The following is a 57671-nucleotide window of genomic DNA, read 5'->3' on the forward strand; positions in this document are numbered from 1 at the left end:
AGTCCGTGACCCCGCCGAACACGCCTTCTCTGCCCAGCAGTTCAAAGATCTCGCCTTGTGTACGCACTGTGCAACCGCCGCTGAGGGGGAGCACGATCCATTCGCTGTCGCCCGCGGCGAGGGAGTGCGCGCCGCCGGGCTCCAGCTCCAGCACCCGCAGGCTGGAGAACCCCCAGCCGGCCTGCTCGGGGTCGATGCGCAGGGCGTACGGACCGTCGGCGGCGCTGCCCGCGGGCACATGCAGCTCATGCGCGCCCTGCGGCTTCTTCTCAGGCTCGTGCGCCCGGCTCGGCGCGTACGCCTCGCCCTGCTCGTACGATCCGCCCTGCCCGTACGGCTTCTTCTCGTCGCTCATGACCTCTCCGTACCCCCTACAGCAGCCCGACGGCCGTGTCGACCGCCGCGGCGACGTCGCCGTCGACCGGATAGAGCAGCGAGCGTCCCACCACCAGACCCTGCACGGTGGGAAGTTGCAGCGCTCCACGCCATTTCTCGTACGCGCCGTCCTGGTCGTCCCCTATCTCGCCGCCGAGGATGACGGCCGGCAGGGTCGACGTCTCCATCACGGCCGCCATGTCCTCGGGGTCGTCGGTGACCGGGACCTTCAGCCAGCTGTACGCCGAGGTGCCGGCGAGCCCGGAGGCGATGGCGATCGAACGGGTGACGGCCTCGGCGCTCAGATCGTTGCGCAGACGGCCGTCGACCCGGTGACAGATGAACGGCTCGATGAAGACGGGCAGCTGACGCTCGGCCATCTCGTCGACGGCGCGCGCGGTGGCGTGCAGCGTGTCCAGCGAGCCCGGGTCGTCGTAGTCGATGCGCAGCAGCAGCTTGCCCGCGTCGAACCCGAGCCGGTCGAGGTCCTTGGGGCGGTGGCCGGTGAACCGGTCGTCGAGCTCGAACACCGCGCCCGCCAGGCCCCCTCGGTTCATCGAACCCATGACGACCTTGTCCTCGAGCGCGCCGAGGAGCAGCAGGTCGTCGAGGATGTCGGCGGTGGCGAGCACGCCGTCGACGCCGGGGCGGGAGAGGGCCAGGCAGAGCCGTTCGAGCAGGTCGAGGCGGTTGGCCATGGCGAGCCGGCGCTCGCCCACGGCGAGGGCGCCGCGGGCGGGGTGGTCGGCCGCGACGATCATCAGCCGGCCGCTCTCGCCGATGAGCCGCGGCCGCCTGCGCCGGCGGCTCGCCGCCTCGGCGACGGCCTCGGGGTGGCGGGTGCGGACTCCGACGAGCTCGGCGATGTCGACGCGGCTCACCGGACGCCTCCGTCCGTCGCGCCAGGGCGGGATGCGGTGGGGCGCTCTGTGTCAGGACGCGCTGCGGCGGGGTGCGCTGCGGCGGGGCGAACTTCGGTGGGCTGCTCGGGGACCCGGCCTGACGCGAGGACCTGCTCGACCTCGGCGGCGCGCGGCATCGCCGAGGAGCAGGCCAGGCGGGCGGCGACGATGGCGCCGGCTGCGTTGGCGTACCGCATGACGTCCTCCAGCTCCCAGCCGGCGAGCAGTCCGTGGCACAGCGCTCCGCCGAACGCGTCCCCCGCCCCCAGTCCGTTGACCACCTCGACCGGCACGGGCGGGACCTCCGCCTGAGCGCCGTCCCGGTGGACGGCGAGGACCCCCTTGGGGCCCTGCTTGACGACGGCGAGCTCGACGCCGGCCGCGAGCAGCGCGCGGGCCGCCGCGTACGGCTCGCTCTCCCCGGTGGCGACCTCGCACTCCTCGAGGTTGCCGACGGCGACGGTGGCGTGGGCGAGGGCCCGGGCGTAGTGCGGTCGCGCCTCGTCCGGGTCCGTCCAGAACATCGGGCGCCAGTCGAGGTCGAAGACGGTCGTGCCGGCCCGGTCGCGGTGGGCGAGCGCGGCGAGCGTCGCGCTACGGCTCGGCTCGGCGCACAGTCCGGTCCCGGTCATCCAGAACACCCGGGCCGCGCCGATCGCCTCCAGGTCCAGCTCGTGGGCGTGGATCTCGAGGTCCGGCGCCTTGGGCTGCCGGTAGAAGTAGAGCGGGAAGTCGTCGGGCGGGAAGATCTCGCAGAAGGTGACCGGGGTCGGGTACGCGGCCACCGGCGTCACCCAGCGGTCGTCGACCCCGAACTCCCCCAGCGCCTGGTGCAGATAGTCGCCGAAGGGGTCCTGCCCGGTGCGGGTGACGACGGCCGTGCGCCGGCCGAGTCGGGCCGCGGCGACGGCGACGTTGGCCGCCGAGCCGCCCAGGAACTTGCCGAACGTGTCGACCTGCGCGAGCGGCACGCCGGTCTGCAGGGGGTAGATGTCCACCCCGATCCGGCCCATCGTGATCACGTCGTACGGCTGAGGCATACGAGTCCCTTCGCTTCGGAGCCGGCTGCCCACAGGTCTAGTGGTCGCTCCCGAACCCTGTCAACATTTTGTCCTTACATTCGGACGAACTCTTGACACCCTCCGCCGTCGGTCCGAAGCTGCTCGGCATGACCTCCTCCGTCCCCACCCTGAACCGCATCCGGGTCGGCTCGGCCCCCGACTCCTGGGGCGTGTGGTTCCCCGACGATCCCCAGCAGGTGCCCTGGCAGCGATTCCTCGACGAGGTCGCCGCCGCGGGATACGAGTGGATCGAGCTCGGCCCGTACGGCTACCTCCCCAGCGACCCCGCCCTGCTGACCGAGGAGACCGCCCGGCGCGGGCTGAAGGTCTCGGCCGGCACGGTCTTCACCGGACTCCACCACGGCCCGTCCGTCTGGGAGAAGACCTGGGCGCATGTCTCGGACATCGCGGCGCTCACCCAGGCGATGGGCGCCGAGCACCTCGTCGTCATCCCGTCCTTCTGGCGCGACGACAAGACCGGCCAGGTCCTCGAGGACCGCACTCTGACCCCCGCGCAGTGGCGCGATCTCACCGCCCAGACCGAGCGCCTGGGGCGCGAGGTGCGCGAGCGGTACGGCCTGAAGATCGTCGTGCATCCGCACGCGGACACCCACGTCGACACCGAGGAGAACGTCGCCCGCTTCCTCGACGCCACCGACTCCGACCTGGTCTCGCTCTGCCTGGACACCGGGCACTACGCCTACTGCGGCGGGGACAGCGTCAAGCTGATCGAGACGTACGGCGAGCGGATCGGCTACCTCCACCTCAAGCAGGTGGACCCGGAGATCCTGGCGGAAGTGGTCGCCGACGAGGTGCCGTTCGGGCCGGCCGTGGGGCGCGGCGTCATGTGCGAGCCGCCGGCCGGGACGCCCGCGCTGGAGCCCGTGCTGGCCGCGGCGCAGGCGCTGGACGTCGACCTCTTCGCGATCGTCGAGCAGGACATGTACCCCTGCCCGCCGGACAAGCCGTTCCCGATCGCCCAGCGGACCCGGGGGTTCCTCCGCTCCTGCGGCGCGTGAACCGCACATGTCCGCCCTTGCGGCGCATGAACCGCACGCGCGTCCTATGTCGCGGTTGTCTCCGTCTCATCACACATGTCTCCATTTCGCGGGTCTTCCGTCACAGCCGATCGACAACCGCACCCTGGCCCTGACTCGGCGTCGTTCAACGGGCACAGGCTCAGTGATCGCCAGCGTCCGCGCGGCAGCTCCCCCGACGGCCCCCCGGCCCACGCTGCCGCGCCCGCAGGGAGGTGCCACGCGCATGACGGACAGAAGACTCTGGTCCTACAAAGAGATCGCCGCGCACATCCGGGTGCAGCCGGACACGGTCCGCTCGTACCGCAAGCACGGCCTTCTTCCGCCGCCGGACCATGTGGAGTCGGGCAAGCCCTACTGGTACGCGGACACGATCCGCGTATGGGTGGCCAACCGCCCCGGGAACAGGGGCCGCCGGGACTGACCTCCTCCGGCTGAGCACCTCGGGCCCCGCGCCGCCACGGCGCGGGGCCCGTCCCTTTGGTGGCGGGCCATTCGGGGCCCGCCTCATGGGCGCCTCTTCGGGGCGGGACCCGGGGCGGCGCTGCTCGCCTTCATACCCCCTAGGGGTATAGAGTAGATGTGTCGGGGAGAAGTGACACCAGCCTCTTGCCTTCCCGGTGCACCATGAGCACGTACATGTGAAGCCCTCGAAGAGGAGAACGCCATGACCGCGGAGACGAAGACCGAGACGGAGACCGCGACCGGGGAAGCCCAGTCGGCCGGCTCCTGCTGCTCGCCCACCGGCTCGTGCCACGGCGGCGCGGCCGACGTGCAGATCGGCGGCGTCACCACCGTCTACCAGGTCACCGGCATGACCTGCGGCCACTGCGAGGGCGCGGTCTCCAGCGAGATCTCCGAGATCGCGGGCGTCACCTCGGTGAAGGCCGTCGCCTCCACCGGCCAGGTGACCGTCCTCTCCGACGCCCCGCTGGACGAGGCCGCCGTGCGCGAGGCCGTCGACGAGGCGGGCTACGAGCTGGTCGGCACGGTCTGAGACCACCGCCGAACCGGAGCAGAACCACCCGGCCGGGCCGCGCCCGACCAGCCCCCGCTGGTCGCGTACGGCCCGGCCGTCTGTCTGTGGGGTGCGAGACGGCCTCGACGGCGTGCACGCGACGCGTCCCGCCGACGCGATCCGTCTCGCACATCGGACTCCGGGAACGACCAAAGAGAATCTTTACTGGGCGTTCGGCTACGGCGTCGCAGCCCTGCCTCTCGCGGCATCTTGCCTGGTCAGCCCCATGATCGCCATTTTCGCCATGGCCTTTTCGTCCATGTTTGCGGTCACGAACAACCTGCACCCGCGCTCCTTCTTGTGACTACAAGTAGGTCACAAGACCTTCACAAGGAGACCTAGATCACAGATATTTAGGGGTAACCATTCAGGCTCCTTGCGAGTCTAAGTGGGCGATGCCAGAACGTCTTGGGGGACGTTCATGGGATGTCTTGGGGGACGTCCCAGGCAAGCGTTGGCCGGGGCACGTGCCCGGGGAGCTTTGAGCGGCCCTCCCGTGCGTACGTACCCCGGCAGACCGCGTGAGGAGCTTCTGCGGCCAGCAGACGCCCGGCCGGATCCCGTGGGGGGAATCCGCACCGGGGAAATGGGAAGCGCCCCGCCCGTCGACCCGTGGGGGGATCGGCAGCGGGGCGCTTTCCGTTGAGTCCAGCCGCACCCTGAAAGTCCAGCCGCACTCTGACCGCCGTGGCGCGGTCAGAGGGGCGGAAGACGGTCGGGCGGCGTCAGCGGGCCTCGACCGGGACGAAGTCGCGCAGGACCTCGCCGGTGTAGATCTGGCGCGGACGGCCGATGCGGGAACCCGGCTCCTTGATCATCTCGTGCCACTGGGCGATCCAGCCGGGGAGCCGGCCGAGCGCGAAGAGCACGGTGAACATCTCGGTCGGGAAGCCCATGGCCCGGTAGATCAGACCCGTGTAGAAGTCCACGTTCGGGTAGAGGTTGCGCGAGACGAAGTACTCGTCGGAGAGCGCGTGCTCCTCGAGCTTCAGGGCGATGTCGAGCAGCTCGTCGGACTTGCCGAGCGCCGAGAGGACATCGTGCGCCGCCGCCTTGATGATCTTCGCCCGGGGGTCGAAGCTCTTGTAGACGCGGTGGCCGAAGCCCATCAGCCGGACGCCGTCCTCCTTGTTCTTCACCTTGCGGATGAAGGAGTCGACGTCGCCGCCGTTGGCCTGGATGCCCTCGAGCATCTCCAGGACCGACTGGTTGGCGCCACCGTGCAGCGGGCCCCACAGGGCGCTGATGCCGGCGGAGATCGAGGCGAACATGTTCGCCTGCGAGGAGCCGACCAGACGCACGGTGGAGGTCGAGCAGTTCTGCTCGTGGTCCGCGTGCAGGATCAGCAGCTTGTCCAGGGCCGAGACGACGACCGGGTCGAGCTCGTACTCCTGCGCCGGGACCGAGAAGGTCATCCGCAGGAAGTTCTCGACGTACCCGAGGTCGTTGCGCGGGTAGACGAAGGGGTGGCCGATCGACTTCTTGTAGGCGTACGCCGCGATCGTCGGCAGCTTGGCGAGCAGCCGGATCGTGGAGAGGTGGCGCTGCTTCTCGTCGAACGGGTTGTGGCTGTCCTGGTAGAACGTCGACAGCGCGCTGACCACGGAGGACAGCATGGCCATCGGGTGCGCGTCGCGCGGGAAGCCGTCGAAGAACCGCTTGACGTCCTCGTGCAGCAGGGTGTGCTGGGTGATCTCGTTCTTGAACGCCGAAAGCTCGTCGACCTTCGGAAGCTCGCCGTTGATCAGCAGGTACGCCACCTCGAGGAAGGTGGAGCGCTCGGCCAGCTGCTCGATCGGGTAGCCGCGGTAGCGCAGGACGCCCTGCTCGCCGTCGAGGTAGGTGATCGCGGATTTATAGGCGGCGGTGTTGCCGTATCCGCTGTCCAGGGTCACCAGACCGGTCTGGGCTCGGAGCTTCCCGATGTCGAAGCCCTTGTCGCCGACGGTGCTCTCGACCACCGGGTAGGTGTATTCACCGTCCGCGTACCGCAGTACTACAGAGTTGTCGCTCACGTCATCCCTCACCGACGTAGTGCCTCTTCTTCGAGGTGCCCTGACTGTCTCTACCATCCCCCATTTGGCTCAGGAGAGTGCACTCGGGGTCGACCATTGGGCCTATCGGCGGCACTCAGTGCCGCCAACCTGCTCATCTTGCCCCCTTCGCCCTGGTTCCGGAAGCCGGGGCGCCGTTTCCCACCCCTGAGGGCCCGGAGCCGTGCTCCGGGCGGCGGAGCCCTCGGGGCCTCAGCCCCGGGTCAGCCGGTGGTCGAGGGCCGTGAAGCGTCTGCCTGCGGAAACAGTGCGCACCGCCTGCCCTATCGCCCTGCGCGAGCCGACCAGCACGACCAGCTTCTTGGCCCGGGTCACCGCCGTGTAGAGCAGGTTCCGCTGGAGCATCATCCATGCCCCGGTGGTGACCGGGATCACCACGGCGGGGTACTCGCTGCCCTGCGAACGGTGGATCGTCACGGCGTACGCATGCGCCAGCTCGTCCAGCTCGTCGAAGTCGTACGGCACCTCCTCGTCCTCGTCCGTGCGCACCGTCAGCCGCTGGTCGTCCAGGTGGAGCGAGGTGACCACGCCGACGGTGCCGTTGAAGACGCCGTTCTTGCCCTTCTCGTAGTTGTTGCGGATCTGGGTGACCTTGTCGCCGACGCGGAAGACCCGGCCGCCGAAGCGCTTCTCGGGGAGGTCGGGGCGGGCGGGCGTGATGGCCTGCTGAAGCAGGCCGTTGAGCGCGCCGGCGCCGGCGGGGCCGCGGTGCATGGGGGCCAGCACCTGCACGTCGCGCCGGGGGTCCAGCCCGAACTTGGCCGGGATCCGGCGCGCCGCGACGTCCACGGTGAGCCGTCCCGCGTCCTCCGTCTCCTCCTCCACGAAGAGGAAGAAGTCCTTCAGGCCCGTAGTGACGGGCTGCTGGCCGGAGTTGATCCGGTGGGCGTTGGTGACGACGCCGGACTGCTGGGCCTGGCGGAAGACTCGGGTCAGCCGGACGCTCGGCACCGGGCCGCCGTCGGCCAGGACGTCCCGCAGCACCTCCCCCGCGCCGACGCTCGGCAGCTGGTCCACATCCCCCACCAGCAGCAGATGCGCGCCCGGGGCGACGGCCTTGACCAGCTTGTTGGCCAGCAGCAGATCGAGCATCGACGCCTCGTCGACGACCACCAGGTCGGCGTCGAGCGGGCGGTCCCGGTCGTACGCCGCGTCGCCGCCCGGCTTGAGCTCCAGCAGCCGGTGCACGGTGGACGCCTCCGCGCCCGTGAGCTCGGCGAGCCGCTTCGCCGCGCGCCCGGTGGGGGCCGCGAGCACCACCTTGGCCTTCTTCGCGCGGGCCAGCTCCACGATCGAGCGGACCGTGAACGACTTTCCGCAGCCCGGCCCGCCGGTGAGGACGGCGACCTTCTTGGTGAGCGCGAGACGGACGGCCTGCTCCTGCTCGGGCGCGAGCGCCGCGCCCGTGCGCTCCGCGAGCCAGGCCAGCGCCTTGTCCCAGGCCACCTCCTGGAAGGCCGGCATCCTGTCCTCCGCGGCCCGCAGCAGCCGGCCCAGCTGCGCGGCGAGGGAGATCTCGGCGCGGTGGAAGGGCACCAGGTAGACGGCCGTGCGCGGCTCGCCTCCGTCGGGCGCGGGCACCTGCTCCCGCACGACGCCCTCCTCGTCCTGGGCCAGCTCGGCGAGGCAGTCGATGACCAGGCCGGTGTCCACCTGGAGCAGCTTGACCGCGTCCGCGATCAGCTGTTCCTCGGGGAGGAAGCAGTGGCCCTGGTCGGTGGACTGGGACAGGGCGTACTGCAGACCGGCCTTGACCCGCTCCGGGCTGTCGTGCGGGATTCCCACGGCCTGGGCGATCTTGTCGGCGGTGAGGAAGCCGATGCCCCAGACGTCCGCGGCCAGACGGTACGGCTGGTTCTTCACGACGGAGATCGAGGCGTCACCGTACTTCTTGTAGATCCGCACGGCGACGGAGGTCGAGACGCCGACACCCTGGAGGAAGATCATGACCTCCTTGATGGCCTTCTGCTCCTCCCACGCGGCGCCGATCAACTTGGTGCGCTTGGGGCCCAGTCCGGGGACCTCGATGAGCTTCTTCGGCTGCTGCTCGATGACGTCGAGGGTGTCCACGCCGAAGTGGTCGACGATCCGCTCGGCGATACGGGGGCCGATGCCCTTGATCAGGCCCGAGCCGAGATAGCGGCGGATGCCCTGGACGGTGGCGGGCAGGACCGTCGTGTAGTTCTCCACGGTGAACTGCTTGCCGTACTGGGGGTGGGAGCCCCAGCGGCCCTCCATCCGCAGCGACTCGCCCGGCTGCGCGCCGAGGAGCGAGCCGACCACCGTGAGGAGGTCGTCGCCGCCGCGACCGGTGTCGACGCGGGCGACCGTGTAGCCGTTCTCCTCGTTGGCGTAGGTGATCCGCTCGAGGACCCCTTCGACCACTGCCGTGTTGGACATGCCCCGAAGCTACCGCTGAGGTCGGACAGTGCGGGGAGCCTGTGGATAACTCGGCCTGGGCGGCGGGGCGGGGAGGTCGGTCCGACGCACTGGAGGCTGGTCAGGACAGCCGGCCCGGGCTCAGGCCGCAGCCGGTCCCATGGTCTGCCGACTGGCCCGGTCCGGACAGTCGAGGGGGCGCTCAGGCCGCAGCCGGTCCGGACAGTCGAGGGGGCCCGGTCGACTGACCGGGCCCCTCTTCTACTCCCCCCATCAAGAGCTTCCCGATCCCCCCAGATCCCTCCCCGGAAGCCTTGATGCCAGATACGACCCGCGTAACAGGTAAAGGGTTGTACGACTGCGAGCAGTTATTTTTGCGGAATCTCGGCATGCCGACATAGCGGGGCAACCGTAGCGTTTTGACCATGAGCGAAGACTCACTGCAGAAGGACGTCCTGGCGGAGCTCGGCGACGACGGAATCCAGGAGCTCGCGGGGCTGCTCGGAACGGACCCGGCCAACGCCCAGGAGGTCGTCGGCAGCACGGTCTCCGAGCTCTCCGGCGGCCTACAGGAGAAGGCCGAGGCCGCCCCCGAGGACGCGGAGGAGGTACGCCAGGCCCTGGCGGAGGCCGCTCAGACGGAACCGCCGCTCGAGGGCGTCGCGACGCTCAGCGGCGAGCGGGGCGGTCTCGGCGGGATGCTGAGCGGCGGGCTGCTGGCCGGGCTCCTCAGCAAGATCAGCCAACCGGCGGCGACGGCGGTCGCGAGGAAGACCGGGCTGCCGGCGGCGACGGTGGCCCGGGCGATCGAGGCGCTGATCCCGGTACTGCTGGCCGTGCTGACGAGACGCGCGGCGAAGGAGGAACCGGGAGCGTCCGGGCCGGGGGCGGGTTCCGCGCCGGGGGCGGCTTCGGATCCGGGAGCGCGGGATCAAGGGGCGGTGCTGGGGGACCTGTTGGGGGACGTCTTGGGCGGCGGCAAGAAGTAGGGCGGGGGGCGTGGGAGCCCATGACCGGGGCGCCGCCCCGAACCCCGCTCCTCAAGCGCCGGAGGAGCGATGCCCCGGCCGAAGCCGCCGCGTCGCGTCTCAGAGCACCCGTTCCCTGAAGCGGCTCGTCGTCTCCGACAGGACCTCCAGGCCGTCCCGCTCCCACAGTCCGTCGTTGAACAGCTCCACCTCGATGAAGCCCGACCAGCCCGTCGCCTCCACCCGGCGCCGCCATGTGCGCAGGTCGATGCAGCCGTCGCCCAGCTGGCCGCGGCCGGTCAGGGCGCCCGCCGGCAACGGGGTCGTCCAGTCGGCCAGTTGGAACGCGTGGATGCGGCCCGCGGCGCCCGCACGGGCCACCGCCGCCGGGGCACGGTCGTCCCACCAGACGTGGTAGGTGTCCACCACTACGCCCACCAGGTCGGCCGGGAAGCGTACCGCCAGGTCAAGGGCCTGGGACAGGGTCGAGACCACGCATCTGTCCGCCGCGAACATCGGATGCAGCGGCTCGATCGCCAGACGTACCCCTCGCTCCCCCGCGTACGGAGCGAGCTCCGACAGGGCGTCGGCGATCCTCTCCCGTGCTCCCGTCAAGTCCCGGCTGCCGGGCGGCAGGCCGCCCGAGACCAGGACCAGGGTGTCCGTGCCGAGCGTCGCCGCCTCGTCGATCGCCAGCCGGTTGTCGTCCAGGTTCGCCGCCGTGGTGAAGAAGCCGCCGCGGCACAGGGAGCTGACCGTCAGGCCCGCGTCGCGTACGAGCTTCGCCGTCGCCGCCAGGCCGTACTCCGCGACCGGTTCGCGCCACAGGCCCACCGCCGGGATGCCCAGTCGGGTGCAGGCGGCGACGAGTGCCGGCAGCGGGAGTTGTCTGACCGTCATCTGGTTGACGGAGAAGCGGGCGAGGCTCACTGGGCCACTCCGTACACGGCGAGCAGGGACTTCATACGGGACTCCGCCAGCGAAGGGTCCGGGAACAGGCCCAGGCCGTCGGCCAGTTCGTACGCGCGCGCCAGATGCGGCAGCGAGCGCGCCGACTGGAGCCCGCCCACCATCGTGAAATGGTCCTGGTGGCCCGCGAGCCAGGCCAGGAAGACCACCCCGGTCTTGTAGAAGCGCGTCGGGGGCTCGAAGAGGTGGCGGGACAGCTCGACCGTCGGGTCGAGGAGTTCGCGGAACGCCTTGGCATCGCCCGTGTCCAGCATCCGCACCGCCTGGGCCGCCAGCGGCCCCAGCGGGTCGAAGACGCCGAGCAGCGCGTGGCTGAAGCATCCCCCCGCCGCCGGCTCGTCGCCCGCGATCAGCTCGGGGTAGTGGAAGTCGTCGCCGGTGTAGCAGCGCACCCCCTCCGGCAGGCGGCGGCGCAGGTCGATCTCGCGCTGGGCGTCGAGGAGGGAGATCTTGACGCCGTCGACCTTGTCGGGGTGCTCGGCCACGACCTCCAGGAACGTCTCGGTCGCGGCGTCCAGGTCCGTGCTCCCCCAGTAGCCCTCCAGCGCCGGGTCGAACATCGGGCCCAGCCAGTGCAGGATCACGGGCGCCGACGACTGGCGCAGGAGGCGGGCGTAGACCCCGAGGTAGTCCTCCGGGCCCCGGGCGGCGGACGCCAGCGCCCGGGACGCCATGAGGATCGGCTGCGCGCCGGTCTCCTCGACGAGCGCCAGCTGCGTCTCGTACGCGTCGAGGACCTCGGGGATGCGGGCGGGTTCCGGGCCGGTCAGCTGGTCGGCGCCCACTCCGCAGGCGATCCGCCCGCCCGTCGCCCTCGCCTCCGCAGCCGAGCGCCGGATCAGCTCCGCCGCGCCCGCCCAGTCCAGGCCCATCCCCCGCTGCGCGGTGTCCATGGCCTCCGCGACGCCCAGGCCGTGCGACCACAGATGACGGCGGAAGGCGAGGGTCGCGTCCCAGTCGACGGCCGCGGCGGAGTCCGGCGAGACGTCGGCGCGCGGGTCGGCGACGACGTGCGCGGCCGCGAAGACGGTACGGGAGGTCGGCGGGGGGCCGGGCGTGAACACGGCGGGCTCGGCGCGCGGTTCGTACGCGCCGCCGGGCAGCATGATCGTCACAGTGTCAGCTCCGGGACCTCGAGGCGGCGGCCCTGCGCCGACGACCGGAGGCCCAGCTCGGCGAGCTGGACACCGCGCGCGCCCGCCAGCAGGTCCCAGCGGTACGGCTCGTCGAGCGCCACATGCCGTAGGAACAGCTCCCACTGGGCCTTGAACCCGTTCTCGAACTCCCCGTTGTCCGGGACCTCCTGCCACTGGTCGCGGAACGGCTCGGTGGCGGGCAGGTCCGGGTTCCAGACCGGCCTGGGGGTCGCCGAGCGGTGCTGGGCCCGGCAGCGGCGCAGACCGGCGACGGCCGAGCCGTGGGTGCCGTCGACCTGGAACTCGACGAGCTCGTCGCGCATCACCCGTACCGCCCAGGAGGAGTTGATCTGCGCGACCGCCCCGCCCGCCAGCTGGAAGATGCCGTACGCGGAGTCGTCGGCGGTCGCGGCGTACGGCCTCCCGCGTTCGTCCCAGCGCCGGGGGATGTGGGTGGCGACGTGCGCGGTCACGCTCGTCACCCGGCCGAACAGCTCGTGCAGCACGTACTCCCAGTGCGGGAACATGTCGACGACGATCCCGCCGCCGTCCTCGCTGCGGTAGTTCCAGCTCGGGCGCTGGGCCTCCTGCCAGTCGCCCTCGAAGACCCAGTAGCCGAACTCCCCTCGTACGGAGAGGACCTCGCCGAAGAAGCCGCCGTCGAGCAGGCGCTTCAGCTTCAGCATGCCCGGCAGGAAGATCTTGTCCTGGACGACGCCGTGCTTGACGCCGGCGGCCTCGGCGAGGCGGGCCAGGTCCAGCGCGCCGGCCAGGTCCGCGGCGGTCGGCTTCTCGGCGTACACATGCTTGCCCGCGGCCACGGCCTGCTTGATCGCCGCGACGCGGGCGGAGGTGACCTGGGCGTCGAAGTAGATCTCGACGGTGTCGTCGGCGAGCACGGCGTCGAGGTCGGTGGAGAACTCGGCGATGCCGTGGCGCTCGGCGATGGCGCGCAGCGCGGGCTCGCGGCGGCCGACGAGGACGGGCTCGGGCCACAGGACGTCGCCGTCGCCCAGGTCGAGTCCGCCCTGCTCGCGGATCGCGAGGAGGGAGCGCACCAGGTGCTGGCGGTATCCCATGCGCCCGGTGACGCCGTTCATGGCGATCCGCACGGTCCTGCGTGTCACGACGGTGCCTCCATGTCTCCTCGATGACTCCCCGGTGTCCCCATCTATGTCCCCTCCTGCGTCCCCTCGATGTGGCCCAGTTCCCTCGATACGGGTATAGCAAGCGCTTTCTATTCGGTATGAAGCTAGCCTGCCGACAGCGGCCCGGACAAGGGCCCGGGCGATCCGACACGGAGGAAAGCGATGACAGTCACCCTTGCGGATGTGGCGGCACGCGCTCGGGTGTCCCCGGCCACCGTCTCGCGTGTCCTCAACGGCAACTACCCGGTCGCCGCGAACACGCGGGAGCGCGTGCTGCGCGCGGTCGACGAGCTGGACTACGTGCTGAACGGCCCGGCGAGCTCGCTCGCCGCCGCCACCTCCGACCTGGTCGGCATCCTCGTCAACGACATCGCCGACCCCTTCTTCGGGATCATGGCCGGCGCCGCGCAGACGGAGATCGGCGGCCAGGAGGGCACGGGACGCGCGGGCGGCGAGAAGCTCGCCGTCGTCTGCAACACCGGGGGATCCCCGGAGCGCGAGCTGACCTATCTGACCCTCCTCCAGCGCCAGCGCGCCGCGGCCGTGATCCTCACCGGCGGGGCGCTGGAGGACCCGGACCACATCAAGGCGATGACTGCGAAGCTGGCGAAGCTCGCGGACGCGGGCACGAAGGTGGTGCTGTGCGGGCGGCCCCCGCTGACGGCCGGCTACGCGATGGTCGCGGCGCTCACCTTCGACAACCGGGGCGGCGCACGGCGGCTGACCGAGCATCTGCTCTCGCTCGGCCACCGCCGGATCGGCTACGTCGCCGGGCCCGCGGAGCGCACGACGACCCGGCACCGGCTGGAGGGCCACCGGGCGGCGCTCGCCGCGGCCGGGATCGAGGAGGACCAGTCGCGGGTGACCGTGCACGGCCCGTACGACCGGCGCTCCGGCTACGACGCGACGCTCGAACTGCTGCGCCGCGACCCGGAGCTGACGGCCGTCGTCGCCGCGAACGACACGGTGGCGCTGGGGGCCTGCGCGGCCATCCGCGACCAGGGGCTGAGCATTCCGGGCGACATCTCGGTGGCGGGCTTCGACGACCTCCCGTTCTCGGTGGACGCGGTCCCGGCGCTGACGACGGTCCGGCTGCCGCTGTTCGAGGCGGGGGCGCGGGCGGGACGGCTGGCGATGGGGAACGAGGCGCCGCCGCCGGGCGGGATAGCGACGATCGGCGCGGACCTGATGGCAAGGGGCTCGACAGCGAGGGCCCGAACAGGGGCGGGAAGCGGGGGTCCGCAGGGCGGGTAGGGGGTCGGGTCGGGTCGGACCCCGCGCCCCCCGCCTTGCGGCGCCCCGCCCCCCGCCGTACCGTTGACTCAGTCAAGGGATGGTCGGGAGCAGCTCATGCCTATCCAGGAGATCCGCGCCTTCAACCGCTTCTACACCAACCTCATCGGCGCGCTCGACTACAGCAAGCACCTCTACACCCCGTACACCCTCACCGAGTCGCGCGTGCTGTACGAGCTCGCCCACAGCCCCCGCACCGACGCCGCCGATCTGCGTGCCGAGCTCTCGCTCGACGCCGGGTATCTGAGCCGGCTGCTCGCCAAGTTCGAGCGGGACGGGCTCGTCGACCGGGCGCCGTCCGATCTCGACCCGCGGCGCCAGCGCATCACCCTCACCGCCCACGGACGCGAGGCCGCCGCCCTGCTCGACGAGCGGTCGCGGGAGGCCGTGGGCGGCATGATCGCCCATGTGCCGGCCGCCGACCGCGAGCGGCTCGCCGAGGCGATGCGGACCGTGCGCGAGGTCCTCGGGCGCGGCCGGCCCGCGCACCGCGAGGGGCCCGTGCTGCGCGAGCCCGTGCCCGGCGACCTCGGCTGGGTCGTCCAGCGGCACGGAGCGCTGTACGCCGCCGAGTACGGCTGGAACGCGGACTTCGAGGGCCTCGTCGCCCGCATCGTCGCGGACTTCGCCCAGGACCACGACCCTCATCTGGAGCGGATGTGGATCGCCGAGCTGGACGGGCGGCCGGTCGGGTCGGTCATGTGCGTACGCGACGACGCCCCGGCCACCGCGCGGCTGCGGCTGCTGCTCGTCGAGCCCGAGGCGCGCGGGCACGGCCTCGGCGACCGGCTGGTGCGGGCCGTCGTGGATTTCGCGCGCGATGCGGGGTACCGGGAGGTAGTGCTGTGGACCAATGACGTGCTGACCGGGGCCCGCCGGATCTACCAGCGGGCCGGGTTCGCGCTCGTCTCCGAGAAGCCGCACCGCTCGTACGGAGCGGATCTGGTCGGCCAGGACTGGCGGCTGCCCCTTCAGGAAGGAACGGTCAAGTGAAGTTCGCGTTCTCCACCCTCGGCGTGCCGACGATGCCCATCCCCGAGGTGGTCGCCCTGGCGGCGGACACGGGCTGTCAGGGCGTGGAGCTGCGCGCCCACCCAGAGGAGCCGGTGCACCCTCGCATCGGCGCGCGCGAACGGGCCGCGGTGGTCGAGGAGTTCCGGCGCTCCGGCGTCGAGATTCTCACGGTCGCCGGATACGCGCAGGTCGCGGCCCCCGAGGGCGAGGTGGACGAGAACGACCTGCGGCTCGAGATCGAGCAGCTCCTGGAACTGGCCAGGGACCTGGGCGCGCCCTACGTCCGCGTCTTCCCCGGCGGCGGCGACCAGGACCCGGACGCCGCCGACGCGGTGGGCGCGCGCCGTCTGGGCGCGGCGGCGGAGACCGCGGCCGACCTGGGCGTACGGATTCTGCTGGAGACCCACGACTCGCACCGCACCGGCACGGACGTCTCCCGGGTCCTCGGCCCGGTGGGCCACAAGAACGCGGGCGCGCTGTGGGATGTGCTGCACCCCTGGCTGGGCGGCGAGGCCCCGGCGACCACCCATGCGGCGCTCTCCCCCTTCCTCGGCTATGTGCAGGTCAAGGACGTCGCGTCGGCTGAGGACACCGCCCCGCTCCCGCTCGGCGAGGGCGTGCTCCCGCTCGCCGAGTGCCTGGGGACGCTCACCGAGGAGACGTGGCTGTGCTGGGAGTACGAGAAGCGCTGGTATCCGGGAGCGGCCGACCTGCCGGGGCTGCTGGCGCCGGGCCGCGAGCATCTGCGGAGCCTGCTGGGACGCTGACGGGGGCCGTCCCCGCCCGGCGGCCGGGCAGCGAGGCCAGCGCCACCCCGCCCACCAGCAGCGCCGCCGCGCACCACCGCAGGCCCGTCGCCGACTCGTCGAGGAAGAGGGCCGCCGAGGACATCCCGAAGACCGGGACGAGCAGCGAGAAGGGGGCCACCGAGGAGGCGGGGTAGCGGCGCAGCAGCCAGCCCCAGGCCCCGAAGCCGAAGACGGTGGTGACCCAGGCGACGTAGACGACGACCCCGGCGCCCGTCCAGTCCAGCGAGCGCAGCGCGGCCAGATCGCGGTCCGGGCCTTCGAGCAGCAGGGACAGGGCGAGCAGCGGGAGTACGGGGACGGTGCTCACCCAGACCATGAAGTTCAGCGCGTCCGGCGGGGACGCCTTGCGGGTGAGCACGTTGGAGACGCCCCAGCAGGCCGCGGCCGCCACGCAGAGGGAGAAGCCGAGCAGCGGGCCCGAGGCGCCTTCGTCGACGGCGGCGACCCCGATGCCCGCGAGCGCGACCGCCATGCCCAGCACGCGTATCCGGCCGGGGCGCTCGCCGAGCGCCAGGAAGGCGAACACGGCGGTGAAGACCGCCTGGATCTGCAGGACGAGGGAGGACAGCCCGGCGGGGGCGCCCCGGTCCATCCCGGTGAAGAGCAGGCCGAACTTGGCGACGCCGAGCACCAGTCCGACGCCGACGATCCACTTCCAGGCGACCTTGGGGCGGCCGACGAAGAAGACCGCGGGCAGCGCCGCGGCCAGGAAGCGCAGGGCGGAGAAGAGCAGCGGCGGGAAGTGGTCGAGGCCGATCTCGATGACGACGAAGTTGACTCCCCACACCGCGGCGACGGCGGCGGCGAGGGCGATGTGTGCAGGGCGCATGGGATTGAGCATCACCGAGGCGACCGTGTAGCACTAGCGCGGATTTCTTCATGATTGGATGAAGCAGAATTAACCGATCAGGATGACGTCAGGACTGACCGGGCGCCGAGTCGGGAATGACCAGATCCGACGAGCGACGAGTATCGACGAGGAGGCCGCCGTGCTCGATCTCGCCAGGCTGCGCGCCCTGCACGCCGTGTCCGTGTACGGAACCGTCGGCGCCGCTGCCGCCGCCCTCGGATACACCCCCTCGGCGGTCTCCCAGCAGATCGCCAAACTGGAGCGGGAGACCCGCACCACCCTGCTGGAGCGCCAGGGCCGGGGCGTCCGCCTCACCGACGAGGCGCGTCAGCTCGCCGACACCGCGCAACAGCTGCTCTCGATCGTGGAGCGGGCCGAGGTGCTCCTCGAAGAGCGCCGCGGGGTGCCCTCCGGCCGGCTCGCCGTCGGCTGCTTCGCCAGCGCGGCGCGCGGGCTGATGCCCCAGGTGCTCGCGGAGCTGGCCCGCCGTCACCCCTCCCTCGACGCACGGCTGTCCGAGGTCGATCCGCATATCTCGATAGACCTGGTCTCGCGCGGAGTGATCGACCTGGCCGTCGCGCACGACTGGGACATCGCCCCGATGCCCGCCCCGGCGGGCGTGGAGCAGGCGGTCATCGGCGACGACCTGTGCGACGTCCTGGTGCCGGCGGGGCATCCGCTGGCGGCGGCGGAGTCCGTGCGGCGCGAGGACCTCACGGCGGAGCGCTGGATCACGCAGCCGCCGGGCACCGTGTGCCACGACTGGCTGATGCGCACGCTGCGCGCGGCGGGCTCCGAGCCGCTGATCGTCCATCAGGCCGAGGAGAACCACACTCAGGTAGCCCTCGTCGCCGCCGGTCTCGGCGTCGCGCTCGTGCCCCGGCTGGGGCGCGGGCCGCTGCCGCCCGAGGTGGCGACGGTACGGCTGACTCCGGTGCCGAAGCGGCGGCTGTGCGCGCTGTGGCGCACGGGAGCGGCGCGACGGCCGGCCATCACGGAGGCCGTGCGGACGCTCCAGGAGCTCTGGCCCGGGGTCGCGGCCGGCGTCTGACGCGAACGTCCTGCGTGCGAGCTCGACCCCCGATCCGGCCCGGGCCCTGTCCAGACCGGGCGTGAGGCCTCCCACCAGCCCCAGACACCGTCCGTACCGGGCCCGCGGCTTCCCGCCCGGACACCAGGCCCGCGGCCTCCCGCCCGAACACCGGGCCCGGGGCGCCCACCAGCCCCAGACACCGTCCGTACCCGGCCCGCGGCTTCCCCGCGCGGATACCGGGCCCGGGGCACCCCAGCCCCGAGCCCCGCCCCCCACCCGAACCCCGCGGAGGACCCGCGGCCTCCCCGCCCGGACACCGGGCCCGGGATATCCAGCCCGACCCGGGGCACCGGGCCCCGGACTTCCCCGCCCGAACACCGGGCCCGGGGCGCCCACCGGCCCCGGACACCGTCCGTACCGGGCCCGCGGCTTTCCCGCCCGGACACCAGGCCCCGGACATCCCGCCCCGAGCCCCGCCCCCCACCCGAGCCCCGCCGAGGACCCGCGGTCTCCCCCGTCCCCGAACCCCCGCCCGTCCCTCGTTCCGAGAAACTCCGCGCCGCCGGGAACCCGCTGCCGTGCCGCGGCGTCCAAGCGCCGTGCTGCCGCTGAGTCACCGCAGGGCGGTGTCGGCTCTCGCCGCTGGCCGCGATCGCTGACTCCCCTCTCCAGCCGCCCGCGGCCGGCAGCCCGCCGCCACCGGTGCACCCCCTCCGAACGCACCGGTGGCGGACCCCCGTCCCGGTGACCTTCCGCGCGCCGCGACCGCTTTCTGTTGCCACACCCTTGACCTGGCAGTTATTTTCCGGCTATCCGTGAGTCCTTGGAAGTTTCCTTCAACTCCCTTGTCGAGCAAGGCCGGAAGGAGCACCCATGCACGACCGGAGCCTCTCCAGACGCACCCTCCTCACCGCCACCGCCACCGCCACCGCCATCGCGGCGGGCGCGGTCGCCACGGCGTCCCCCGCCGTCGCGGCCGCTTCCCAGCCCTCTCCGTTCTCCCGCCACAGCCGCCACAGCCGCCTCAAGCGCCTCATCGACCGGATGAGCCTGGAGGAGAAGATCGGCCAGCTCTTCGTGATGCGGGTGTACGGACACTCGGCCACCGCCCCCGACCAGGCCGACGTCGAGCTCAACCTCAAGGAGATCGGCGTCCGCACCGCCGCCGAGCTCGTCGCCAAGTACCACGTCGGCGGCGTCATCTACTTCGCCTGGGCGCACAACACCCGCGATCCGCACCAGATCGCCGAGCTGTCCAACGGCCTCCAGCGGGCCGGGCTCGCCCAGCCGACGCCCGTGCCGCTGCTCATCTCCACCGACCAGGAGCACGGCATCGTCGCCCGGATCGGCCAGCCCGCCACGCTGCTGCCGGGCGCGATGGCGCTGGGCGCGGGCGGCTCCCGCGGCGCCGCCCGCAAGGCCGCGCAGATCGCCGGAGCCGAGCTGGCCGCGATGGGCGTCCGCCAGAACTACGCGCCGGTCGCCGACGTCAACGTCAACCCCGCCAACCCGGTCATCGGCGTGCGCTCCTTCGGCGCGGACCCGGACGCGGTCGCCGGCATGGTCGCCGCGCAGACCCGCGGCTATCAGAGCGCGGGCGTCGCCGCGACCGCCAAGCACTTCCCCGGGCACGGCGACACCACGGTCGACAGCCACACCGGCATCCCCGTCATCACGCACACGCGCCGGCAGTGGGAGGAGATCGACGCGCCGCCCTTCCGCGCGGCCATCGCCGCCGGGATCGACTCGATCATGACGGCGCACATCCAGTTCCCGGCGCTGGACCCCAGCAACGACCCCGCCACGCTCTCCCGTCCCATCCTCACCGGCATCCTCCGCGAGGAGCTGGGCTACGACGGGGTGGTCGTCACCGACGCGCTCAATATGCAGGGCGTGCGGGACAAGTACGGCGACCACCGCGTGCCGGTGCTCGCGCTCAAGGCGGGCGTGGACCAGCTGCTCAACCCGCCGAATCTGGCCGTCGCCTGGAACGGCGTGCTCAGCGCCGTCAAGAGCGGCGAGCTCAGCGTCGCCCGCCTCGACGAATCGATCCTGCGGATTCTGCGGCTGAAGCAGCGACTGGGCCTGTTCCAGGACCCGTTCGTCTCCGCGCGGGGTGTGGACCGCACGGTCGGCATCCGTCCGCATCTGCGCGCCGCCGACGAGATCGCCGACGCCACGACCACCCTGCTGGTCAACGAGGACGGGCTGCTGCCGCTCAGCCGTCGCAGGGAGCCGAACCTGCTGGTCGTCGGCGCGGACCCGGCGTCGCCGACCGGGTCGACGGGACCGCCGACCGCCGTGCTGGCGGAGGCGTTCGGCGAACTGGGCTTCGCGGCCGAGGCCCTGTCCACCGGGACCGCCCCGACCGCCGCGACGATCGCCGACGCGGTGCGGGCGGCCGGCGGCCGGGACGCGGTGATCGTCGCGACGTACAACGTCACCGTGGCCAGCTCCCAGCGGACCCTGGTGACCCGGCTGGCCGCGACCGGGATCCCGGTCGTGACCCTCGCGATCCGCAATCCGTACGACATCGCCCAGCTGACCGGCGTGCGCGCCTCGCTCGCCGCGTACTGCTGGACCGATGTCGAACTCCGCGCGGCGGCAAGGGCGATCGCCGGCCACCGCAGCCCCGGCGGGCGGCTGCCCGTGCCCGTCCAGCGAGCGGACGACCCCACGCAGGTGCTGTATCCGATCGGACACGGTCTGACGTACGAGGAGCGTACGCAGCCGTAATACGCGCCACCGGCGCGCTCCCCCCATTCGTGCCGAACCATCCCGTGCGTCTGGCGTGCGCCCGCCACGGCGGGCCACGCTTGACCTGCCGACCGGGGGGTCGGCGGGGGTGGTCCGGGGGGTCCAGATGCTGCAACACACGCGCTCGGCCGGGGCGGTCAGCGCCCTGGTGCTGGTGCTTGGCCTGATTCTGGCGTTCACGGCGGCCTGCCAGCAGGCGACCGGCCACGTCAGCGCGCACAACGGCCCGGCGGGCAGCGTGCAGAGCGCGGCGCCGACGCCGACCGGGTACGGCGCGGTGTTCCTGGGGACAGGCGACTGCGGCTCGCGCGGGCGGGAGTTCCGCGAGGTGCCGTGCACCAGCGAGAAGGCGGCGGCGCGGGTGATCGCGCGGTACGAGGGCCGTACGGCCGCCGGGCCGACCTGTCCGCAGGCCACCGACTTCGTGCTGCACATCTCCGAGAACCGCCCGTCCGCCGACGAGGACGGCGACGGGGAGGTCGGCCGGGGATATGCCTGCATGCGCAACCTGGAGCCGCCGCACCCGGGCGACCCGGGCGGGGGCGGCGGGCCGCACACGGTCGTCGGGGACTGCGTCTACGCCGCGGGCGGGGGCCAGGTGAAGGAGACGTCCTGCGACGGATCGGGCGAGCGGGACCCGGAGTTCGCGGTGGCGTCGGCGGTGGACCGCAGGGCGCAGTGCCCGCGGACGACGGCGCTCTACGTCCAACTGGGCGGCGAGAGCCCGGTGGGCTGCGCCCGCCGCGTCTGAGGCTCACGCGGCGGGCGCAGGCTGCCCGCCGGGCAGGGGCAGGCTGCTCGACCACCGCGTTCGATACTCGCCCCACGCGCAGCCGCGCCCGCCCGGGTGCGGGGTGCACGTGGGCGGGCGCGGTCGGGGCGTGCGGGGGCTACGGGCGCAGGGCCGGCGTCCGCTCGATGTCGCGCTTGTCGAGCTTCGCGTCGAAGCCCGTCAGCGGCTTCGCCTTGGCCGGGTCGTCGACGACGGCGGCCGGGGCGACGCCCGCCCACCGCAGGATCGCCGCGGTCGCCTTCGCCTTCTGCTCCGGCACGAGACCGGCGACGTTGGCTCCGTGGTTGGCGCCGGGGGCCGTGTACACATAGCTGTCACGGCTGCCCTTGCCGACGCGGAACTGCTCCGCGCCCCAGGGGTCGTTCTCGCCGTAGACGAACATCATCCGCTGGGCCTTGTGCTTCACCCACTGGTCGACGTCGTCCATCACCCAGGGCTTGAAGCGCATCGGGATGTCGCGCGGCACGAAGTTCCGCGGCGGCTGGTACCCGTACCGGCTCAGGCCGTTGAGGTGGGGCTGCTTGATGTTCGGCGAGCCCAGCTCGGTGCCGGCCTGGTAGTAGTACGGCGTGTACGTGCTCAGCGTCTGGTCGGTGTAGAACGAGAAGCCGGAGATCGCGTCGATCGAGTCGTAGATCTGCTGGTCGGTCGCGGTCGCCGCGTCCGGGATCGACGCGCAGTCGGCGAGCAGGCTGTACTGCCAGAAGCCCCAGACGTAGTCGAGGACGACGGCCTCGTACGCCTTGTCCAGGCTGCCGACCGTGGTGAAGGTCGCGCCCTCGGCGGTCGCCCACGCCTGGTACTTGGCCTCCAGCGGCTCGCGGCGCACCAGCGCCTCGCGCTGCACCGCGTTCAGCTTGTCGCGGCACTCCTTGGTGCCGACGCCGGCGAGGAAGCGGTCGTAGGCCGAGTCCTCCTTGTTCACCACGTCGTTGGGGGCGACGTACGCGACGACGCCGTCCATGTCGGACGGGTAGTAGCGCTCGTAGTAGGTGGCGGTCATGCCGCCCTTGGAGCCGCCCGTGGTGAGCCAGTTCTTCGCGTAGACCTTCTTCAGGGCCTTGAAGAGGCGGTGCTGGTCGCTGGCTGCCTGCCAGATGTCGAGCTTGGACCAGTTGGCCGGGTCGGGGCGGGACGGCGTGAAGAAGCGGTACTCCAGGGAGACCTGGTTGCCGTCGATGATCGCCGTCGGCTCGCTGCGGCGGGGCGTGGTGGACACGTTGTAGCCGGAGGTGAAGAAGACGGTGGGGCGGCTGACGTCCTTGTGCAGCAGGGTGATGCGCTGCTTGAACGTGCCCTTGCCCGGGTGCCGGTGGTCGACCGGCTGTGTGTAGTTGAGGACGAAGAAGCGGTAGCCCGGGTACGGCTTCTCCTCGATGAGACTCATGCCCGGGATCGCCAGGATCCGGTCCTTGATGTCCGTGCCGGCCTTCGGCTCGGCGGCGGTAGCCGCACCGGCCGAGACGCCGGCCGCGCTCAACGTGCCTATGAGCACGACGAGCGACAGCAGCCATCTGAGCGCCTTGCGCATTGACCCTCCCCTTGATTCACCAGCGGTCGCGGTGAACCTAGCGGGGGCAACGCCCGGCCCGCCAGACCCAGTTGAGCCCGGAGCGCGCCTTGGGGCTCGGCATGGGCTGTCTCAGGGGATTCCTCCCGGGACCTCCCCCCGGACCTCCCCCGGGATCTTCTCCGAATCTCCCCGGGCGCTGAACCGGATCTCCCAGGACCGTGGACCGGATCTCCCGGGGTCGTGGACCGGCCTTCCCGGGCCCTGAACCGGATCCCCCGGGGCCCTGGACCGGATCCCCCCGGGCCCGGAACCGGGTCTCCCGGGGCCGTGGCCTCCCCGGACCCTGGACCGGATCCGCCTGCGGCCCTCCGCGGCGCCGTCCCGCACCCCGCCCCCGAGCCGTTCCGTCCCCACCCCGCCCCGCCCCCGCCCGGGGACCGCTCAGCAGAAGATCCAGCCGGTGGAGCCGGTGACTCCGGAGACCGTGCCCGCCGCGCGCACACAGCGGTGGAGCGCGTACACGGTGACGGGTCCGGCCTGGCGGCGGAAGCGCCCCTTGTCGACGGCGGCGTGGCCGCCGCGCGGCTGGAGGGAGACGGACATCACGCGCTTGGGGCCGGGCTTCTTGGCGACGGTGACGGCGCAGGCGTACTGCCGGCCCTTGTAGACGCGCAGCTCGCCCGTGGCGAACTTGACCGTCTTCACCTTCTTCCCCGAGCACGGCGACTGGGCGGCCGCGTCGGCGCGATGGGCGCCAGGACCGACCAGGGTGAGACCGAGGGCAAGCACAGCCATGAACACGACAGCCCCTCGAGCGATCGGCCGCCGAGCCACCGGCCTCCGAGCCGTCGACCGCCGAGCGATCGACCGCCGGAAGCCCCTGTTCCCGGTCTCACCGAACACGCACGTCTCCCTCGCCACTACCCCGTACATGCGTACGACGCGGCCGTACCGCAAATGGTTGCGGCTTTCGCTCACACGATCGCCGGCTCGTCCTCGCCGATGCCGACGAAGGTCCGCCAGAGCGCCGCGTACCGGCCGCCCAGCGCCAGCAGCTCGTCGTGCGTGCCGTCCTCGGCGACCCGGCCGTCCGCCATCACGACCACCCGGTCCGCGCGGGCCGCCGTGGTCAGCCGGTGGGCCACGACCAGGGTGGTGCGGCGGCCGGTGAGACGGTCGGTGGCCTGGTTGACCTGCGCCTCGGTGGCCAGGTCCAGCGCCGCGGTCGCCTCGTCGAGCAGCAGCACGTCCGGGTCGACCAGCTCGGCGCGGGCGAGGGCGATCAGCTGTCGCTGGCCGGCGGAGAGGTTGCGGCCGCGTTCGGAGACCTCGTGCAGATAGCCGCCGTCGAGGGTGGCGATCATGTCGTGCGCGCCGACCGCGCGGGCCGCCGCCTCCACCTCGGCGTCGCTCGCGCCGGGGCGTCCGTAGGCGATGGCGTCGCGGACCGTGCCGGAGAAGAGGTACGCCTCCTGCGGCACCACGCCGAGCCGGTGCCGGTAGGCCGTCAGATCCAGGTCCCGCAGGTCCATGCCGTCGGCCGTGACCCGGCCCGCCGTCGGGTCGTAGAACCGCGCGACCAGCTTGACCAGCGTCGACTTGCCCGCACCGGTCTCGCCGACGAACGCGACGGTCTGCCCGGCCGGGATGCGCAGGTCGATGCCCTCCAGGGCCGCCTCCTCGTCGCCGTAGGAGAAGGACACCCCCTCGAACGCGATGTCGCCGCGCAGCGAGGGCACCTCCTGCGGCGCCTTCGCGGCGGCGGTCGACGTGGGCTCCCGCAGCAGCTCCTGGATCCGGCCCAGCGAGACGGTGGCCTGCTGGTATCCGTCGAAGACCTGGGAGAGCTGCTGCACCGGCGCGAAGAACAGGTCGATGTACAGGAGGTAGGCGACCAGCGCGCCCGCGGTGAGCGTGCCCGCCTCGATCCGGCCCGCGCCGACGATCAGCACCGCCGCGGCGGCCACCGAGGCGAGCAGCTGGACGAAGGGGAAGTAGACCGAGATCAGCCACTGGCCGCGCACGCGCGCCTGGCGGTAGCTGTCGCTGCGGCCGGCGAAGCGGGACACGCCGTCGTGCTCGCGGCCGAACGCCTGGACGATCCGCAGACCGGAGACGGACTCCTGGAGGTCGGCGTTGACGACGCTGATGCGCTCACGGGCCAGCTCGTACGCCTTGACGCTCTTGCGGCGGAAGAAGTACGTGCCGACGATCAGGACGGGCAGGGTCGCGAAGACCACCAGCGCCAGTTCCACGTCGATGACGACGAGCACGACCATGATGCCGAAGAACGTGACGACCGAGACGAACGCCGTGACCAGGCCGGTCTGCAGGAACGTCGACAGGGCGTCCACGTCCGTCGTCATCCGGGTCATGATCCGGCCGGTCAGCTCGCGCTCGTAGTAGTCCAGCCCGAGCCGCTGGAGCTGGGCGAAGATCTTCAGGCGCAGGGAGTACAGGACGCGTTCGCCGGTGCGGCCTGTCATCCGGGTCTCGCCGATCTGCGCGACGAACTGCACGGCCACCGTGACCAGCGCGAGGGCCGAGGCCGCCCACACCGCGCCCAGCGCCAGCTGGGTCACGCCGTCGTCGATGCCGTGCCGGATCAGGATCGGCAGCAGCAGGCCCATGCCCGCGTCGACGGCGACGAGCAGCAGGCTGACCAGCAGCGGCAGTCCGAAGCCGCCCAGCAGTCGGCGCAGTCCGTACGAGTCCTCGGGGCGCACCGCGCGGGCCTCGTCGACGGCGGGAGCGTCGGTGGCCGGGGGCAGCGCCTCGACCTGGGCGAGGAGCTCGGGGGTCGCGCCGGGGGCGGCGGACTCCTCGACGCTCTCCTCGCGCACCCACAGGCGGGGCGTGATGCCGCGCTCGGCGTCGAACTCCGCGTCGATCTCGTCTCGTACGGTCCGGTCCTCGCGCGGCACGTCCAGCGACGGGGCGTGCCCCGGCGAGACGCCGCCGAGCTCGTCGGGGTCGGTCAGCAGCCGGCGGTACAGGGCGGAGCGGCGCTCCAGCTCCTCGTGGGTGCCGACGTCGGCGAGACGGCCGTCGTCGAGGACCGCGATCCGGTCGGCGAGGCCGAGGGTGGAGCGGCGGTGGGCGATGAGCAGGGTGGTGCGCCCGGCCATGACCTGCTTGAGGGCCTCGTGGATCTCGTGCTCGACGCGGGCGTCGACGGCGGAGGTGGCGTCGTCGAGCAGGAGCAGCCGGGGGTCGGTGAGGATCGCGCGGGCCAGGGCGACGCGCTGGCGCTGGCCGCCGGAGAGGGTGAGTCCGTGCTCGCCGACGGTGGTGTCGTAGCCGTCGGGCAGCTCGGCGATGAAACGATCCGCCTGGGCGGCGCGCGCGGCGGCCTCGATCTCCTCGTCGCTGGCGTCGGGCTTTCCGTACGCGATGTTGGCGCGCACGGTGTCGGAGAAGAGGAAGCTGTCCTCCGGCACGAGCCCGATGGCGGCCCGCAGCGACTGGGAGGTCAGCTCGCGCACATCGTGGCCGCCGACGAGGACCGCGCCGCGCTGGACGTCGTAGAAGCGGGGCAGCAGGAGCGAGACGGTGGACTTGCCGCTGCCGGAGGCGCCGACGACGGCGACGGTCTCGCCCTCCCCGATCTCGAGGGAGAAGCCGTCGAGGACCGGGCGCTCGTGGTCGTACCCGAAGGTGACGTCGTCGAACTCGACGGTGGCGGGGGCGTCGGCCGGGAGCTCCTTCGTGCCGTCCTTGAGGGTCGGCTCGGTGTCGATCAGCTCCAGTACGCGCTCCACGCCGGCCTGTGCCTGCTGGCCGACGGTCAGCACCATGGCGAGCATCCGGACGGGGCCGACGAGCTGGGCGAGGTAGGTGGAGAAGGCGACGAAGGTGCCGAGGGTGATCTGGCCCCGGGTGGCGAGCCAGCCGCCGAGCGCGAGCATCGCGACCTGGCCGAGGGCGGGGACGGCCTGGAGGGCGGGGGTGTACTTCGAGTTCAGCCGGATGGTGCGCAGCCGGCCCGCGAAGAGCTTCCGGCTGACCTCGCGCAGCTTGCCGGTCTCCTGCTCCTCCTGGCCGAAGCCCTTGACGACGCGTACGCCGGAGACGGCGCCGTCGACGACGCCCGCGACGGCGGCGGCCTGGCTCTGGGCGTACCAGGTGGCGGGGTGCAGCCGGGTGCGGCTGCGCCGGGCGATGATCCAGAGCGCGGGGGCGAGGGCGAGGGCGATCAGGGTCAGCGGGGGCGACAGCCACGCCATGACCACGAGGGATATGAGGAAGAGCAGGACGTTCCCGATGGTCATCGGGAGCATGAAGAGCAGGCCCTGGATCAGCTGGAGGTCGCTTGTGGCGCGGCCGACGACCTGGCCGGTGGAGAGCTCGTCCTGGCGTCTGCCGTCGAGACGGGTGATCGTGCCGTACATCTCGGTACGGAGGTCGTGCTGGACGTCGAGGGCGAGGCGGCCGCCGTAGTAGCGGCGTATGTAGGTGAGGACGTAGACGGCGACCGCGGCGGCTATGAGGAGCCCGGTCCACAGGGCGAGGGGCCTGGTGCTGTCCCCGATCACGTCGTCGATGACGACCTTGGTGATCAGGGGGACGACGGCCATGACGGCCATGCCGGCGAGGGAGGAGCCGAGTGCGAGCACCACGTTGCGCCGGTATCGCCAGGCGTAACCGGCCAGCCGCCGTGCCCACCCTTGGTCTGCCGCCGCCACGTGGTGCCTCCCCGTATTGATCTGGTGCAGTTTGCTCTCGTCATGCTCTCGCGCAGACCGATCTCGTGCGGATCCGGTCTACCGGAAGGCACCAACGCGCGGAGCAGCTGATTTCATCCCGTTGAAACAGAGTGCAGCCGACTCCGGTCGCAGGTCCTAGGACCGTCAGCGGAGCGCGGCCGGGCGGCGTCGCGCTCCGGCGCCTGTCCGCTAGGGGTGCTGCGGCGCCGCGGGGAAGTCCTCGCGCGGGGCGGCGGGCGGCGTGAAGAGCGTGCTGGGGGCCGCCGAGGGCGTCAGATCCTTGTGGACGGCGCGGGCGACGGCCTGGATGGTGGCGACGCCGTCGTTCATGGTCTTGTTCCCGTGGGTGAGCACGGTCATCTGGTAGTCGTGCTGGGACCCGGTGAACGCGCCGATGCTGTGGACCCGCCAGCCCAGGGTCTTCCGCTCCAGCCAGCCGTTCTTGACGTGTATGCCGGCGGTGGCGGGCGCGCCGGCCGGGGCGCCCCAGCGCTGGGAGGCGACGACCTTGCCCATCAGCTTGAGTATGTAGGCGCGGGCGTTGTCGCTGAGCACGGAGTTCTTGGCGGTGATCAGGCCGAGGAGCTTCTGCTCGTCGCGCACGGTGATCTGGGTGAGCCCCCAGTAGCCGCCGGAGCCGGGGACGGTCTGGGTCATGCCCGCGGCCGTGAGGAAGCCCTTGACCTTGGTGACGCCGAGCTGCTTCCACAGGGCACTCGTGGAGGCGTTGTCCGACTTGGTGATCATGGCCGTGGCCAGGTCGGACTCACGCTTGGTAAGCAAGCGGTTCGTCTTCTTCGCATCCCACAGCAGGGTGGCGAGGACGGTCGTCTTGACGATGCTCGCGGAGTCGTAGCGCTGGTCGCCGCGCAGGGTGCAGCTGGTGCCGGTCTTGCGGTCGCGCAGACCGACGGCGACGGTGCCCTTGCGGTTCTTCAGCGCGGCGGTGATGTCCTTGGCGAGCTTGTCGGCCAGCCCGGCCTTGGCCGATACACAGCTGACCTGCGGCGTCGCGGTCGCGGCAGCGGCGGGCACGGCTCCGATGAGCGGCACGCTCAGCGCGGCGGCGAGCGTGACGACGGCTATGCGTCGGTGGTGAGTCATGTCTTTCCCGTCCCCCAGGAGATGTGGCGGGCGCGGTCGTGGGGGCGCCCGCCACAGTTGACTCACCAGTGCTTGAAAAGTTGTACGCAGTCATATGGATCGTACTGGTCGACTGCGAGGGGTCTGAACGGTCAGCCGGTACAGGCGGGTGATCTGGAGGGGGTTCTGGTTGTCGTCGCTGGCGAGGAGGAGCCGCAGCCGCCCACCTGGCCCGCGCCCGGTGACGGCGAGGGCCTCGATGTTGTCGAGGAGGGGGTTGGGCTGGGGCTGCTTGGCGGGGGCGCCGAGGGAGGGGCAGTGGACGAGGTCGGCGAGGAGGGTCTTGCGGACGAGCCGTACGTCGTCGCCGACGGCCTCCTGGCCTGTCGCCCGTACGTCGTCGGCCTGCCGCAGGTCGGCGAGGTAGAGCCGGACGGTGTTGCCGACTCCGGCGGTGAACCCGCGCTCCAGGACGAGCAGCCGCCCGTCGCCGGCCGCGGCGGTCTCGCTGACGCCGAGCCCGCCGTCGACGCGGTAGGCGTACTGCGCGGAGAGCTGGAAACCGTCCCCGCCGCCGTGCCGCCGCCAGGTCTGCACCCGCACCACGTCGGCCGGGTCGCCGGCGAGCGCGCCCTCCATGGCGGCGACGAGGGTGCGTCCCCCGGGCTGCAGGGCGAGCCCCTCGAAGGTCTGGTTCGGCGCGGCCCGCCCCTGTGGAGCGACGCGCAGCTCGGGCGGCACGGCCAGGCGCCCCAGCAGCGCCCCGTCCCGGCCGTAGCGCCGCACGGACGGCTCGGACTCGGAGCTGACGAGCCGGCTCCCGTCGCGCTCGACGACGAGCCCCTCGGAGTCCAGCGGCGCCCCGCTCTCGTCGGCGAGGAGGGCGACGGAGCGGGGGGCGTGGGTCCGCCGGTCGAGGGCGAACAGCTCGGAGCGGTCGGAGAGCGCGGCGATCGTCCCGTCCTGGTCGACGGCGAGGGCGGAGAGGTTCCCGACGAAGCGCCCCTGGAACCGGGTCTTGTCGAGGACGTCGGAGTACCCCTCGACGCCGACGCGCGCCGAGCAGGCCCGCGACGATCCGGGGGCGGGCGGCTGTGCGGAGGCGGGCGCGGCGCTCAGGCAGGCGCTGACGCCCAGCCCGGCGGCGAGGAGGGCGAGTTGGCTTCGCAGACGCATGCCACCCACGCTAGGCGGGGCGAGTTGAGCGTGGGGAGGACGCGTCGTGAACGTTCTGAGCGCCACCCGGACGCAGAACGGACGTTCCATGTCGAACCGTTCGGGGTAGTGATCCAGCTCTGACGGAGGGAAACGGGGGACGCTTCCATGTCATCCAGCCAGCAGGCCGAAGCCCATCTCTGCGGCCGGCTCTACGCGGTTCTCGCCGCGCTCCAGAGCCTCGGCGCACCGCCGAGCAAACGGACGCTCGCCAAGGAGGGCGCCAGCGCGAGGGCGTCCCGCAACCCGTACGAGCACCTGCACAGACATCTCCAGGCGATGGGCGGCTACTTCGTGGACGCGCGCAAACGGGGTCACGGAGACCTCGCCACGGAACTGCTCCGGTCGGTACCGGACCTGCTGCCGCCGGGCGGCAAGGAGCTGCCGCGGACGTTCGGCCACGCCCAGGTGGAGGAGTTCTTCCGCGGCCTCCAGTCCGAACAGGCCGCCCAGCGCAAGGCGCACGCGTCGCTGGCGTGAGGCGAGAGTGTGCGGGGACGGGGGCGTTGGGCGGAAGGCGCCTGGGCGGTGTCGGGCCTCCGCTTCCCCGCCCGTTCCCCGCCCGCCCCACAGATCGGTCCCATTCTCACCAAACCAGTCTTCACATCATCCGCTCATGCACACGCTGTGAGCGCTACGGTTCATTCTGTGCGCACAAAGTGCGACCCACATCACACATCTAGGTGTTGCGGCCCAGAGGTCTGCCCTCGCTATGGCCGCGAGTCTCGGGGGACCGCATGCGTGAGATGGCCAAGGGCTCCAACGTCGGCCTGGCAGCCCTGAGCGAGGACACCGGCTCGGTGATCGTGAGCCTCAACTGGAGCAGCTCGACAGGGGACGGCGACGCGGATGTGTCCGTGCTGCTTCTGGGCGCGGACGGCAGGGTACGGAGCGACGCCGACTTCTTCTTCTACAACAATCCCGCGGCGGCGGACGGCAGCGTGCAGCTGCTGGGCAAGACGCCGACCGGCAGCGGCAGCGAAGACCGCATCAGCCTCGATCTGACGGCGGTGGCCCCGGACGTCGCGCGCATCGTCGTGGCTGCCAGCCAGTACGGCGGCGCACGCTTCGGCGAGCTGGACGACCTGCGGGTGACGCTCAGCGATCGCACTGGGGAGACGCTGCTCGGATTCTCCATCGTGGACGCGTGCATCGAGAGCGCGTTCCTCTTCGGCGAGCTGTACCGGCGGGGCGAGGAGTGGAAGTTCCGCGCGATCGGCCAGGGATACGAGACGGGTCTGGCGGGTCTGGCCACCGACTTCGGCATCGAGGTCGACGACGCCGAGGAAGCCGACGAGAGCGGGGGCGAAGGCGGCGTCGAGGGCGGCGAGACCGCCGTGGAGGCGGCCGCGAAGGAGCCTGCGCCCGTCGTCGAGGCGCCGCCGGCGCCGGCCGTGGAGGCGCCGACGCCCCTCCCCACGACGGCAGTCGGCGAGCCCCAGGCGCCCACCGCGGCGCCGACGACGCCCGCGCGCGGTCCTCGTACCGCCAAGAAGAAGGTCACGCTGCCCAAGGCGGCCAAGAAGTCGCTCGCGGAGAACGACTCCTGGAAGCCCGCCCGCCTCTTTCCCGCCCCCTCGCTCAGGAGCGACAAGGAACGCGAGCTGCGGGCCACTTCCGTGCTGCTGTCGGTGATGGCCGAGGCGCCCGAGTTCGGGCGCCGGCTCACCGCCGCCTTCGGCGCGCCCGCCGGCCGTATGCAGACCTTCACCGAGGTCGCGCTGCCGCACGGAGACTCTCCGAAACGGCCCGACGGCGTGATCCGCGTGGAACGGGCGGGCAAGCTGTGGACCGCCCTGGTCGAGACGAAGACCAATGGGAATCCGCTCAAGTCCGAGCAGGTCCAGAACTACATGGACATCGCCGCTCGCCGCGGCTACGAAGCCGTCATCACGATCTCCAACGACGTCGCCCTGGAAGGCAGCCCGCTGGTCGACGTCAGGACGGACGGGCGCCGCAAGCACAAGGTCGCCCTGTGGCACCTGTCCTGGGCCGAAGTGGCCCATCAGGCCCAGATGCTGATCCGTCACGAGGGCGTCGGCAACGCCGCCCACGCCTGGCTCCTTCAGGAGCTGCTCCACTATCTCCAGCACGAGAACTCCGGCTGCCACGGCTTCCAGAACATGGGCCCCTCCTGGGTGCCCGTACGCAACGGCATCGACACGGAGACGCTCTGCCAGGGCGACCGGCGGGCCGTCGAGGTCGTCGAGAGCTGGGAGCAGCTCATCCGGCAGGTCTGCCTCCGCCTGGGCGGCGAACTGGGCCAGAAAGCCCTGCCGGTGCAGCGCGCCAAGCGGGGCGCCGACCCGCACTCCCGCCGCGAGGTGCTGGCCGACCGGCTGTGCGAGGAGGGCCGGCTCACCGCCGAGCTGCGCATCGACGGCACGCCGGGGGTGCTCGGAATCGTCGCCGATCTGCGGACCTGCAAGCTGCGGACGTCCATCGAGGTCCAGCCCCCCGACGGGAGCTACCCCCTCACCTCGGCCAAGCGCCTCCTCCGACTGCTGGCCGACGCTCCTGCGGACCTCCACGTCGAGACCCTCGTCGACGGCCGAAGCGGCCCACGGGGCACTCTGGAGCGCCTGCGCCCCGAACCGGGCGACATGCTCCCCAAGGACGGCGCGCGGATGACGGGCTTCCGGCTCTCCCTCTTCAAGGGCATGGGCGCCACGCGTGGCAGCGCGGAGTCCGGGTTCATCCGCAGCGTCGACGAGGCGGTGGACCGGTTCTACGCGAACGTCGTCACCCACCTGACCCCTCTGGAACGCCGACTGGCCGGCCGCTCCCAGCCGACGGCGCAGGCGCCGATCGACTAGGCCGGTCGCCCGAGCGGCGCCGGTCGTGCGCGAGCGCTGCGCGGCGAACAGCTCGCCGTGTGGCAGTCAGGCCTTCGACGAACTGGCGCCACCGACACGTCGCAGAATCCCGGTGACGACGAGCTCTACACCCCGGAGCTGCTCGCCGCCACCGATGCCGTGCTCGCGCGGTACGAGGACGAGGTGCGCTCGCTCGGGAAGGCGTCGGACGCGCGGGGGTGGGGGTCGTCGAGCGGGTCGTCGTCGCGTGGCGAGACTGGCAGCCGCCCGCCGCGAGGCGCGGCGGGCGGCCGGCGTCACAGGTGGGTCGGGGCGAACATCCGGAGCACCGCCGGGAGCACCACCACCGAGGGGCCCGGTGTGGACAGGGCCTTCGAGAGGTCGTCCGTCAGCGACTGGGGAGTCGTGCGGACCGCCGGGACGCCGAAGGACTCCGCCAGGGCCACGAAGTCCGGGCGCGACAGCTCCGTCGCCGTCGCCTCGCCGAACGCGTCCGTCATGTACTCGCGCAGGATGCCGTAGCCGCCGTCGTCCACGATCAGCCAGGTGACCGGGAGTTCGTACTGCTTGGCCGTGGCCAGCTCCGCGATCGAGTACATCGCGCCGCCGTCGCCGGAGACAGCGAGGACCGGCTTGGTGCGGTCCGCGCAGGCCGCGCCCAGCGCCGCCGGGAAGCCGTAGCCGAGGCCGCCCGCGCCCTGCGCCGAGTGCATCGTGTTCGGGTGGCGCGCGTCGAAGGCGGACCAGGCCCAGTAGGCCAGGATCGTCATGTCCCAGAAGCTGGGGGACGTCGGCGGGAGCGCCGCGCGCACCGAGGACAGGATCCCCTGCTCCAGGGTGAGGTCCTGGGCCTCGATCCGGGTGCGCACCTGGGACAGCAGCGCCCGGACCCGGTCCGCCGCCCCCGCGTCCTCGCGCCTGTCGACCGTCTCCAGCAGCGCCGACAGCGCCAGGCGCGCGTCCGCGTGGATGCCCAGCGCCGCGTGGTTGGACTCCAGCTTGCCGAGGTCCGCCTCGATCTGCACGATCCGGCCGCGGGGCGCGAACGTGTGGTAGTTCGAGGAGAGCTCGCCGAGCCCGGAGCCGACGACCAGCAGCACGTCCGCGTCCTCGAGGAAGTCCGTCGTGTGCCGGTCCTCCATCCAGGACTGCAGCGACAGCGGGTGCTCCCACGGGAACGCGCCCTTGCCGCCGTACGTCGTCACGACCGGCGCGTCGATCCGCTCCGCGAGCGCGCGCAGCTTGCCCGAGGCGTCGGCGCGTACGACTCCGCCGCCCGCGACGATCGCCGGGCGGGAGGCGCGGGAGAGCAGGTCCGCGGCCACCGCCGTCAGCTCGGGACGCGGAGGCAGCTCGCGCGGCGTCGCGTCCATCGCCGTGACCACCGGCAGGGTCGTCTCCGCCAGCAGCACGTCCTGCGGGATCTCCACCCACACCGGGCCGTGCGGCGCGGTGAGCGCCGACTCCCAGGCCGCCGAGACCGCCGAGGGGATCTGCGAGGCCGTTCGGGCGGTGTGGACCGACTTCACCACCTCCCTGAACGACGCCTGCTGGTCGCGCAGTTCGTGCAGATAGCCGTGCCGCCCGCCGCCGAGACCGGCCGAGGGCACCTGGCTGGAGATCGCCAGCACGGGCGCCGAGCCGGCCGCCGCCTCCTGGAGCGCGGCGAGCGAGGTCAGCGCGCCCGGCCCGGTGGAGAGCAGCAGCGGGGTCGCCTCCCCGGTGATCCGGCCGTACGCGTCGGCCGCGAAGCCCGCGTTGTTCTCGACGCGCAGCCCCACATAGTCCATCGAGGACCGGCGCAGCGCGTCGAACATGCCGAGCGCGTGCTGGCCCGGCAGCCCGAAGACGGTCGTCGCGCCGAGCCCGTGCAGCGTCTCGACGACGAGGTCGCCGCCGTTGCGTCCGGGAGGCGGGTTGAGCGCCGCCTCGGTCTGCGCCGGGGTCGGGCGCAGTTCGAGATCGTGGTCGTGCGTCACTTCGCGCGGGCCTCCGCGATCTGGCGGGACATGATCGTGGTGAGCTCGTACGCCGTGTGGGAGGCCGCGACCGAGGTGATCTCGGCGTGGTCGTACGCGGGCGCGACCTCGACGACGTCGGCGGAGACCAGGTTGCAGGAGGCCAGGCCGCGCAGGATCTCCAGCAGCTCGCGGGAGGTCATGCCGCCCGCCTCGGGGGTGCCGGTGCCGGGCGCGTGCGCCGGGTCGAGGCAGTCGATGTCGATGGAGATGTAGAGCGGGCGGTCGCCGATGCGCTGGCGGAGCTGGTCGGCGACCTCGTCGGCGCCGCGGCGGTAGACGTCGGAGGAGGTGACGATGCCGAAGCCCATCTTCTCGTCGTCGGTCAGGTCCTGCTTGCCGTACAGCGGGCCGCGGATGCCGACGTGGGACAGCGCCTCGGTGTCGAGGATGCCCTCCTCGACGGCCCGGCGGAACGGCGTGCCGTGCGTGTACTCCGCGCCGAAGTAGGTGTCCCAGGTGTCGAGGTGGGCGTCGAAGTGGAGCAGCGCGACCGGGCCGTGCTTCTTGGCGACCGAGCGCAGCAGCGGCAGCGCGATGGTGTGGTCGCCGCCCAGCGTCATCATCCGCGCGCCGGCGCCGAGCAGGTCGTCGGCCGCGGCCTCGATCGTCTCGACGGCCTCGTTGATGTTGAACGGGTTGGCGGAGATGTCGCCCGCGTCCGCGACCTGGGCGAGGGCGAAGGGCGAGGCGTCCTGCGCCGGGTTGTACGGGCGCAGGAGCCTCGACGCCTCGCGGATGGCGTTGCCGCCGAAGCGCGCGCCGGGACGGTAGGAGACCCCGGAGTCGAAGGGAACGCCGACTATCGCGACGTCGGTCTGGCCGACCTCGTCGAGCCGGGGCAGTCGCGCGAACGTCGCGGGTCCGGCGTACCGCGGGATGCGGGAGGAGTCGACGGGGCCGCGCGGCTGCTCGTTGCTGCTGCTCATTGTGTTCTGCCTTCTTTCCTACGCTTCATTGCGTTTGACTACGATTCGACTTTAGCTGTGGACGGCGACGGGTTCGTCGTCGGAGGCCTCCCCGGCCAGCCTCCTGCGCCAGTTCGCCAGGATCGCGGGGTCGGTCGGCTCGGTCGCGAGGCTGACGACGACATAGGCGGCGAGCGAGGCCAGCAGGCCGTAGTAGACCGGCTCGTTGGCCATGATCGAGTACTTCCACATCATCGCGAGCACGACCGCGCCGCCGCCGACGACTCCCGCCAGCGCTCCGTAGACCGTGCCGCGGGTCCAGAGCAGGCCGCCGAGGACGGGTACCAGCAGACCGCCGACGAGCAGGTCGTAGGCGACGGTCAGGCCCTCGAGCACGGTGCTGAGCTGGATCGCGATCACGATCACGGCCACGCCCATGATCAGGATGAACATCCGGTTGCCCTTGACCTCGTCGTGCGGCGCCGCGTCGCCCTTGCGGACGGCGCCGCGCAGCCGGGCCCAGATGTCGTTGTTGGCGACGGTCGCGGAGGCGATGAGCGCGCCGGACGACGTCGACATGACGGCGGCGAGGGCGGCGGCGAGCACGAGGCCGCGCACGCCCACCGGAAGCTCTTCCTTGACGATCGTCGCGAAGGCGTCCTCGGGGTTGCCGAGCTTGGGGAACAGGACCCTGGCCGCGGTGCCGATGACCGCTCCGGCCAGCGCGTAGACCAGGCAGTACGTGCCGGCCGCCGTGCCGCCCCAGCGTGCGGTGCGGTCGCTGCGGGCGGTGAACACGCGCTGCCAGATGTCCTGGCCGATCAGCATGCCGAAGGTGTAGACGAGGACGTACGTGAAGATCACCTCGCCGCCGACGCCCAGCGGGTCGAAGTACTCGTTCGGCAGCTGCGCCTTCATCTGGGCGAAGCCGCCCGCCTTGACGACCGCGATGGGCATCAGGAGCAGCAGCACGCCGACCGTCTTGACGACGAACTGCACCATGTCGGTCAGGGTGATCGACCACATGCCGCCGAGCGTGGAGTACGCGACGACGATCGAGCCGCCGAGGACGATCGCCCAGGTGCGGTCGACGTCGAAGAGGACGTTGAAGATCGTGGCGTACGCGATGGTGGAGGTGACCGCGAGCATCAGCGTGTACGCCCACATCACGACGCCGGAGACGAGGCCGGCCTTGCCGCCGTAGCGCAGGTCGAGCATCTCGGAGACGGTGTAGACCTTCAGCCGGGCGATGCGGGCGGAGAAGAACACGGAGAGGGCGAGCAGTCCGAGGCCGATGGCGAGAACCATCCAGGCGCCGGAGAGGCCGTGCTTGTAGCCGAGGCCGACGCCGCTGATGGTGGACGCGCCGCCGAGGACGATGGCGGCCATGGTGCCGGAGTACATCCAGGGGCCGAGACGACGGCCCGCGACCAGGAACTCGCTCTTGGACTTGGCCCGGCGCATGCCCCACCAGCCCATACCGAGCATGCCCGCCATGTAGACGACGATCACTGCGTAGTCGACAGCCATCGGCTTCCTCCGTCTCGTCCCCCGGGTCCTCGGGTCCTGTCCGAGACGACGGTAGGTGGCCGGAAAGCGTCGATGAAGCGTACGTTTCATCCATTCTCGACGTCGCCGATGGATGGACTGTCCATGCCGGAGCCCACAGCCGCCGCCCCGCCGACTCCGCCGATCACGCTGTCGGCGCTGCTGCTCCGCGACGAGCTGGGGCTGCGGCAGATCGCGGGCCCGGACGCGGTCGTCCACTGGGTGCACACCTCGGAGATGGAGGACCCGTACCCGTATCTCCTCGGCGGCGAGCTGCTGCTGAGCTCGGGAATGTTCCTGAAGGAGCCCGCGGACTCGGAGAGGTACGTCGCGCGCATCGTGCAGGCGGGGGCGGCGGCGCTGGGCTTCGGCGTCGCGCCGGTGCACGACACGGTGCCGCGGGGGCTGGCCGAGGCGTGCGAGCGGTATGGGCTGCCGCTGCTGGAGGTGCCGCCGAGGACGACGTTCACGGCGGTGGCGCGGGCGGTCTGGCAGCTGATGGCGCAGGCCAGGCACCGGGAGCTGCGCCGGGTGACCCAGGCCCAGCAGGGCCTGGCCGCGGCGGCGGCCCGCCCGGACCCGATCCCGGCGGTCCTGCACCAGCTGGCCTCGCGTCTGGAGGGCTGGGCGGTGCTGCTGTCGCCGGACGGCGCGGAGCTCCACGCGTCGGGCCGGTCCCCGTCGCCCGAGGCGCGGGCGGGGCTGGGGCGGCTGGCGCGCGTGGTGGGCGGGATGGGCGCGGCGGGCGAGGGCGCGCGGCCGACGGCCTCCCCGGCTGCCGGCCCGACCACGCGCGCGGCGGGCGAAGGCCCGCGCCCCGCAGCCTTCACGGCAACCCCGACCTCGCGTGCGGTGGGCGCCGCAGGCGAGGGCCCGCGCCCCGCGAGCTCCCCTGCCGGCGCCCCCTCCTCGGCCACCGACTCCGTCCCCGGCGCCCATCTCTCCGCCTACGCCCTCGGCGGCGGCCAGGGCCTCGCCCTCGGACTCGTCACCGAGGCGCGCGAGCCCGGGGACCACACGGTCGCCGGGGTCGCGGTCGTGCTGCTGTCGCTGCTGACCGCCCCGCACCAGGGGGCGGAGGCCGACGGCCGCTCCGCCGCGCTGGTGCGGCTGCTCCTCGGCGCGCGCGCCGAGGAGGTCGCAGGGCTGCTGGGGCCGGGCCCGTGGACGGTGGTGCGCGCCCGCGGCGACAGGGGCGAGCGCGGCACGCCCCTCGACGCCGCCGCTCTCGGCGCCGCTCTGGGCAGCGCGCTCGTCGACCCGGACGCGGAGGGGACCGTACGGGTCGTGCTCCCCGCGGACCGGCCCGCGACCGCGCAGACCGGCTGGGTCCTGGGGGTCAGCGCCGCCGCGGCGCCCGAGGAGCTGGCCGCCGCCGACGCCCAGGCGGCGATGGCCCTGCGCCGCGCGACGGCCACCCGCGTGGACCTGGTCGCCCACCGGGAGTCCTCGCTGGCCGGGCTGCTGCCGCCCGGCGAGGCCGACGCCCACGCACGCGCCCTCCTCGCCCCGCTCGCCGGCTCCCCCGCGCTCGTCGAGACCCTGCGCGCCTGGCTCTCCCTGCACGGCAGCTGGGACCGCACCGCCGCCGCAATGGAGATCCACCGCAACACCGTGCGCCAGCGCATCGCCCGCTGCGCGTCGCTGCTGGAGGAGGACCTGGACGACGCCGACGTACGGATGGAGCTCTGGTTCGCGCTGCGGAGGCTGTGACGCGGGCTACGCCGTCGAGGCCTGGACAGCCTGGTGACCAACGGGTAACTTTTCAGCCTGAGCAAGCGCTTAGAAACAACCTGACCACTACCGGCTGAAGGAGGCGTTCCGTGCGCCGTACCGTTTTCAACGAGGACCACGAGGCGTTCCGGGAGACCATCCGGGCCTTCGTCGAGGCCGAGGTCGTCCCCGTCTACGACGAGTGGTTCGCAGCCGGTCAGGCGCCGCGCGACTTCTACTACAAGCTCGGCGAGCTGGGCGTATTCGGCATCAACGTCCCCGAGGAGTTCGGCGGCGCGGGCCTGGACACCCACAAGTTCGAGGCCGTCCTCTACGAGGAGACCTCCCGCGCGGGCGTCAACTTCGGCGGCTCCGGCGTGCATGTGCTGCTCGCCCTCCCCTACATCAAGATGCTGGCCGACGACGAGCAGAAGAAGCGCTACCTGCCGAAGTTCGTCTCCGGCGAGGAGATGTGGGCGCTGGCGATGACCGAGCCGGGCACCGGCTCCGACGTCGCGGGCATGAAGACCACCGCCAAGCTCTCCGAGGACGGCTCGCACTACGTCCTCAACGGCGCCAAGACCTTCATCACCGGCGGCGTCCACGCCGACCGCGTGATCGTGTGCGCCCGCACCTCCGCCCCGCGCGAGGACGACCGCCGCTTCGGCATCTCGCTGTTCGCCGTGGACACCAAGTCCGAGGGCTACTCCATCGGCCGCAAGCTGGACAAGCTGGGCCTGCGCACCTCCGACACCGCCGAGCTGGCGTTCGTCGACGTCAAGGTCCCCGTCGAGGACCTGCTCGGCGAGGAGGGCAAGGGCTTCTACTACCTCGGCCACAACCTGGCCTCCGAGCGCTGGGGCATCGCCTTCGGCGCGTACGCCCAGGCCGCCGCGGCCGTCCGGTTCGCCCAGCAGTACGTCACCGAGCGCACCGTCTTCGGCAAGCCCGTCGCGCACTTCCAGAACACCAAGTTCGAGCTGGCCGCCTGCCAGGCCGAGGTGGACGCCGCCCAGGCCGTCTCCGACCGCGCCCTGGAGGCCCTGGACGCCGGCGAGCTGACCCCGGCCGAGGCCGCCTCGGCGAAGCTGTTCTGCACCGAGGTCGCGCACCGCGTCATCGACCGCTGCCTCCAGCTGCACGGCGGCTACGGCTACATGAACGAGTACCCGATCGCCCGCCTGTACGCGGACAACCGCGTCAACCGCATCTACGGCGGCACCAGCGAGATCATGAAGTCGATCATCGCCAAGTCGATGGGCCTGTAGTCCAGGTGACCAAGGCGCTCGACGAACTGCTCGATCTGCTCGACCTGGAGCAGATCGAGCAGGACTATTTCCGCGGCCAGTCCCGCTCGGCCGTCGTACCGCGCGTCTTCGGCGGCCAGGTGGCCGCCCAGGCGCTGGTCGCGGCCGGCCGCACCGTGCCCGAGGACTGCGTGGCGCACTCGCTGCACGCGTACTTCCTGCGCATGGGCGACCCGGGCGCGCCGATCGTCTACACCGTCGACCGGATCCGCGACGGCCGCTCCTTCACCACCCGCCGGGTCGTCGCCGTCCAGCACGGGCAGCCGATCTTCCATCTCTCGGCGTCCTTCCAGACGTACGAGGAGGGGCTGGAGCACCAGGCGGACATGCCGCCCGCGCCCGACCCGGAGACCCTGCCGACGGCCGCGGAGATGCTGCCGCGCCATCTGCCCCCGGAGGTCGCCCAGCGGCTGCTGGACGCGCGGGGCGCGGTGGACCTGCGGTACGCGGAGACGCCTCCGTGGGGCACGGTCGGGCAGCCGCGCGAGCCGCGCTCCCAGGTCTGGTTCCGCACGAACGGCAAGCTGGCCGACGACCCCCTGCTGCACGTGTGCCTGGCCACGTACGTCTCCGACATGACGCTGCTCGACTCGGTGCTCCTCGCACACGGGCGGGGCGGCTGGGCGGTGGGCGACGTGGTGGGCGCGTCCCTGGACCACGCGATGTGGTTCCACCGGCCGTTCCGCGCGGACGAGTGGCTGCTGTACGACCAGGAGTCCCCGTCGGCGGCGGGCGGCCGGGGCCTGGGGCAGGCGCGGATCTACACGCAGGACGGACGGCTGGCGATCACGGTAATCCAGGAGGGCGTCGTTCGCGTGCCTCGCTGAACGAACGGCATACGGACCGGTGCGAGCGCCCCTGATCTCCCTTCGAGGGGGCAGGGGCGCTCTGGTGCGCGCTGCGCATCCTGCCGGCAGCCCGAGCGGGGGGATCTGGACCCCACGCCCGGGCTGGGTCAGGCGCACGGGCTGGGTCAGGCCAGGCCCGCCGCGTCCAGCAGGTAGGCGGTCAGCGGGTCGTAGAAGCGCGGGTCGGTGACGTGGTCGTCGAGGGGGACCGTCACCTGAACGGTGCCCTCCGCCTCGCCGATGAAGAGGGCCGGGTCGTTGCAGTCCGCGTAGCCGACGGAGTCCAGACCGCGCTGTCCGGCGCAGCCGGCCCAGCCGTGGTCGGCGACGACGAGGTCGGGCTGTGGTCTGCCCTCGCGCTCCAGCCCGTCGAGGATCGCGGCCATGGGCGCCGGGGAGTGGGTGTGCCACAGGGTCGCGCCGCGCTCCAGCATGGCGACGTCGGCGAACTGGAAGACCATCCCCTCGTCGGCGGTGAGCCCGCCGGGGATCCGCACGATCTCGCAGCCGGCGGCCCGCAGGGCGTCGGCGGTCTGGCGGTGCACGTCCAGCAGTCCGCCGGGGTGGCCGGTCGCGAAGAGCACGCGCTCCTTTCCGGCGGCGGCCTTGCGCAGGCGGGCGGCCATCCGGTCCAGCGCGTCGACGGTCAGTTCGGGGTCGATCGTGTCCTGCCCGTACCGGTGCTCGGGGTCGTCGTTGACCCCGCACCGCTCGGCCATGACGGCGAGCACGTCCTGCTCGTCGGTCCAGCGGTCGCCGAGCTCCAGCCCGAGCCAGTAATGACGGTCGCCGTTGGCGAGCTTGCGGTAGTGGGAGAGGTTGTTGTCGCGGGGGGTGGCGACGTCTCCGGCGATACGTGAGCGAACAAGGTGATCGACAAGGGCTTCACGGCTGGGTATCGGCATGCCCCCATTGTGCCGTCCCGGTCACGGCCCGTCCCGGCCATCCCGAACCCTGGACGGCGTCGCGCCCGGTGGGAGGGGTCGCGGGCTCACATATCGCCGGAGGTCGCGGCGCGGGGCCGCCCCGCCGCCGGGGGCGCCGTCAGACCGCTGTACGGCCGTCTGCGCGGCCGTCCGTACGGACCTCGTCGCCGAGCGATGCGAACGCCCCGTGCGCGAGCCGGCGCAGCAGCGTCTGCGTCGCCTCCCGCCCCGGGAGCCCGCTGCCGTACGACCCCAGGTGCGGGGTCGAGTTCAGCAGGCCGAACACCGCGTGCACGGCCGCCCGCGCCTCCGACTCCGGGACGTCCCGGTGCAGGTCGCGGACGACCGCGACCCATAGCTCGACGTACTGCCGCTGGAGCTGCCGCACCAGCTTCCGGTCGCTCTCCCGCAGGCGGTCCAGCTCGCGGTCGTGCAGTGTGATCAGCGGACGGTCGTCGAGGGCGAAGTCGATATGGCCGTCGATCAGCGAGGCGAGCAGGGCCTGCGGGCCCGCCGCCGCGTCCTCGACCCGCAGCCGCCCGCCGCTGAGGAGGCGCTCACTGATGCCCACCAGAAGCTCCGCCAGCATCGCGTCCTTGCCGGGGAAGTGCCGGTACAGACCCGGGCCGCTGATGCCCACCGCGGCGCCTATCTCGTCGACGCCCACACCGTGGAAGCCGCGCTCGGCGAAGAGGCGCGCGGCCTCGTTGAGGATCTGCTCGCGGCGCGTCGGGGCCGAGGTCCTGGTGCTCATGGGAATTCATTCTAGACAGGGCTGTTAGCGGTCGTTAACCTTGAGGAAACACGTTAACGCTCATTAACCGAGCAAGGGAGCTCGAGCAATGCAGCAGGCACCTGTGCTGGCGAGTGCGGCAGATCCCGCCTCCCCGGCCTGGCAGGCCAACGAGGCGGCACACCAGGAGCTCGCCGAAGGGCTCCGCAGCCGCCTCGCCGCGGCCAGACTGGGCGGCGGCGAGAAGGCCCGCGCGCGTCACACCGCGCGCGGCAAGCTGCTGCCGCGCGACCGGGTCGACGCCCTCCTCGACCCCGGCTCCCCCTTCCTCGAGCTCGCGCCCCTCGCCGCCGAGGGGATGTACGAAGGGCAGGCCCCGGCCGCCGGAGTCATCGCCGGCATCGGGCGGGTCAGCGGACGCGAGGTCGTGGTCGTCGCCAACGACGCGACCGTCAAGGGCGGCACGTACTACCCGATGACGGTCAAGAAGCACCTCCGCGCCCAGGAGGTCGCCCTCGAGAACCGCCTGCCGTGCGTCTATCTCGTCGACTCCGGCGGCGCCTTCCTGCCCATGCAGGACGAGGTCTTCCCGGACCGCGACCACTTCGGGCGGATCTTCTACAACCAGGCCCGGATGTCCGGCGCGGGCATCCCCCAGATCGCCGCGGTCCTCGGCTCGTGCACCGCCGGCGGCGCGTACGTCCCCGCCATGAGCGACGAGGCCGTGATCGTGCGCAACCAGGGCACGATCTTCCTCGGCGGCCCGCCGCTGGTGAAGGCCGCCACCGGCGAGGTCGTCACCGCCGAGGAGCTCGGCGGCGGCGAGGTCCACTCGCGCACCTCCGGCGTCACCGACCACCTCGCCGAGGACGACGCCCACGCCCTGCGGATCGTGCGGAACATCGTCGCCACGCTCCCCGCCCGCGGCCCCCTCCCCTGGTCCGTCGAGACCGTCGAGGAGCCCAAGGTCGACCCCGCCGGGCTGTACGGCGCGGTGCCGGTCGACTCCCGCACCCCCTACGACGTGCGCGAAGTGATCGCGCGGATCACGGACGCCTCCCGGTTCGCCGAGTTCAAGGCCGAGTTCGGGCAGACGCTGATCACCGGCTTCGCCCGGATCCACGGCCACCCCGTCGGCATCGTCGCCAACAACGGCATCCTGTTCGCCGAGTCCGCCCAGAAGGGCGCGCACTTCATCGAGCTGTGCGACCAGCGCGGCATCCCGCTGCTCTTCCTGCAGAACATCTCCGGCTTCATGGTCGGCCGGGACTACGAGGCGGGCGGCATCGCCAAGCACGGCGCGAAGATGGTCACCGCCGTCGCCTGCACCCGCGTGCCGAAGCTGACGGTCGTGGTGGGCGGCTCGTACGGCGCGGGGAACTACTCGATGTGCGGCCGGGCCTACTCCCCCCGCTTCCTGTGGATGTGGCCCAACGCCAAGATCTCCGTGATGGGCGGCGAGCAGGCCGCCTCCGTGCTGGCCACGGTCAAGCGCGACCAGCTGGAGGCGCGCGGCGAGCAGTGGCCGACCGCGGACGAGGAGGCCTTCAAGGACCCGATCCGCGCCCAGTACGAGCAGCAGGGGAACGCGTACTACGCCACCGCCCGGCTCTGGGACGACGGCGTGATCGACCCAATGGAGACCCGGCAGGTGCTGGGCCTGGCCCTGACGGCGTGCGCCAACGCCCCCCTGCCGCAGAAGGACTACTCGGCGCCCGGCTTCGGCGTCTTCCGGATGTGAGGGACAGATGACCATGTTCGACACCGTCCTCGTCGCCAACCGCGGCGAGATCGCCGTCCGGGTCATCCGCACCCTGCGGACGCTGGGCGTGCGCTCCGTCGCCGTGTTCAGCGACGCGGACGCCGACGCCCGGCATGTACGGGAGGCGGACACGGCGGTCCGCATCGGCCCCGCGTCGGCTGCCGAGAGCTACCTCCGCGTGGACCGGCTGCTGGAGGCGGCCGCGCGCTCCGGGGCGCAGGCGGTCCACCCCGGCTACGGCTTCCTCGCGGAGAACGCCGGGTTCGCGCAGGCCTGCGCCGAGGCCGGGCTGGTCTTCATCGGCCCGCCCGCGTCCGCCATCTCGCTGATGGGCGACAAGATCCGCGCGAAGGAGACCGTGCGCAAGGCCGGCGTCCCGGTGGTGCCCGGCTCCTCGGGCAGCGGCCTGAGCGACGACGAACTGGCCGACGCCGCCCGGGAGATCGGCATGCCGGTGCTGCTGAAGCCCTCCGCGGGCGGCGGCGGCAAGGGCATGCGGCTCACCCGCGTCGAGTCCGCCCTGATGGACGAGATCGCGGCGGCCCGGCGCGAGGCGCGGGCCTCCTTCGGCGACGACACGCTGCTGGTGGAGCGGTGGATCGACCGCCCCCGGCACATCGAGATCCAGGTCCTGGCCGACGGACACGGCAACGTGGTGCACCTCGGCGAGCGCGAGTGCTCCCTGCAGCGCCGCCACCAGAAGATCATCGAGGAGGCGCCGAGCGTCCTGCTGGACCAGAAGACCCGCTCCGCGATGGGCGAGGCGGCGGTCCAGGCGGCGCGCTCGTGCGGCTACCGGGGCGCGGGGACGGTGGAGTTCATCGTCCCGGGCGGCGACCCGTCCGCGTACTACTTCATGGAGATGAACACCCGCCTCCAGGTCGAGCACCCGGTGACCGAGCTGGCCGTCTCCATCGCCGGAGGCGCCCTGGACCTGGTGGAGCAGCAGCTGCGGGTCGCCGCCGGCGAGCCGCTGGCCTTCGCCCAGGAGGACGTCACCTTCAGCGGGCACGCGGTCGAGGCCCGCATCTGCGCGGAGGACCCCGCCCGCGGCTTCCTCCCCTCCGGCGGCACGGTCCTCGCGCTGCGCGAGCCGCAGGGCGAGGGGGTGCGCACCGACTCGGGCCTGAGCGAGGGCACGGAGGTCGGCAGCCTGTACGACCCGATGCTGTCGAAGGTCATCGCCTACGGCCCCGACCGGCCGACCGCGCTGCGCCGGCTGCGCTCGGCGCTCGCGGACACGGTGACCCTCGGCGTCCCGACCAACGCGGGCTTCCTGCGCCGGCTGCTGGCCCACCCCGACGTGGCGGCGGGCGACCTGGACACCGGCCTGGTGGAGCGGGAGGCCGACGGCCTGGTCCCGGAGGGCGTGCCGGACGAGGTGTACGAGGCCGCGGCGGCCATTCGCCTGGCCGAGCTGTCCCCCCAGCGGGGCGAGGGCTGGCGCGACCCGTTCTCGGCGTCGACCGGCTGGCGGATGGGCGGCCGTCCTGCGCCCGTCGTCCACTGGTTCCGGGCAGCGGGCCTGGAGCCCACGGAGTACGAGGCGCGAGACCGCGACAGTCACCGGGTCGAGGACGACCGGGTCTCGGTCACCGTCGACGGCATGGTGCACACCTTCTGGCGGGCCGGCTCCTGGCTCGGCCGGGACGGCGACTCGTGGCACGTCCAGGACTTCGACCCGGTGGCCGCGTCCCTCACCGGCGGCGCGCGCTCCGGGGCCGACACCCTGGCCGCGCCCATGCCGGGCACGGTCACCGTCGTCAAGGTGGCGGTCGGGGACCAGGTGGCCGCCGGGCAGAGCCTGCTGGTGGTCGAGGCGATGAAGATGGAGCACGTCATCTCCGCCCCGCACGCCGGGACCGTCACCGAGCTCGACGTGAGCGCGGGCTCCACCGTCCAGATGGACCAGGTCCTGGCCGTGGTCACCCCCGAGCCGGCGCCGTCCGACGCCGCGGAGAAGCCGGAGCAGTCCGGCCCGTCGGGAACGGAGGGCCGGTCATGACCGACGGACTGCCGATGGCCTTTCCCGTGCAGGATCTGCCGCCGCGGGTGCGCATCCACGAGGTGGGCGCGCGCGACGGCCTGCAGAACGAGAAGGAGGTCGTGCCGACCGAGGTGAAGGCGGAGTTCGTCCACCGCCTCGCCGAGGCCGGTCTGACGACCGTGGAGGCGACCAGCTTCGTCCACCCCAAGTGGGTGCCCCAACTGGCCGACGCCGAGCAGCTGTTCCCGATGCTGGGCGATCTCGAGGGCGTCGCCCTGCCGGTGCTCGTGCCGAACGAGCGCGGGCTGGAGCGCGCCCTCTCCCTCGGCGCGCGCCGCATCGCGGTGTTCGGGTCGGCGACGGAGACGTTCGCCCTGCGCAATCTCAACCGCTCGGTCGACGAGTCGCTGGCCATGTTCGAGCCGGTCGTCGCCCGCGCCAAGGCGGACCGCGTTCATGTCCGGGGCTATCTGTCGATGTGCTTCGGCGACCCCTGGGAGGGTCCCGTCCCCGTCCACCAGGTGGTGCGGGTCGCCAAGGCGCTGATGGACCTGGGGTGCGACGAGCTGAGCCTCGGCGACACCATCGGGGTCGCCACGCCCGGGCACGTCCAGAGCCTTCTGGCCCAGCTCAACGAGGAGGGCGTGCCGACCTCCGCGATCGGCGTGCACTTCCACGACACCTACGGCCAGGCACTGGCCAACACCCTCGCCGCGCTCCAGCACGGCGTGACCACCGTGGACGCCTCGGCGGGCGGCCTCGGCGGCTGCCCGTACGCCAAGAGCGCGACCGGCAACCTCGCCACCGAGGACCTCGTGTGGATGCTGCACGGCCTCGGCGTCGAAACCGGCGTCGACCTCGGCCGGCTCACCGCCACGAGCGTGTGGATGGCCGACCGACTGGGCCGTCCCAGCCCCTCCCGTACCGTCCGCGCCCTCTCCCACAAGGAGTCCTAGCGATGTCCCTTGACCACCGGCTCTCCACAGAGCACGAGGAACTGCGCCGCACCGTCGAAGAGTTCGCCCACGACGTCGTGGCGCCGAAGATCGGCGACTTCTACGAGCGCCATGAGTTTCCGTACGAGATCGTCCGCGAGATGGGGCGGATGGGGCTGTTCGGCCTGCCGTTCCCCGAGGAGTACGGCGGCATGGGCGGCGACTACCTCGCGCTCGGCATAGCGCTGGAGGAGCTGGCGCGCGTCGACTCTTCCGTGGCGATCACGCTGGAGGCGGGGGTGTCGCTGGGCGCGATGCCGGTGTACCGCTTCGGCACGGAGGAGCAGAAGCGCGAGTGGCTGCCGCGGATGTGCTCCGGCGAGATGCTCGGCGCGTTCGGCCTGACCGAGCCGGGGGCGGGCTCGGACGCGGGCGGCACGAGGACGACGGCCGTGCGCGACGGGGACGAGTGGGTGATCAACGGCTCGAAGTGCTTCATCACCAACTCCGGGACCGACATCACCGGCCTGGTCACGGTGACGGCGGTGACCGGCCGCACGGCCGAGGGCAAGCCGAAGATCTCCTCGATCATCGTGCCGTCGGGCACGCCCGGCTTCACGGTCGCGGCGCCCTACTCCAAGGTGGGGTGGAACGCGTCGGACACGCGTGAGCTGGCCTTCTCGGACGTACGGGTCCCGGTGGCGAACCTCCTCGGCGAGGAGGGGCGCGGATATGCGCAGTTCCTGCGGATCCTCGACGAGGGCAGGATCGCGATCTCGGCGCTGGCGACGGGTCTGGCGCAGGGCTGCGTGGACGAGTCGGTGAAGTACGCGCGCGAGCGCCACGCCTTCGGCCGCCCGATCGGCGCGAACCAGGCGATCCAGTTCAAGATCGCCGACATGGAGATGCGCGCGCACATGGCCCGCGTCGGCTGGCGCGACGCGGCGTCGCGGCTGGTCCAAGGAGAGCCGTTCAAGAAGGAGGCGGCGCTGGCGAAGCTGTACTCCTCCACGGTGGCGGTGGACAACGCCCGCGAGGCGACGCAGATCCACGGCGGCTACGGCTTCATGAACGAGTACCCGGTGGCCCGGATGTGGCGCGACTCCAAGATCCTGGAAATCGGCGAGGGGACGAGCGAGGTCCAGCGCATGCTGATCGCAAGGGAGTTGGGCCTCCCGGCTTAACGGAAACCTCGCCGGCGTTTGAGGCGCACCTTCAGCCTCGCCGGCGTTTGAGGCGCACCTTCAGCCTCGCCGGCGTTTGAGGCGCGGGGTCCGGGGCAGCGCCCCGCGGGCAACCCGCACAGGGCACGACCCGCGCCCCGGGGGGCTACGCCCCCGTACGGCCTCCGGCCGTGTCCTCAATCGCCGGACGGGCTGAGTTTCCCCGGACTTGAGCCGCACATCCGACCTCGCCAGAGACGCTGGGTTTCCCGGCCTTTGAAGCGGGGGCTCGGGGACAAGGCCCCCAATCCAAGCCTCGCCGGCGATTGAGGCGCGGGGTCCGGGGCGGAGCCCCGCGGGCAGCCCGCACAGGGCACGCCACCCTCGCCCCGGGGGGCTACGCCCCCGTACGGCCTCCGGCCGTGTCCTCAAACGCCGGACGGGCTGAGTTTCCCGGCGATTGAGGCGCGGGGTCCGGGGCAGAGCCCCGCGGGTCGCCCGCGCAGGGCGCGCCAACCCCGCCCGCCCCCACGACAGTCCACCCCCGCCGTCTAGATCACAATTCCGCGGCCCCTCTCGAAACCGCCGATGAGGTTAGGCTAACCTACCCTCGAACTTCCCTGTGGCCAGAAACAGGCCTACCAGAAACCGGCGCATACGAAAGCGGACATCACCATGCCCAACGCCCGCCCCTCCCACCTCACCCGTCGTGGTGTCCTCGCCGCGGGCAGCGCCCTCGGTCTCGGCGCCGCTCTCGCCGCCTGCGGCAAGGACGACGACAAGGGCGGCGCGGACAAGTCCGCCGCGAAGAAGTCGTCCGGCCCCTGGTCCTTCACCGACGACCGGAGCACGAAGGTCTCCCTCAAGGCCGTTCCCACGAACATCGTCGCCTTCGTCGGCACCGCCGCCGCGCTCCACGACTACGGCGTCTCGGTCAAGGGCGTGTTCGGCCCCACCAAGACCAAGGACGGCAAGCCCGACGTCCAGGCGGGCGACCTCGACGTCGACAAGGTCGAGATCATCGGCAACGCGTACGGCGAGTTCAAGATCGAGAAGTACGCCGCGCTCGCCCCCGACCTCCTGGTCACCAACATGTGGGCCAAGGACGACCCGTGGTACGTCCCGCCGCAGTCCAAGGACAAGATCATGAAGATCGCTCCCAGCGTTCTTCTGTGGGCCGCCGAGACCAGCATGCAGAAGGCCCTGGAGCGCCACGCCGAGCTCGCCGCCTCCCTCGGCGGCGACGTGAAGTCGAAGAAGGCCGTCGACGCCAAGGCCCGCTTCGAGAAGGCCGCCGCCCGGCTGCGCGCCGCCGCCAAGTCGAAGCCCGACGTCAAGGTCCTCATCGGCTCCGGCAGCGCGGAGCTCTTCTACGTCTCCGTCCCCAAGATGTCCGCCGACACGCTCTACTTCCAGGAGCTGGGCGTGAAGTTCGTCGAGCCCAAGGCGAACGCCCAGGGCTTCTTCGAGGAGCTCAGCTGGGAGAACGCCGGCAAGTACGACGCCGACATCATCATCCTGGACAACCGCACCGGCACCCTGCAGCCCAAGGACCTGGCCTCCAAGCCGACCTGGGCCAAGCTCCCCGCCGTCAAGGCCGGGCAGGTCTTCCCGCGCGTCACCGAGCCGATCTACTCGTACGACAAGTGCGCGCCGATCCTCGAGGACCTCGCCAAGGCCATCGAGAACGCGAAGAAGGCCGCCTGACCATGACGACGCAGGCCGAGCCCGCCCCCTTCCGCTTCTTCGACCTGGAGGTCGTCCGGACCCGGCGGCTCGGCCCGTCGATGGTCCGTGTGACCTTCGGCGGCGAGGCCCTTGTGGACTTCGCCGCCGGGGGCCGCGACCAGAGCCTCTCGCTCTTCCTCCCGCACCCCGGCCAGCCGGCGCCGGTCGTCCCGGTCGCCGAGGACGGCGACATGTACGCCACCCTCGGCGCCTGGCGCGCGATGCCCGACGACGTACGCGCGGTCATGCGCTCGTACACCGTGCGGGAGCAGCGCCCGGACCCCGCAGAGGTCGACATCGACTTCGCGCTGCACGGCGACGGCGGCCCGGCCTCCCGCTGGGCGGCGGCCGCCGCGCCCGGGCACCGGGTCACGGTGCTCGGCCCCGCGGTCGCCGACAACACCGCTGTGCGCTGCCGTCCGCCGAAGGACACGGACTGGGTGCTGATCTGGGCCGACGAGACCGCGCTGCCGGCCGCCGCGGCGATCCTGGAGTGGCTGCCCGCCTCCCTGAAGGCCGAGGTCTTCCTGGAGGTCCAGCACCCGCAGGACCGGCTGGAGATGGCCACGTCCGCGGACGCCCGGATCACCTGGCTGGTGCGGGCCGACGGCGCGCCCTCGGCTCTGGAGGCCGTCTCCGCCGCCGAGTTCCCGGCCGGCACTCCGTACGCCTGGATCGCGGGCGAGTCGGGCAGCGTCAAGGCGCTGCGCCGCCATCTCGTGGGCGAGCGCCAAGTCGACCGGCGCCGCGTCACGTTCGTGGGCTACTGGCGCCAAGGGCTGAGCGAGGACGGCTACCGCGAGGCGCCCGACGACGTCGTCGAGGACGAGGCGTCCGCCGAAGTGTGAACAACGGCATAACAGTTGCGTCCCGTGGGGGGCGAGGGGCCGGTGGCGTGAAAAGTTAGGTTAGGCTAACCTAACTAAACGTCCCCCCCTCGCCCCCTTCCTTCTCCCCGAGGGCGACCAAGTCCCCGCATTCCAAAAGGACCTTGCATGCGCTCGCACCTGCTCAATGACGCAACGGCGGAGCTCTACCGGCGCTCCGTGACCGAAGGAGTCGAGCGGGTGGCGAATCGTCTCGCCACAACCCGACAGCCGTTCACGGGTGTGTCCCCCGACGAGCTCGCCCCAGTCGTGTCCGCCATCGACCTCGACCAGCCGCTGGGCGACGCCTCCGCCGCCCTCGACGAGCTGGAGAGCGTCTACCTGCGCGACGCCGTCTACTTCCACCACCCGCGGTACCTCGGCCACCTCAACTGCCCGGTCGTCATCCCCGCCGTCCTCGGCGAGGCCGTCCTCTCCGCGGTCAACTCCTCCCTCGACACCTGGGACCAGAGCGCCGGCGCCACGCTCATCGAGCGCCGCCTGATCGACTGGACCACCGAGCGCATCGGCCTCGGCCCCGCCGCCGACGGCGTCTTCACCAGCGGCGGCACCCAGTCCAACCTCCAGGCGATGCTGCTGGCCCGCGAAGAGGCCAAGACCCGCGACCTCGCGAAACTGCGCATCTTCAGCTCCGAGTGCAGCCACTTCAGCGTCCAGAAGTCCGCGACCCTCCTCGGTCTCGGCCCCGACGCCGTCGTCTCCATACCCGTCGACCGCAACAAGCGGATGCAGACGGTCGCGCTCGCCGCGGAGCTTGAGCGCGTCCACGCCGAGGGCCTGGTCCCCATGGCGATCGTCGCGACCGCCGGCACCACCGACTTCGGCTCCATCGACCCGCTGCCCGAGATCGGCGAGCTGGCCGAGCAGTACGGCGCCTGGATGCACGTCGACGCCGCCTACGGCTGCGGACTGCTCGCCTCCCCCACCCGCCGCGGCCTCCTGGCCGGCATCGAGCGCGCCGACTCGGTCACCGTGGACTACCACAAGTCCTTCTTCCAGCCGGTGAGCTCCTCCGCGATCCTCGTGCGCGACGGCGCCACGCTCGGCCACGCCACGTACCACGCGGACTACCTCAACCCCCGGCGCACGGTGGAGGAGAAGATCCCCAACCAGGTCGACAAGTCCCTGCAGACCACCCGCCGCTTCGACGCGCTCAAGCTGTGGATGACGCTGCGCGTGATGGGCGCGGACGGCGTCGGCCAGCTCTTCGACGAGGTCTGCGACCTCGCCGCCGCCGGCTGGGACCTGCTCGCCGCCGACCCGCGCTTCGACGTCGTCGTCGAGCCGCAGCTGTCCACCCTGGTCTACCGCTACATCCCCGAGGCCGTCACCAGCCCCACCCTGATCGACCGCGCCAACCTCTACGCCCGCAAGGCGCTCTTCGCGTCCGGCGAGGCCGTCGTGGCCGGCACCAAGGTCGGCGGCCGCCAGTACCTCAAGTTCACCCTGCTCAACCCTGAGACGACGACCGAAGACATCGCCGCCGTCCTCGATCTGATCGCCGGCCACGCCGAGCAGTACCTTGGAGAGAACCTTGTCCACGCTTCCTGAACCCCGTGAGACGTACGACTTCATCGGGATCGGGCTCGGCCCCTTCAACCTCGGCCTGGCCTGTCTGACCGAGCCGATCGACGAGCTGAACGGCCTGTTCCTGGAGTCCAAGCCGGGCTTCGAATGGCACTCGGGCATGTTCCTCGAGGGCGCGCACCTGCAGACCCCGTTCATGTCGGACCTGGTCACCCTCGCCGACCCCACCTCGCCGTACTCCTTCCTGAACTACCTGAAGGAGTCGGGCCGGCTGTACTCCTTCTACATCCGCGAGAACTTCTATCCGCTGCGGACCGAGTACAACGACTACTGCCGCTGGGCCGCCGGCAAGCTGCGCAGCGTCCTGTTCGACACCACCGTGACCTCGGTGTCGTACGACGAGGAGGGCGAGGTGTACGTGGTGCGCACCGCGGACGCCGCCTTCCGCGCCCGCCGTCTCGTCCTGGGCACCGGCACCCCGCCGTACATCCCCGAGTCCTGCCAGGACCTGGGCGGCGACTACCTGCACAACTCCCGCTACCTGGACCACAAGGAAGCGCTGCAGCGCAAGGAGTCGATCACCCTCGTCGGCAGCGGACAGAGCGCCGCGGAGATCTACTACGACCTGCTGTCCGAGATCGACGTGCACGGCTACCGGCTCAACTGGGTCACGCGCTCCCCGCGGTTCTTCCCGCTGGAGTACACCAAGCTGACGCTGGAGATGACCTCCCCGGAGTACATCGACTACTTCCACGCGCTGCCCGAGGCGACCCGCTACCGGCTGGAGAGGGAGCAGAAGGGCCTGTTCAAGGGCATCGACGGGGACCTGATCGACGCGATCTTCGACCTGCTCTACCAGAAGAGCCTGGGGGGCCCGGTCCCCACCCGGCTGCTGACCAACTCCGCGCTGCACAGCGCGAGCTACGAGGGCGGCGGGTACACGCTGGGCCTGCGCCAGGAGGAGCAGGGCAAGGACTTCGAGCTGAGCACCGAGGGCCTGATCCTGGCCACCGGCTACAAGTACGTCGCCCCCGAGTTCCTGGCCCCGGTCGCCGACCGGATCCGCAAGGACGGGCAGGGCCGCTACGACGTCGCCCGCAACTACTCCATCGACACCGCCGGGCGCGAGATCTTCCTGCAGAACGCGGGCGTCCACACGCACTCGATCACCTCGCCCGACCTGGGCATGGGCGCGTACCGCAACGCGTACATCATCGGCGAGCTGCTGGGGACCGAGTACTACCCCGTCGAAAAGTCCATCGCGTTCCAGGAGTTCTCCGTATGACCTTCACCGTCCGCCCCCTCGACCCGTTCGCCGACGCCGAGCTCCTGCACGGGTGGGTCACCCACCCCAAGGCCGCCTTCTGGATGATGCAGGACGCGAAGCTCCAGGACGTCGAGCGCGAGTACATGGCGATCGCCGCCCACCCGCACCACCACGCCTTCATCGGCATGCGGGACGGCGTGCCGGTCTTCCTGATGGAGCGCTACGACCCCGCCGAGGTGGAGCTCGTCGGGCTGTACGAGGCCCAGCCGGGCGACGTGGGCATGCACTTCCTGGTCGCGCCGACCGACACCCCGGTGCACGGCTTCACCCGCGCCGTGATCACCGCGGTGATGGAGGAGCTGTTCGCGGACGAGACGGTCGAGCGCGTCGTCGTCGAGCCGGACGTGGGCAACAAGGCCGTGCACGCGCTCAACGAGGCCGTCGGCTTCGAGATCGTCGAGCGGATCGCCAAGCCGGAGAAGGACGCGTATCTCAGCGTGTGCACCCGGGAGCAGTTCCTGGCGACGCAGGCGGTGGCCCGATGAGCCTCTCCGACGCCGTCGCCCATCTGACCCCCGAGCTGTGGGAGCAGGCCAACCGGCTGCTCGTGCGCAAGGCGCTCGCGGAGTTCTCCCACGAGCGGCTGCTGACGCCCCAGGCGCTGGGCGAGGACCGCTACCAGGTGCTCAGCGACGACTCTGCCGTCGCGTACCGCTTCACCGCGCGCCTGTTCGCCCTCGACCACTGGCAGATCCCGGCCGAGTCGATCACCCGCCATCTGGACGGCGCGGAGGCGCCGCTGGACGCGCTGGACTTCTTCATCGAGCTGCGCGGCGCCCTCGGCCTGAGCGACGAGATCCTGCCGGTGTACCTGGAGGAGATCTCCTCCACGCTCTCCGGCGCCGCGTACAAGCTCGCCAAGAAGCAGCTGACCTCCGCGGAGCTGGCCGGGTCCGGGTTCCAGGAGATCGAGACGGGGATGACCGAGGGCCACCCCTGCTTCGTCGCCAACAACGGCCGGCTCGGCTTCGGCGTGCACGAGTACCTCTCGTACGCCCCCGAGACGGCGAGCGAGGTCAAGCTGGTCTGGCTCGCGGCCCGCCGCGACCGGGCGACGTTCACCTCGGGCGCGGGGCTGGACTACGACGCGCTGGTCCGCGACGAGCTCGGCGAGGGGACCCTCGCCCGCTTCGGCGCCCGGCTCGACGAGCTGGGCCTGGACCTCGCCGACTACTACCTGCTGCCCGTGCACCCGTGGCAGTGGTGGAACAAGCTCTCCGTCACCTTCGCCGCGGAGATCGCCCAGCAGCGTCTGGTGTGCCTGGGGACGGGCGACGACGAGTACCTCGCCCAGCAGTCGATCCGTACGTTCTTCAACACGACCGACCCGTCGAAGCACTACGTCAAGACGGCCCTGTCGGTGCTGAACATGGGCTTCATGCGGGGCCTGTCCGCCGCGTACATGGAGGCCACCCCGGCCATCAACGACTGGCTCGGGGCCCTGATCGACAGCGACGACGTCCTCAAGGCGGCCCGCTTCTCGATCATCAAGGAGCGGGCGGCGATCGGCTACCGCCACCTCCAGTACGAGCGGGCGACCGACCGCTACTCCCCGTACCGCAAGATGCTGGCCGCGCTCTGGCGCGAGAGCCCGGTCGCCTCTGTCGAGGGCGGCGAGCGGCTGGCCACGATGGCCTCGCTGCTCCATGTGGACCACGAGGGCGCGTCCTTCGCGGGCGCGCTGATCGACCGGTCCGGGCTGCCGCCGGCGCAGTGGCTGCGGGGCTATCTGGACGCGTACCTCGTGCCGGTGCTGCACTGCTTCTACGCCTACGACCTGGTGTTCATGCCGCACGGCGAGAACGTGATCCTGGTCTTCGGCGAGGACGACACGGTCCAGCGGGCGATCTTCAAGGACATCGCCGAGGAGATCGCGGTGATGGACGCGGACGCGGTCCTGCCGCCGGCCGTGGAGCGCGTCCGGCAGGACGTCCCGGACGACATGAAGCTGCTGTCGATCTTCACGGACGTCTTCGACTGCTTCCTCCGCTTCATGGGCGCGGCCCTGGCCGCGGAGGGCCGCATGGACGAGGAGGCGTTCTGGCGGACGGTCGCGGAGTGCGTGCGCGGCTACCAGGAGTCCATGCCGCATCTGGCGGACAAGTTCGCGGAGTACGACATGTTCGCCGAGGACTTCGCGCTCTCCTGCCTCAACCGGCTCCAGCTGCGCGACAACCGGCAGATGGTGGACCTCTCCGACCCGTCCGGCGCGCTCCAGCTCGTCGGCACGCTCGAGAACCCGATCGCGCGGTTCTCCCAGTGACAGGCGGGCGCGCGCGAAAACGGTCCCTCGCGCGCGCCCGTCTCCTCTCTCCGGCCTCTCCGGCCGCCGGTCCCGGGCGCTCAGCCCGTCCGGCGCCCGGGGCCGCCGGTCAGCTCGCGGGCCAGGGGACCTGCGGCGACCGGTAGTAGTCGATCCCCAGCGCCTCCATCCGGGGCCCCTGCGCGGCCAGCCTCAGCCGGTACGCCGCCCAGTCGTGCGTCGACTGCGGCGACCAGCCGAGCTCCGCCACCCCGGGCAGCCTCGGGAACGCCATGTACTCGATGTGGTCGCTCGTCGAGAGCGTCTCCGTCCAGATCGGCGCCTCCACTCCCAGCAGCGCCCCCTCGGCCACGCCCTCCAGGTACGTCGCCGGGTTCCAGTCGTACGACCTCTGCACCTCGACCAGGCCCGCCCAGGACAGCCCCAGCGGCGTGTCCTTCGTGTACTTCATGTCGAGGTAGATCCGGTCCGCGGGCGAGAGGATCAGCCCGGTACCGTTCTTCGTCGCGTCCGCGACCTGCTTGCGCTCCGCCGCGCTGGTCCGGTCGTAGCCCCAGTACTGCGCGACCGCGCCCGCGACCGGCTTGGCCCCGGTCAGCTGGTGCCAGCCGACGACGGTCTTGCCGTACTTCCCCACAGTCGCCTGGGCGCGGTCCATGAAGGCCACATAGTCCGCGTGGCTGGTGGAGTGCGCCTCGTCGCCACCGATGTGGAGGTACTTGCCCGGGGTGAGCGCGGCCAGCTCGCGGACCACGTCGTCCACGAAGTCGTACGTCACCTCCTTGGGCACGCACAGCGAGCTGAAGCCGACCGCCGTGCCGGTGTAGAGGGGCGGGGCGACGCCGTCGCAGTTCAGCTCGGCGTAGGAGGCGAGGGCCGCGTTGGTGTGGCCCGGCATGTCGATCTCGGGGACGACCTCCATGTAGCGCGCGGCGGCGTGGGCGAGGATCTGCCGGTACTGGGCCTTGGTGTAGTAGCCGCCCGGACCGCCGCCGACCTGGGTGGAGCCTCCGTAGGACGCCAGCCGCGGCCAGGAGTCGATCGCGATGCGCCAGCCCTGGTCGTCGGAGAGGTGCATATGCAGCTTGTTGATCTTGTAGAGCGCCAGCTGGTCGATATAGCGCTTGACCTGGTCGACGGTGAAGAAGTGCCGGGACACGTC

At 71.8% G+C, this 57671-nt stretch carries 45 protein-coding genes and 1 pseudogene (2 of these 46 cut by a window edge); 26 read left to right on the forward strand and 20 right to left on the reverse strand.

The annotated features are described in order from the left end of the window. The 3 genes in view from iolB to iolC are tightly spaced (at most 16 nt apart) and all read right to left on the reverse strand, a layout consistent with a single transcriptional unit that may run on beyond the window. Positions 1–355, reverse strand: the 5' portion of a protein-coding gene (gene iolB / locus AB0M39_RS08580) for a 5-deoxy-glucuronate isomerase (RefSeq protein ID WP_365361607.1). The gene continues 554 nt to the left of window position 1, outside the view; only the first 355 of its 909 coding nucleotides appear in the window; its start codon is at positions 353–355; the stop codon falls past the left edge of the window. Between the two features lie 16 nt (positions 356–371). Beyond that, positions 372–1256 carry a deoxyribose-phosphate aldolase gene (locus AB0M39_RS08585; protein WP_365361609.1) on the reverse strand — a complete coding sequence of 295 codons (885 nt, stop codon included), beginning with the start codon at positions 1254–1256 and terminating at the stop codon, positions 372–374. Beyond that, positions 1253–2317 carry a 5-dehydro-2-deoxygluconokinase gene (gene iolC / locus AB0M39_RS08590; protein WP_365361611.1) on the reverse strand — a complete coding sequence of 355 codons (1065 nt, stop codon included), beginning with the start codon at positions 2315–2317 and terminating at the stop codon, positions 1253–1255. Before iolC ends, AB0M39_RS08585 begins: the two co-directional genes overlap by 4 nt. A 128-nt stretch (positions 2318–2445) precedes the next feature. Between iolC and AB0M39_RS08595 the strand changes: the two genes are divergently transcribed. The 4 genes and pseudogenes from AB0M39_RS08595 to AB0M39_RS08610 form a co-directional block, all read left to right on the forward strand. Then, positions 2446–3357 (forward strand): sugar phosphate isomerase/epimerase, encoded by a 912-nt coding sequence (locus tag AB0M39_RS08595; RefSeq protein ID WP_365361613.1) that lies wholly within the window; start codon positions 2446–2448, stop codon positions 3355–3357. A gap of 244 nt (positions 3358–3601) precedes the next feature. Further along, a complete protein-coding gene (locus AB0M39_RS08600; protein WP_365361615.1) occupies positions 3602–3799 on the forward strand; it encodes a MerR family transcriptional regulator in 198 nt (65 codons plus the stop codon). A 243-nt stretch (positions 3800–4042) separates the two neighbouring features. Then, a complete protein-coding gene (locus AB0M39_RS08605; RefSeq protein ID WP_365361617.1) occupies positions 4043–4372 on the forward strand; it encodes a heavy-metal-associated domain-containing protein in 330 nt (109 codons plus the stop codon). Between the two features lie 130 nt (positions 4373–4502). Beyond that, positions 4503–4697 (forward strand): annotated as a pseudogene (locus AB0M39_RS08610) (heavy metal translocating P-type ATPase); the annotation flags it as partial. 421 nt (positions 4698–5118) lie between these two features. Here AB0M39_RS08610 and AB0M39_RS08615 read toward each other — a convergent pair. Both AB0M39_RS08615 and AB0M39_RS08620 read right to left on the reverse strand, forming a co-directional pair. Beyond that, on the reverse strand, positions 5119–6408 hold the full coding sequence (locus tag AB0M39_RS08615; RefSeq protein WP_365361620.1) for a citrate synthase: 1290 nt from the start codon (positions 6406–6408) through the stop codon (positions 5119–5121). A 231-nt stretch (positions 6409–6639) separates the two neighbouring features. Beyond that, positions 6640–8847: an ATP-dependent RecD-like DNA helicase gene (locus tag AB0M39_RS08620; protein ID WP_365361622.1), complete on the reverse strand. Its 2208-nt coding sequence runs from the start codon at positions 8845–8847 to the stop codon at positions 6640–6642. A 404-nt stretch (positions 8848–9251) separates the two neighbouring features. Between AB0M39_RS08620 and AB0M39_RS08625 the strand changes: the two genes are divergently transcribed. Beyond that, on the forward strand, positions 9252–9815 hold the full coding sequence (locus tag AB0M39_RS08625) for a DUF937 domain-containing protein (protein WP_365361624.1): 564 nt from the start codon (positions 9252–9254) through the stop codon (positions 9813–9815). Positions 9816–9914: 99 nt separating this feature from the next. Here the strand turns inward: AB0M39_RS08625 and AB0M39_RS08630 are convergent, their stop codons facing one another. From AB0M39_RS08630 to AB0M39_RS08640, 3 genes are read right to left on the reverse strand one after another with little or no spacing between them, the layout of a single operon-like run. Continuing rightward, positions 9915–10694: a sugar phosphate isomerase/epimerase family protein gene (locus AB0M39_RS08630; protein WP_365361807.1), complete on the reverse strand. Its 780-nt coding sequence runs from the start codon at positions 10692–10694 to the stop codon at positions 9915–9917. Between the two features lie 26 nt (positions 10695–10720). Then, a complete protein-coding gene (locus AB0M39_RS08635; RefSeq protein ID WP_365361626.1) occupies positions 10721–11878 on the reverse strand; it encodes a dihydrodipicolinate synthase family protein in 1158 nt (385 codons plus the stop codon). Then, positions 11875–13026, reverse strand: coding sequence for a Gfo/Idh/MocA family oxidoreductase (locus AB0M39_RS08640; RefSeq protein ID WP_365361628.1), 1152 nt, complete (start codon positions 13024–13026; stop codon positions 11875–11877). Before AB0M39_RS08640 ends, AB0M39_RS08635 begins: the two co-directional genes overlap by 4 nt. A gap of 183 nt (positions 13027–13209) precedes the next feature. On the opposite strand from AB0M39_RS08640, the gene AB0M39_RS08645 reads away from it, so the two are divergent. The 3 genes from AB0M39_RS08645 to AB0M39_RS08655 all read left to right on the forward strand — a co-directional run bounded on the left by AB0M39_RS08645 (position 13210) and on the right by AB0M39_RS08655 (position 16121). Then, positions 13210–14301 (forward strand): LacI family DNA-binding transcriptional regulator, encoded by a 1092-nt coding sequence (locus AB0M39_RS08645; RefSeq protein ID WP_365361630.1) that lies wholly within the window; start codon positions 13210–13212, stop codon positions 14299–14301. A gap of 96 nt (positions 14302–14397) precedes the next feature. Further along, on the forward strand, positions 14398–15333 hold the full coding sequence (locus AB0M39_RS08650) for a helix-turn-helix domain-containing GNAT family N-acetyltransferase (RefSeq protein ID WP_365361631.1): 936 nt from the start codon (positions 14398–14400) through the stop codon (positions 15331–15333). Beyond that, positions 15330–16121, forward strand: coding sequence for a sugar phosphate isomerase/epimerase family protein (locus AB0M39_RS08655; protein WP_365361633.1), 792 nt, complete (start codon positions 15330–15332; stop codon positions 16119–16121). Before AB0M39_RS08650 ends, AB0M39_RS08655 begins: the two co-directional genes overlap by 4 nt. Here AB0M39_RS08655 and AB0M39_RS08660 read toward each other — a convergent pair. Next, positions 16003–16992 (reverse strand): EamA family transporter, encoded by a 990-nt coding sequence (locus AB0M39_RS08660; protein ID WP_365361635.1) that lies wholly within the window; start codon positions 16990–16992, stop codon positions 16003–16005. The two genes, AB0M39_RS08655 and AB0M39_RS08660, sit on opposite strands and share 119 nt — an antisense overlap. 160 nt (positions 16993–17152) lie before the next feature. Between AB0M39_RS08660 and AB0M39_RS08665 the strand changes: the two genes are divergently transcribed. From AB0M39_RS08665 to AB0M39_RS08675, 3 genes are all read left to right on the forward strand, one after another. After that, positions 17153–18064, forward strand: coding sequence for a LysR family transcriptional regulator (locus AB0M39_RS08665; RefSeq protein ID WP_365361637.1), 912 nt, complete (start codon positions 17153–17155; stop codon positions 18062–18064). Positions 18065–18919: 855 nt separating this feature from the next. After that, positions 18920–20782, forward strand: coding sequence for a glycoside hydrolase family 3 protein (locus AB0M39_RS08670; RefSeq protein WP_365361639.1), 1863 nt, complete (start codon positions 18920–18922; stop codon positions 20780–20782). A 130-nt stretch (positions 20783–20912) separates the two neighbouring features. Further along, positions 20913–21554, forward strand: coding sequence for a hypothetical protein (locus tag AB0M39_RS08675; RefSeq protein ID WP_365361809.1), 642 nt, complete (start codon positions 20913–20915; stop codon positions 21552–21554). A gap of 139 nt (positions 21555–21693) precedes the next feature. Here AB0M39_RS08675 and AB0M39_RS08680 read toward each other — a convergent pair whose 3' ends face one another. The 5 genes from AB0M39_RS08680 to AB0M39_RS08700 form a co-directional block, all read right to left on the reverse strand. Then, positions 21694–23127 carry a S28 family serine protease gene (locus AB0M39_RS08680; RefSeq protein WP_365361641.1) on the reverse strand — a complete coding sequence of 478 codons (1434 nt, stop codon included), beginning with the start codon at positions 23125–23127 and terminating at the stop codon, positions 21694–21696. A gap of 423 nt (positions 23128–23550) precedes the next feature. Next, complete coding sequence (locus AB0M39_RS08685; protein WP_365361643.1) at positions 23551–23904, reverse strand: hypothetical protein; 354 nt, start codon at positions 23902–23904, stop codon at positions 23551–23553. Between the two features lie 179 nt (positions 23905–24083). After that, entirely contained in the window at positions 24084–27794 is a 3711-nt protein-coding gene (locus AB0M39_RS08690) for an ABC transporter ATP-binding protein (protein WP_365361645.1), read from the reverse strand. A 210-nt stretch (positions 27795–28004) separates the two neighbouring features. Further along, positions 28005–28919 carry a serine hydrolase gene (locus AB0M39_RS08695; RefSeq protein ID WP_365361647.1) on the reverse strand — a complete coding sequence of 305 codons (915 nt, stop codon included), beginning with the start codon at positions 28917–28919 and terminating at the stop codon, positions 28005–28007. Positions 28920–29009: 90 nt separating this feature from the next. Beyond that, a complete protein-coding gene (locus AB0M39_RS08700) occupies positions 29010–30074 on the reverse strand; it encodes an esterase-like activity of phytase family protein (protein WP_365361649.1) in 1065 nt (354 codons plus the stop codon). A gap of 147 nt (positions 30075–30221) precedes the next feature. Between AB0M39_RS08700 and AB0M39_RS08705 the strand changes: the two genes are divergently transcribed. Both AB0M39_RS08705 and AB0M39_RS08710 read left to right on the forward strand, forming a co-directional pair. Then, the gene (locus tag AB0M39_RS08705) at positions 30222–30593 is read left to right on the forward strand and encodes a hypothetical protein (RefSeq protein ID WP_365361651.1); all 372 of its coding nucleotides are present in this window, start codon (positions 30222–30224) and stop codon (positions 30591–30593) included. Between the two features lie 257 nt (positions 30594–30850). Next, the gene (locus tag AB0M39_RS08710; RefSeq protein WP_365361653.1) at positions 30851–32929 is read left to right on the forward strand and encodes a TerD family protein; all 2079 of its coding nucleotides are present in this window, start codon (positions 30851–30853) and stop codon (positions 32927–32929) included. A 296-nt stretch (positions 32930–33225) separates the two neighbouring features. Here AB0M39_RS08710 and AB0M39_RS08715 read toward each other — a convergent pair whose 3' ends face one another. Genes AB0M39_RS08715 through AB0M39_RS08725 form a run of 3 tightly spaced genes read right to left on the reverse strand, consistent with a single transcriptional unit; the run spans position 33226 to position 37385 of the window. Further along, on the reverse strand, positions 33226–34908 hold the full coding sequence (locus AB0M39_RS08715) for a thiamine pyrophosphate-binding protein (protein WP_365361655.1): 1683 nt from the start codon (positions 34906–34908) through the stop codon (positions 33226–33228). Beyond that, on the reverse strand, positions 34905–35876 hold the full coding sequence (gene speB, locus AB0M39_RS08720) for an agmatinase (RefSeq protein WP_365361657.1): 972 nt from the start codon (positions 35874–35876) through the stop codon (positions 34905–34907). The genes AB0M39_RS08715 and speB overlap by 4 nt, the downstream gene beginning before the upstream one ends. Positions 35877–35927: 51 nt before the next feature. Then, positions 35928–37385: a sodium:solute symporter gene (locus AB0M39_RS08725; protein ID WP_365361659.1), complete on the reverse strand. Its 1458-nt coding sequence runs from the start codon at positions 37383–37385 to the stop codon at positions 35928–35930. Between the two features lie 123 nt (positions 37386–37508). Here AB0M39_RS08725 and AB0M39_RS08730 point away from each other — a divergent pair, with 123 nt between their 5' ends. The 3 genes from AB0M39_RS08730 (at position 37509) to AB0M39_RS08740 (ending at position 41250) form a co-directional block, all read left to right on the forward strand. Beyond that, the gene (locus AB0M39_RS08730; RefSeq protein WP_365361661.1) at positions 37509–39116 is read left to right on the forward strand and encodes a PucR family transcriptional regulator ligand-binding domain-containing protein; all 1608 of its coding nucleotides are present in this window, start codon (positions 37509–37511) and stop codon (positions 39114–39116) included. Positions 39117–39226: 110 nt separating this feature from the next. Beyond that, the gene (locus AB0M39_RS08735; RefSeq protein WP_365361663.1) at positions 39227–40384 is read left to right on the forward strand and encodes an acyl-CoA dehydrogenase family protein; all 1158 of its coding nucleotides are present in this window, start codon (positions 39227–39229) and stop codon (positions 40382–40384) included. Positions 40385–40389: 5 nt separating this feature from the next. Beyond that, positions 40390–41250 (forward strand): acyl-CoA thioesterase II, encoded by an 861-nt coding sequence (locus tag AB0M39_RS08740; protein WP_365361666.1) that lies wholly within the window; start codon positions 40390–40392, stop codon positions 41248–41250. 146 nt (positions 41251–41396) lie between these two features. Here the strand turns inward: AB0M39_RS08740 and AB0M39_RS08745 are convergent, their stop codons facing one another. Both AB0M39_RS08745 and AB0M39_RS08750 read right to left on the reverse strand, forming a co-directional pair. After that, positions 41397–42176: a phosphatase gene (locus tag AB0M39_RS08745; protein WP_365361668.1), complete on the reverse strand. Its 780-nt coding sequence runs from the start codon at positions 42174–42176 to the stop codon at positions 41397–41399. Positions 42177–42315: 139 nt separating this feature from the next. Further along, positions 42316–42951 (reverse strand): TetR/AcrR family transcriptional regulator, encoded by a 636-nt coding sequence (locus AB0M39_RS08750; RefSeq protein WP_365361670.1) that lies wholly within the window; start codon positions 42949–42951, stop codon positions 42316–42318. An 88-nt stretch (positions 42952–43039) separates the two neighbouring features. On the opposite strand from AB0M39_RS08750, the gene AB0M39_RS08755 reads away from it, so the two are divergent. The 10 genes from AB0M39_RS08755 (at position 43040) to AB0M39_RS08800 (ending at position 56509) form a co-directional block, all read left to right on the forward strand. Beyond that, the gene (locus AB0M39_RS08755) at positions 43040–44671 is read left to right on the forward strand and encodes a carboxyl transferase domain-containing protein (RefSeq protein ID WP_365361672.1); all 1632 of its coding nucleotides are present in this window, start codon (positions 43040–43042) and stop codon (positions 44669–44671) included. A 13-nt stretch (positions 44672–44684) separates the two neighbouring features. Then, a complete protein-coding gene (locus tag AB0M39_RS08760) occupies positions 44685–46697 on the forward strand; it encodes a biotin carboxylase N-terminal domain-containing protein (protein ID WP_365361811.1) in 2013 nt (670 codons plus the stop codon). Next, complete coding sequence (locus AB0M39_RS08765; RefSeq protein ID WP_365361674.1) at positions 46694–47635, forward strand: hydroxymethylglutaryl-CoA lyase; 942 nt, start codon at positions 46694–46696, stop codon at positions 47633–47635. Before AB0M39_RS08760 ends, AB0M39_RS08765 begins: the two co-directional genes overlap by 4 nt. Before the next feature lie 2 nt (positions 47636–47637). Further along, a complete protein-coding gene (locus AB0M39_RS08770) occupies positions 47638–48798 on the forward strand; it encodes an acyl-CoA dehydrogenase family protein (protein ID WP_365361676.1) in 1161 nt (386 codons plus the stop codon). Positions 48799–49452: 654 nt separating this feature from the next. Further along, entirely contained in the window at positions 49453–50484 is a 1032-nt protein-coding gene (locus tag AB0M39_RS08775; RefSeq protein WP_365361678.1) for an ABC transporter substrate-binding protein, read from the forward strand. A 2-nt stretch (positions 50485–50486) separates the two neighbouring features. Next, positions 50487–51353 carry a siderophore-interacting protein gene (locus AB0M39_RS08780; protein WP_365361680.1) on the forward strand — a complete coding sequence of 289 codons (867 nt, stop codon included), beginning with the start codon at positions 50487–50489 and terminating at the stop codon, positions 51351–51353. 147 nt (positions 51354–51500) lie between these two features. Beyond that, positions 51501–52943, forward strand: a complete 1443-nt coding sequence (locus tag AB0M39_RS08785) for an aspartate aminotransferase family protein (protein WP_365361682.1) — start codon at positions 51501–51503, stop codon at positions 52941–52943. Next, a complete protein-coding gene (locus AB0M39_RS08790) occupies positions 52927–54204 on the forward strand; it encodes a lysine N(6)-hydroxylase/L-ornithine N(5)-oxygenase family protein (RefSeq protein ID WP_365361684.1) in 1278 nt (425 codons plus the stop codon). Before AB0M39_RS08785 ends, AB0M39_RS08790 begins: the two co-directional genes overlap by 17 nt. Beyond that, complete coding sequence (locus tag AB0M39_RS08795; RefSeq protein ID WP_365361686.1) at positions 54201–54731, forward strand: GNAT family N-acetyltransferase; 531 nt, start codon at positions 54201–54203, stop codon at positions 54729–54731. The genes AB0M39_RS08790 and AB0M39_RS08795 overlap by 4 nt, the downstream gene beginning before the upstream one ends. Then, a complete protein-coding gene (locus AB0M39_RS08800; protein ID WP_365361688.1) occupies positions 54728–56509 on the forward strand; it encodes an IucA/IucC family siderophore biosynthesis protein in 1782 nt (593 codons plus the stop codon). The genes AB0M39_RS08795 and AB0M39_RS08800 overlap by 4 nt, the downstream gene beginning before the upstream one ends. Positions 56510–56618: 109 nt before the next feature. On the opposite strand, the gene AB0M39_RS08805 is transcribed toward AB0M39_RS08800, so the two are convergent. Further along, positions 56619–57671, reverse strand: partial view of a beta-N-acetylhexosaminidase gene (locus tag AB0M39_RS08805; RefSeq protein ID WP_365361690.1) — the 3' portion only. The gene runs 561 nt beyond the window's last position; only the last 1053 of its 1614 coding nucleotides appear in the window; its start codon lies beyond the right edge, outside the window; it ends in the stop codon at positions 56619–56621.

The organism is Streptomyces sp. NPDC051907, assembly GCF_040681075.1.
Classification (GTDB): Bacteria; Actinomycetota; Actinomycetes; order Streptomycetales; family Streptomycetaceae; genus Streptomyces.

What these genes read in the sequence shown, in the direction of transcription:
- iolC (WP_365361611.1), bottom strand. Translation starts at nt 2,317, where the DNA reads ATGCCTCAGCCGTACGACGTGATCACGATGGGCCGGATCGGGGTGGAC.
- AB0M39_RS08595 (WP_365361613.1), top strand. Translation starts at nt 2,446, where the DNA reads ATGACCTCCTCCGTCCCCACCCTGAACCGCATCCGGGTCGGCTCGGCC.
- AB0M39_RS08600 (WP_365361615.1), top strand. Translation starts at nt 3,602, where the DNA reads ATGACGGACAGAAGACTCTGGTCCTACAAAGAGATCGCCGCGCACATC.
- AB0M39_RS08605 (WP_365361617.1), top strand. Translation starts at nt 4,043, where the DNA reads ATGACCGCGGAGACGAAGACCGAGACGGAGACCGCGACCGGGGAAGCC.
- AB0M39_RS08620 (WP_365361622.1), bottom strand. Translation starts at nt 8,847, where the DNA reads ATGTCCAACACGGCAGTGGTCGAAGGGGTCCTCGAGCGGATCACCTAC.
- AB0M39_RS08625 (WP_365361624.1), top strand. Translation starts at nt 9,252, where the DNA reads ATGAGCGAAGACTCACTGCAGAAGGACGTCCTGGCGGAGCTCGGCGAC.
- AB0M39_RS08630 (WP_365361807.1), bottom strand. Translation starts at nt 10,694, where the DNA reads ATGACGGTCAGACAACTCCCGCTGCCGGCACTCGTCGCCGCCTGCACC.
- AB0M39_RS08645 (WP_365361630.1), top strand. Translation starts at nt 13,210, where the DNA reads ATGACAGTCACCCTTGCGGATGTGGCGGCACGCGCTCGGGTGTCCCCG.
- AB0M39_RS08650 (WP_365361631.1), top strand. Translation starts at nt 14,398, where the DNA reads ATGCCTATCCAGGAGATCCGCGCCTTCAACCGCTTCTACACCAACCTC.
- AB0M39_RS08660 (WP_365361635.1), bottom strand. Translation starts at nt 16,992, where the DNA reads ATGCGCCCTGCACACATCGCCCTCGCCGCCGCCGTCGCCGCGGTGTGG.
- AB0M39_RS08670 (WP_365361639.1), top strand. Translation starts at nt 18,920, where the DNA reads ATGCACGACCGGAGCCTCTCCAGACGCACCCTCCTCACCGCCACCGCC.
- AB0M39_RS08680 (WP_365361641.1), bottom strand. Translation starts at nt 23,127, where the DNA reads ATGCGCAAGGCGCTCAGATGGCTGCTGTCGCTCGTCGTGCTCATAGGC.
- AB0M39_RS08685 (WP_365361643.1), bottom strand. Translation starts at nt 23,904, where the DNA reads ATGGCTGTGCTTGCCCTCGGTCTCACCCTGGTCGGTCCTGGCGCCCAT.
- AB0M39_RS08695 (WP_365361647.1), bottom strand. Translation starts at nt 28,919, where the DNA reads ATGACTCACCACCGACGCATAGCCGTCGTCACGCTCGCCGCCGCGCTG.
- AB0M39_RS08700 (WP_365361649.1), bottom strand. Translation starts at nt 30,074, where the DNA reads ATGCGTCTGCGAAGCCAACTCGCCCTCCTCGCCGCCGGGCTGGGCGTC.
- AB0M39_RS08705 (WP_365361651.1), top strand. Translation starts at nt 30,222, where the DNA reads ATGTCATCCAGCCAGCAGGCCGAAGCCCATCTCTGCGGCCGGCTCTAC.
- AB0M39_RS08710 (WP_365361653.1), top strand. Translation starts at nt 30,851, where the DNA reads ATGCGTGAGATGGCCAAGGGCTCCAACGTCGGCCTGGCAGCCCTGAGC.
- speB (WP_365361657.1), bottom strand. Translation starts at nt 35,876, where the DNA reads ATGAGCAGCAGCAACGAGCAGCCGCGCGGCCCCGTCGACTCCTCCCGC.
- AB0M39_RS08725 (WP_365361659.1), bottom strand. Translation starts at nt 37,385, where the DNA reads ATGGCTGTCGACTACGCAGTGATCGTCGTCTACATGGCGGGCATGCTC.
- AB0M39_RS08730 (WP_365361661.1), top strand. Translation starts at nt 37,509, where the DNA reads ATGCCGGAGCCCACAGCCGCCGCCCCGCCGACTCCGCCGATCACGCTG.
- AB0M39_RS08745 (WP_365361668.1), bottom strand. Translation starts at nt 42,176, where the DNA reads ATGCCGATACCCAGCCGTGAAGCCCTTGTCGATCACCTTGTTCGCTCA.
- AB0M39_RS08750 (WP_365361670.1), bottom strand. Translation starts at nt 42,951, where the DNA reads ATGAGCACCAGGACCTCGGCCCCGACGCGCCGCGAGCAGATCCTCAAC.
- AB0M39_RS08755 (WP_365361672.1), top strand. Translation starts at nt 43,040, where the DNA reads ATGCAGCAGGCACCTGTGCTGGCGAGTGCGGCAGATCCCGCCTCCCCG.
- AB0M39_RS08760 (WP_365361811.1), top strand. Translation starts at nt 44,685, where the DNA reads ATGTTCGACACCGTCCTCGTCGCCAACCGCGGCGAGATCGCCGTCCGG.
- AB0M39_RS08765 (WP_365361674.1), top strand. Translation starts at nt 46,694, where the DNA reads ATGACCGACGGACTGCCGATGGCCTTTCCCGTGCAGGATCTGCCGCCG.
- AB0M39_RS08770 (WP_365361676.1), top strand. Translation starts at nt 47,638, where the DNA reads ATGTCCCTTGACCACCGGCTCTCCACAGAGCACGAGGAACTGCGCCGC.
- AB0M39_RS08775 (WP_365361678.1), top strand. Translation starts at nt 49,453, where the DNA reads ATGCCCAACGCCCGCCCCTCCCACCTCACCCGTCGTGGTGTCCTCGCC.
- AB0M39_RS08780 (WP_365361680.1), top strand. Translation starts at nt 50,487, where the DNA reads ATGACGACGCAGGCCGAGCCCGCCCCCTTCCGCTTCTTCGACCTGGAG.
- AB0M39_RS08785 (WP_365361682.1), top strand. Translation starts at nt 51,501, where the DNA reads ATGCGCTCGCACCTGCTCAATGACGCAACGGCGGAGCTCTACCGGCGC.
- AB0M39_RS08795 (WP_365361686.1), top strand. Translation starts at nt 54,201, where the DNA reads ATGACCTTCACCGTCCGCCCCCTCGACCCGTTCGCCGACGCCGAGCTC.
- AB0M39_RS08800 (WP_365361688.1), top strand. Translation starts at nt 54,728, where the DNA reads ATGAGCCTCTCCGACGCCGTCGCCCATCTGACCCCCGAGCTGTGGGAG.